The sequence below is a fragment of the Microcoleus sp. K5-D4 genome, from assembly GCF_036704575.1.
Lineage (GTDB): Bacteria > Cyanobacteriota > Cyanobacteriia > Cyanobacteriales > Microcoleaceae > Microcoleus.
Genome location: NZ_JAUBSD010000042.1, coordinates 1 through 57,671 on the forward strand (window position 1 = coordinate 1; position 57,671 = coordinate 57,671).

Annotated in this window: 45 protein-coding genes and 1 tRNA gene; 30 read left to right on the top strand and 16 right to left on the bottom strand. The window is 46.2% G+C overall.

Annotation, left to right across the window (positions count from 1 at the left end; translation table 11 throughout):
• From QUA77_RS14920 to QUA77_RS14935, 4 genes are all read right to left on the bottom strand, one after another.
• Positions 1–865 (bottom strand): ribbon-helix-helix protein, CopG family (locus tag QUA77_RS14920; RefSeq protein ID WP_333450883.1); only part of this gene is annotated, 865 nt, incomplete at its 3' end.
• 220 nt (positions 866–1,085) lie between these two features.
• The gene (locus QUA77_RS14925) at positions 1,086–1,448 is read right to left on the bottom strand and encodes a hypothetical protein (protein WP_333181439.1); all 363 of its coding nucleotides are present in this window, start codon (positions 1,446–1,448) and stop codon (positions 1,086–1,088) included.
• A gap of 222 nt (positions 1,449–1,670) precedes the next feature.
• Positions 1,671–2,327: a HEAT repeat domain-containing protein gene (locus QUA77_RS14930; protein WP_333450885.1), complete on the bottom strand. Its 657-nt coding sequence runs from the start codon at positions 2,325–2,327 to the stop codon at positions 1,671–1,673.
• A 153-nt stretch (positions 2,328–2,480) separates the two neighbouring features.
• Entirely contained in the window at positions 2,481–3,410 is a 930-nt protein-coding gene (locus QUA77_RS14935) for a phosphodiester glycosidase family protein (protein ID WP_333450887.1), read from the bottom strand.
• A gap of 17 nt (positions 3,411–3,427) precedes the next feature.
• On the opposite strand from QUA77_RS14935, the gene QUA77_RS14940 reads away from it, so the two are divergent.
• Entirely contained in the window at positions 3,428–4,291 is an 864-nt protein-coding gene (locus QUA77_RS14940) for a pentapeptide repeat-containing protein (RefSeq protein WP_333450889.1), read from the top strand.
• Between the two features lie 82 nt (positions 4,292–4,373).
• Positions 4,374–4,502, top strand: a complete 129-nt coding sequence (locus QUA77_RS14945) for a hypothetical protein (protein WP_333040825.1) — start codon at positions 4,374–4,376, stop codon at positions 4,500–4,502.
• Positions 4,503–4,706: 204 nt separating this feature from the next.
• Here QUA77_RS14945 and QUA77_RS14950 read toward each other — a convergent pair.
• Positions 4,707–4,791 (bottom strand) — tRNA-Ser (locus QUA77_RS14950).
• Between the two features lie 214 nt (positions 4,792–5,005).
• On the opposite strand from QUA77_RS14950, the gene QUA77_RS14955 reads away from it, so the two are divergent.
• From QUA77_RS14955 to moeB, 8 genes are all read left to right on the top strand, one after another.
• The gene (locus QUA77_RS14955) at positions 5,006–5,374 is read left to right on the top strand and encodes a 2Fe-2S iron-sulfur cluster-binding protein (protein WP_333040827.1); all 369 of its coding nucleotides are present in this window, start codon (positions 5,006–5,008) and stop codon (positions 5,372–5,374) included.
• A gap of 34 nt (positions 5,375–5,408) precedes the next feature.
• Positions 5,409–5,924 carry a thermonuclease family protein gene (locus QUA77_RS14960; RefSeq protein ID WP_333040829.1) on the top strand — a complete coding sequence of 172 codons (516 nt, stop codon included), beginning with the start codon at positions 5,409–5,411 and terminating at the stop codon, positions 5,922–5,924.
• A gap of 113 nt (positions 5,925–6,037) precedes the next feature.
• Complete coding sequence (locus QUA77_RS14965) at positions 6,038–6,853, top strand: inositol monophosphatase family protein (protein WP_333040831.1); 816 nt, start codon at positions 6,038–6,040, stop codon at positions 6,851–6,853.
• 101 nt (positions 6,854–6,954) lie between these two features.
• The gene (locus QUA77_RS14970) at positions 6,955–7,851 is read left to right on the top strand and encodes a DnaJ domain-containing protein (protein WP_333450892.1); all 897 of its coding nucleotides are present in this window, start codon (positions 6,955–6,957) and stop codon (positions 7,849–7,851) included.
• Between the two features lie 458 nt (positions 7,852–8,309).
• Positions 8,310–9,545 carry an ATP phosphoribosyltransferase regulatory subunit gene (locus tag QUA77_RS14975; protein WP_333450894.1) on the top strand — a complete coding sequence of 412 codons (1,236 nt, stop codon included), beginning with the start codon at positions 8,310–8,312 and terminating at the stop codon, positions 9,543–9,545.
• Between the two features lie 144 nt (positions 9,546–9,689).
• Positions 9,690–9,917: an indolepyruvate ferredoxin oxidoreductase subunit alpha gene (locus QUA77_RS14980; RefSeq protein WP_006635695.1), complete on the top strand. Its 228-nt coding sequence runs from the start codon at positions 9,690–9,692 to the stop codon at positions 9,915–9,917.
• Between the two features lie 299 nt (positions 9,918–10,216).
• Positions 10,217–10,696 carry a M67 family metallopeptidase gene (locus tag QUA77_RS14985; protein ID WP_333040837.1) on the top strand — a complete coding sequence of 160 codons (480 nt, stop codon included), beginning with the start codon at positions 10,217–10,219 and terminating at the stop codon, positions 10,694–10,696.
• 79 nt (positions 10,697–10,775) lie between these two features.
• Positions 10,776–11,948, top strand: a complete 1,173-nt coding sequence (moeB, locus tag QUA77_RS14990) for a molybdopterin-synthase adenylyltransferase MoeB (RefSeq protein ID WP_190743852.1) — start codon at positions 10,776–10,778, stop codon at positions 11,946–11,948.
• A 211-nt stretch (positions 11,949–12,159) separates the two neighbouring features.
• Here moeB and alaS read toward each other — a convergent pair whose 3' ends face one another.
• A complete protein-coding gene (alaS, locus tag QUA77_RS14995) occupies positions 12,160–14,811 on the bottom strand; it encodes an alanine--tRNA ligase (protein WP_333450896.1) in 2,652 nt (883 codons plus the stop codon).
• A 1,128-nt stretch (positions 14,812–15,939) separates the two neighbouring features.
• Between alaS and QUA77_RS15000 the strand changes: the two genes are divergently transcribed.
• From QUA77_RS15000 to QUA77_RS15030, 7 genes are read left to right on the top strand one after another with little or no spacing between them, the layout of a single operon-like run.
• Positions 15,940–16,548, top strand: a complete 609-nt coding sequence (locus tag QUA77_RS15000; RefSeq protein WP_333040842.1) for a hypothetical protein — start codon at positions 15,940–15,942, stop codon at positions 16,546–16,548.
• Between the two features lie 6 nt (positions 16,549–16,554).
• The gene (locus QUA77_RS15005; protein WP_333450898.1) at positions 16,555–19,269 is read left to right on the top strand and encodes an OmpA family protein; all 2,715 of its coding nucleotides are present in this window, start codon (positions 16,555–16,557) and stop codon (positions 19,267–19,269) included.
• 2 nt (positions 19,270–19,271) lie between these two features.
• Entirely contained in the window at positions 19,272–19,808 is a 537-nt protein-coding gene (locus QUA77_RS15010; RefSeq protein ID WP_333040844.1) for a Rab family GTPase, read from the top strand.
• Positions 19,805–21,361, top strand: coding sequence for a PAS domain-containing sensor histidine kinase (locus QUA77_RS15015; protein WP_333040845.1), 1,557 nt, complete (start codon positions 19,805–19,807; stop codon positions 21,359–21,361). Before QUA77_RS15010 ends, QUA77_RS15015 begins: the two co-directional genes overlap by 4 nt.
• Positions 21,362–21,418: 57 nt before the next feature.
• Entirely contained in the window at positions 21,419–24,241 is a 2,823-nt protein-coding gene (locus tag QUA77_RS15020) for an adenylate/guanylate cyclase domain-containing protein (RefSeq protein WP_333040846.1), read from the top strand.
• 44 nt (positions 24,242–24,285) lie between these two features.
• Positions 24,286–27,993: a PAS domain S-box protein gene (locus QUA77_RS15025; protein WP_333450901.1), complete on the top strand. Its 3,708-nt coding sequence runs from the start codon at positions 24,286–24,288 to the stop codon at positions 27,991–27,993.
• A 4-nt stretch (positions 27,994–27,997) separates the two neighbouring features.
• The gene (locus QUA77_RS15030) at positions 27,998–29,119 is read left to right on the top strand and encodes an ATP-binding protein (RefSeq protein ID WP_333040848.1); all 1,122 of its coding nucleotides are present in this window, start codon (positions 27,998–28,000) and stop codon (positions 29,117–29,119) included.
• A gap of 19 nt (positions 29,120–29,138) precedes the next feature.
• Here QUA77_RS15030 and QUA77_RS15035 read toward each other — a convergent pair whose 3' ends face one another.
• The gene (locus QUA77_RS15035; RefSeq protein ID WP_333450903.1) at positions 29,139–30,311 is read right to left on the bottom strand and encodes an FAD-binding oxidoreductase; all 1,173 of its coding nucleotides are present in this window, start codon (positions 30,309–30,311) and stop codon (positions 29,139–29,141) included.
• Positions 30,312–30,522: 211 nt separating this feature from the next.
• On the opposite strand from QUA77_RS15035, the gene QUA77_RS15040 reads away from it, so the two are divergent.
• Positions 30,523–30,801: a hypothetical protein gene (locus QUA77_RS15040; protein ID WP_333040850.1), complete on the top strand. Its 279-nt coding sequence runs from the start codon at positions 30,523–30,525 to the stop codon at positions 30,799–30,801.
• Between the two features lie 50 nt (positions 30,802–30,851).
• A complete protein-coding gene (locus tag QUA77_RS15045; RefSeq protein WP_333040852.1) occupies positions 30,852–31,391 on the top strand; it encodes a DUF2231 domain-containing protein in 540 nt (179 codons plus the stop codon).
• A 67-nt stretch (positions 31,392–31,458) separates the two neighbouring features.
• Here the strand turns inward: QUA77_RS15045 and cutA are convergent, their stop codons facing one another.
• From cutA to QUA77_RS15060, 3 genes are all read right to left on the bottom strand, one after another.
• Positions 31,459–31,779 (bottom strand): divalent-cation tolerance protein CutA, encoded by a 321-nt coding sequence (gene cutA, locus QUA77_RS15050; RefSeq protein WP_333450905.1) that lies wholly within the window; start codon positions 31,777–31,779, stop codon positions 31,459–31,461.
• Between the two features lie 330 nt (positions 31,780–32,109).
• On the bottom strand, positions 32,110–33,009 hold the full coding sequence (locus QUA77_RS15055; RefSeq protein WP_333040854.1) for a pentapeptide repeat-containing protein: 900 nt from the start codon (positions 33,007–33,009) through the stop codon (positions 32,110–32,112).
• Positions 33,010–33,262: 253 nt separating this feature from the next.
• Positions 33,263–35,815: a VIT domain-containing protein gene (locus QUA77_RS15060; RefSeq protein ID WP_333450907.1), complete on the bottom strand. Its 2,553-nt coding sequence runs from the start codon at positions 35,813–35,815 to the stop codon at positions 33,263–33,265.
• Positions 35,816–36,114: 299 nt separating this feature from the next.
• Between QUA77_RS15060 and QUA77_RS15065 the strand changes: the two genes are divergently transcribed.
• The 3 genes from QUA77_RS15065 to QUA77_RS15075 all read left to right on the top strand — a co-directional run bounded on the left by QUA77_RS15065 (position 36,115) and on the right by QUA77_RS15075 (position 39,769).
• Entirely contained in the window at positions 36,115–37,119 is a 1,005-nt protein-coding gene (locus tag QUA77_RS15065) for an Rpn family recombination-promoting nuclease/putative transposase (protein WP_333040856.1), read from the top strand.
• 106 nt (positions 37,120–37,225) lie between these two features.
• The gene (locus tag QUA77_RS15070) at positions 37,226–38,884 is read left to right on the top strand and encodes a CTP synthase (protein ID WP_333040857.1); all 1,659 of its coding nucleotides are present in this window, start codon (positions 37,226–37,228) and stop codon (positions 38,882–38,884) included.
• 462 nt (positions 38,885–39,346) lie between these two features.
• Positions 39,347–39,769, top strand: a complete 423-nt coding sequence (locus tag QUA77_RS15075) for a hypothetical protein (protein WP_015174977.1) — start codon at positions 39,347–39,349, stop codon at positions 39,767–39,769.
• Positions 39,770–39,921: 152 nt separating this feature from the next.
• On the opposite strand, the gene QUA77_RS15080 is transcribed toward QUA77_RS15075, so the two are convergent.
• The 4 genes from QUA77_RS15080 to QUA77_RS15095 form a co-directional block, all read right to left on the bottom strand.
• A complete protein-coding gene (locus tag QUA77_RS15080; RefSeq protein ID WP_333450910.1) occupies positions 39,922–40,809 on the bottom strand; it encodes an ROK family protein in 888 nt (295 codons plus the stop codon).
• Positions 40,810–41,028: 219 nt separating this feature from the next.
• On the bottom strand, positions 41,029–41,736 hold the full coding sequence (locus QUA77_RS15085) for a tetratricopeptide repeat protein (protein ID WP_333450911.1): 708 nt from the start codon (positions 41,734–41,736) through the stop codon (positions 41,029–41,031).
• A gap of 151 nt (positions 41,737–41,887) precedes the next feature.
• Positions 41,888–43,111, bottom strand: a complete 1,224-nt coding sequence (locus tag QUA77_RS15090; protein ID WP_333450913.1) for a murein transglycosylase A — start codon at positions 43,109–43,111, stop codon at positions 41,888–41,890.
• Positions 43,104–43,361 (bottom strand): hypothetical protein, encoded by a 258-nt coding sequence (locus QUA77_RS15095; RefSeq protein WP_333040861.1) that lies wholly within the window; start codon positions 43,359–43,361, stop codon positions 43,104–43,106. Before QUA77_RS15095 ends, QUA77_RS15090 begins: the two co-directional genes overlap by 8 nt.
• Positions 43,362–43,915: 554 nt before the next feature.
• Here QUA77_RS15095 and QUA77_RS15100 point away from each other — a divergent pair.
• Together QUA77_RS15100 and carB are read left to right on the top strand one after the other, a co-directional pair.
• Complete coding sequence (locus tag QUA77_RS15100; protein WP_333040862.1) at positions 43,916–44,155, top strand: hypothetical protein; 240 nt, start codon at positions 43,916–43,918, stop codon at positions 44,153–44,155.
• A 573-nt stretch (positions 44,156–44,728) separates the two neighbouring features.
• On the top strand, positions 44,729–48,040 hold the full coding sequence (carB, locus tag QUA77_RS15105; RefSeq protein ID WP_333040874.1) for a carbamoyl-phosphate synthase large subunit: 3,312 nt from the start codon (positions 44,729–44,731) through the stop codon (positions 48,038–48,040).
• Between the two features lie 287 nt (positions 48,041–48,327).
• Here the strand turns inward: carB and QUA77_RS15110 are convergent, their stop codons facing one another.
• Complete coding sequence (locus tag QUA77_RS15110) at positions 48,328–48,567, bottom strand: DUF6737 family protein (RefSeq protein ID WP_333181487.1); 240 nt, start codon at positions 48,565–48,567, stop codon at positions 48,328–48,330.
• Between the two features lie 52 nt (positions 48,568–48,619).
• Positions 48,620–49,222, bottom strand: a complete 603-nt coding sequence (locus QUA77_RS15115; protein WP_333040864.1) for a Uma2 family endonuclease — start codon at positions 49,220–49,222, stop codon at positions 48,620–48,622.
• A gap of 244 nt (positions 49,223–49,466) precedes the next feature.
• Between QUA77_RS15115 and QUA77_RS15120 the strand changes: the two genes are divergently transcribed.
• The 6 genes from QUA77_RS15120 (at position 49,467) to QUA77_RS15145 (ending at position 57,456) form a co-directional block, all read left to right on the top strand.
• Positions 49,467–50,129 (top strand): VWA domain-containing protein, encoded by a 663-nt coding sequence (locus QUA77_RS15120; protein ID WP_332953856.1) that lies wholly within the window; start codon positions 49,467–49,469, stop codon positions 50,127–50,129.
• Between the two features lie 403 nt (positions 50,130–50,532).
• Positions 50,533–51,306, top strand: a complete 774-nt coding sequence (locus tag QUA77_RS15125; RefSeq protein ID WP_333450916.1) for a PP2C family serine/threonine-protein phosphatase — start codon at positions 50,533–50,535, stop codon at positions 51,304–51,306.
• Positions 51,307–51,455: 149 nt separating this feature from the next.
• Positions 51,456–52,115: a hypothetical protein gene (locus QUA77_RS15130; protein WP_333450918.1), complete on the top strand. Its 660-nt coding sequence runs from the start codon at positions 51,456–51,458 to the stop codon at positions 52,113–52,115.
• Positions 52,116–52,264: 149 nt separating this feature from the next.
• Entirely contained in the window at positions 52,265–52,957 is a 693-nt protein-coding gene (locus QUA77_RS15135) for a hypothetical protein (protein ID WP_333450920.1), read from the top strand.
• Between the two features lie 351 nt (positions 52,958–53,308).
• Positions 53,309–55,075 carry an NACHT C-terminal helical domain 2-containing protein gene (locus tag QUA77_RS15140; RefSeq protein ID WP_333450921.1) on the top strand — a complete coding sequence of 589 codons (1,767 nt, stop codon included), beginning with the start codon at positions 53,309–53,311 and terminating at the stop codon, positions 55,073–55,075.
• Between the two features lie 263 nt (positions 55,076–55,338).
• Entirely contained in the window at positions 55,339–57,456 is a 2,118-nt protein-coding gene (locus QUA77_RS15145; protein ID WP_333040871.1) for a DNA-binding protein, read from the top strand.
• The last annotated feature ends 215 nt before the right edge of the window (positions 57,457–57,671 follow it).

Genomic DNA, 57,671 nt, shown 5'->3' on the forward strand with positions numbered 1-57,671 from the left:
TTTCGCCTAGCTGTTGCTGCAGAGATTCCAGAACACTGGATTTTTCGCCTAGCTGTTGCTGAAACTCGTGTTCCCGGTGTTCTCTTTCGGTCAATTGCTGCTGCAAAGAAGCGAGCAAACTTTCGCGCTCACTCAACTGCTGCTGTAAACTTTCGTAACTTGACTTGGCTACTGTTTCCTGCAACTGGCTTTCGAGATTTTGCTTTTCAGTAGCGAATTGCTGCTGCAAAGAAGCGAGCGAACTTTCGCGTTCACTCAACTGCTGCTGTAAACTTTCGTAACTCGACTTGGCTACTGTTTCTTGCAATTGGCTTTCGAGATTTTGCTTTTCGGTAGCTAATTGCTGCTGCAAAGAAGTGAGCGAACTTTCACGTTCACTCAACTGCTGCTGTAAACTTTCGTAACTTGACTTGGCTACTGTTTCTTGCAATTGGCTTTCGAGATTTTGCTTTTCGGTAGCTAATTGCTGCTGCAAAGAAGCGATCAAACTTTCGCGTTCAGTCAACTGCTGCTGTAAAGTTTCGTAACTTTCTTGCAGCGGATTTGGCTTTACACTCACCGAGTCCGATAGAGTTTCTGCCGTTACAGCCTCATTAATTTCGCTTTCTTCGGGTGTTTCCCCTTGCAAGTCGGGGGCATCTACCTCCGTTTCTTCACCTTTTTTCCAAGTGACAGTAACTTCCGTCTTGTCCTTAGAAATATCCAGAGCGCCTTGTGCCAAGCGTTCTAGGAGTTCTGACCTTGATATTCCGAGCTTGCGAGCGATCACGTTTAATCGATCGGCACTAGAAGAAGTCAGCGAAAGTCCGACTTTGACTTTACTTTCTGAATTGGAACTAACTACATTGCGATTTTTTTTGACCATTGGCATTTTCCTCATGCCAACCTACACTAATAAGTGTAGTGGCTGAAGTTTCTATTAAAATTAATTCTTGTTACTTACCAATTGTGCCAGCTTCTGTTCCCAATTGAACAAAAATTCGTGAATATACCATTCGGTCGATTCCTCGCCGTAGAACCCCGTGAAGATTCCCTGGCACGGTTTTTTTTTCGGCACGATACCGCAGATATAACAGTTGAGCTTGTTAGATACTATCTAACTTTGCGCCCGATTTCACCGGTTCGGCGCGATCGACCAAATCCAAATAAGCCGCCAGAAAGTATTTTGCTATATAAGCCTCATCTCTAAATAGCGGCTGAAAGTCGAGAAGCACCAAAATTTTCTTCTTGCCCAAAGACAAGAGGTGAATTCCCAACAGCGGCAAATCGTAATTGTGAGTCGGATAAATCACGCCATTAAAAAGTTGAGCAGATTCACCCGCATCGATGTAAGTGTAGCGGATTTTCCGTAATTGCCGACAGTCGTAACACCAACTGCCGATAGTAGCGGGGGTTTTGCCACGGCTGACATTAACTTCCAACGCCGAAGGAATAGGCCGACTTTGCAAATCAAACCTTTGAAACAGCTATTGCTCTAGGTATTCCCAAAAAGGCTGGTACATGGCGAATTAACTCTGATGGCAAAACTAAGAGCGAGCGTCAAGCATACCGATCGCCCCTGTCTCGTTTATTATAAACAAAGTAACAATCCGTAATATGGGGAGGGCGATCGGGCTAATCTAGGGGGGGTTTAAGAGTTTAAGGTCTGCTTGAGGTTGTAAGCCCTTGTTTTACAGCGAAGCTTCCAAAGTCCCACCTGCAACCCGATGATCTCGATCTTTTGCCAAATAGCTCACAGCAGCGCGAGCTTGAGGATTGTCAAATTTGCTCAGGGCGCGAGCAACTCGCAGCCGAATTCCCCAGTAATCCGAACTTACTAGAGGTAATAATTGCTGCAATGCCTCTTCTTGCTTCTGGGTATTTGCCAGCACACCAAATCCGTCAATTGCTGCTTCCTGAACAGGTAAATCTTCGTCGCCAAGACCGATCGCACAAATTTCAAATACTGCATCAGGACACTGCATTTCATACAGAGGAGCCATAATGCTGCGGCGGACGAGCCAATTGTCATCGCGGCGAAAAGCTTCCACTAAATGAGAAATTGCCTCGGTTCCAAACCTTGACAAAGAGTTAGCGGCTTCTGCTCGCACGTTCGGATCGCGATCGAACTGCATCATTTTTAACAGCGCCGCAAAAGCTTCCGCAGTTTGAATCTGCCGCAATCCCATCGCCACACACGATCGCACGATAAACTCCTGATCCTCCACTTTGCTCAGCAACATCGGTAGCGCCACCGCAGAATCGCACTTTCTCAGAGCCGTTACCCCCCGCAGCCTCTCTTGAGAATCCGAACTTTGCAGCGCTGCTTGGATTTCGCTAATTTCCATAAGCCAATTAAAATTTACTTTTGTTACTTTTATTTACAATTTTAGCAATTATTCCCGGATTTTGGGCAGATTCAAAAAAAACTCACTGCTGAATAAGAAATTTTGTGGGTATTTAAGCGAACTTTTGTATTAGTAATGAAGGCAATCAATACCCTATTTATTTGAGTATGCGGAGGCATCATTATTATCCCGCGCATAAAATCCCAAATGATTGGCAAGTGGACGTTCCTGCATGGGGATTTTATTCTGAATCGGAGCATTCAACAGTTTCGGCCCTGACGGCGATGCTACTGCAAAAGTTACCGAACCGCCACCATCTAAATTTAGCACTGTCTCGGCTCCCAACTGCATCGAAATATCAGTTAAGTCGCTCAATTTCAGCCCTTCACTGTAAAGCCTCTGCTTGCCGTCTACCAGAATTAACCACAACTTGTCGCCTGTTTTATCGATCGCCGCGACTGCACGGGGATAGGGTTTATCCTGTTTGCGTTCTTCCTGACTTTGTGCTACAGTTTTGCCATTTTTAACCAGCAAAGTATCTCCGGCAACTGCATAGGCTGTTCCTGCAGGACAAGTGCCGTTTTCGATTATTTGAGCGCGGTTTTTGGCATCAAAACAAAGGGCTGGAAAGGCTAGGTCTGGTTGAGAATAAGCTTGGCTTTTGGCAATGGCGTGTCCGACATTATTTACTCGATCGCCACTGCGAGGATAGTAATTCCAAGGTGCTTGCTCGATGCAGGGATAAAAAAAATTGCCGTTGACTGCTAATTGCAATTTAAATTCTTTCAGGAATTCAGTAGCGGTGCGGGCATTGGTTTCTGTTAAATCGGCTGTTGGGTTTCCGGGAGTAACAAAAATTCCTATTCCCGGCGCTTTTAGGTCGATGCTAACAATGTGAATTAGGGTGGGACGCGGATTAGTCCGAAATTCCCTGCGGTAGGCTATTCCTTGAAAGAGCGATCGATCTTCGTTTGTTTGTTGGGGACGCAAAAAGTAGGGAATGTTGTACAGTAGTATTGGTGCGATCAATATTCCGAGACCGAGAATATGCCAAATTTGTTTGATCGTGGGTCGATAAGTCATACCATTTTAGATTTGAGATGGGGGACGGAAACACTGACAGATTTATATATTTTCAAGCATCCTGTACTAATGTGAAGTATTCAGGTTCCAATAATTTTAGCAATCAAATTTTACGAAATCGATCGTTCCAAGGACAAGTTCTTAACGGTGCTGATTTCAGCGGTGCGGATGTTCGAGGCTGCAATTTTAGAAATGCTCAGTTAGCGGGTGCGAATTTTATCGGTGCGAAAATCGGGCTTTCTAGGCGACAGATCGTTGTTTTGAGTGCTGGGGCGATCGCGATTTGTTTGGTTGTGGGCGATGTTCTGACTCGACTGATTTTGGGAGCTCAAGGACAAGTACCGGGCTCTCGCAGTTGGCCTTTTGTTCTGTTGCTGTACGGGGTTTTGAGCGCTGCGGGTTTCGCTTCGGCGATCGCCAGCAAACAGCCAAAAACCTCAAAAGCGGGTAGATTGGCACAAACAATTTCTGCTATTCTATCAGGAGCTTTGTTGGGATTTTTCTATGCTGGCACTGCAACTAATAATAATTCCCAGGCTGCTCTTGCTGGAATGGCGATCGGCGGGGTGTTAATGTTTTTTGTGAGTTCCCGGATTCGTAGCCAATTTGCACAGGTGGCGATCGCATCGGCTGGAAGTGTGGCGACTTACGCAGCGGCTTTTTTGTTTAGTGCAACGGCGAGCGCTTTTCTGAGCACTCACAAACTGTTTTGGGGTATGTGTTTCGGTTTGCTGTCGCTGCTGTATATTTGGTTTGCGTTTGTGTCTTTCTCGGCTATTGTTCGAGAGATTGGAAATGCTGAGGGTACTTCCTTCAGAGGGGCAAATCTCGCTGATGCTAAGTTCGATATAAATTACCTCAATCTAAAATCTAAAACTTAAAATCTCAAATTTCCTGACTGACATTCAAACAGCAATTGATCCAGCAGAAAGCGACGCTTTGCTGCAAACGGTGAGGGAGCAAATGGCCGTCGAAAATTTGAATCCCAGCGACAGCGAACTGCTCAAAAAGATGGTCGAATGTATGGGAGATTCGCAGGGAATGGTGAGGCTGAGTTTAGCCGATACACCATATCGCTGGCGATTGGTGTAGGTCACTATGGTGTTCTACTATTGGCATTATATCGGGGCGTTTATTCTCGGTTCGATCGCCCGTAATTTACACTCAAAAATATAAAAGCTAGAGCCCTTGATTTTTCTAAAAGAATTCAAGGACTCTCGCTCTCATCAAAGTATTTATCTCATATCAGAGATTTTTGTTGCAAGCTGGTTTTTTTTGCCTAAACAGCTTGTTTAACGGAGAGGGAGGGATTCGAACCCTCGTTAAGTTGCCCTAAACACACTTTCCAGGCGTGCGCCTTCAACCGCTCGGCCACCTCTCCAGGGCTAAATTCATTCATTTAGCCACAGCTAAACTATCTTAGCAGAACAAATCTGATTTGGGAAGGGGTAACGGCATAAATTTGCTGTTTAATATGGGTAGGGTGTGAAACGGGCAGGCTTGGGTTCTCCTCCCTGGGTCGCAAACCCATTCATTTCAAGGATCTTGCCCCGCCAACCCCAATCTAAAATCTAAAATCTAAAATCTAAAATTCCATGACTAACTCTTACACAATTAAAATTCATAACAGACAGACAGGCGATCGCCATACCGTGCGAGTACCCGAAGACCGCTACATCCTCCAAAGCGCCGAAAACCAAGGAGTAGAATTGCCCTTTTCCTGCCGCAACGGCGCTTGTACCGCCTGTGCGGTGCGCGTCAATTCGGGGGAACTGCACCAGCCAGAAGCAATGGGGCTTTCTGTGGAACTGCAAAAAGAGGGTTATGCCCTGCTGTGCGTCAGCTATCCCCGTTCCAACATCGAGGTAGAGACGCAAGACGAAGACGAAGTGTACGAACTGCAATTCGGCCGCTACTTCGGCAAAGGTAAAGTTAAAGCCGGTTTGCCGTTGGATGAAGAATAAGGCAATTTGATAAATAATCAACTACCAATTATCCATGCTTTATCGGTTATGTGCGATCGCCCTGTGTCTGTTGCTAGCTAGCTGCCAAAAACCAGAAATGCCCCAAGGTACGATCGCCAAAGTAGAAAGGGCCATCAGCGGCCAAACAATCGAAGTTATCAGTACAGCCGACAAAATAGCCTTATTAGAACAAATCAGGCTGATTGGTATTGATGCGCCGGATTTAAAACAGCAGCCTTGGGGAGAAGCAGCCAAACAAAGACTAGAACAGCTAATTGGGGGAAAACAGGTATTGTTAGAATCCGACATCGAAGAGAAAGACCAGTTCGATCGCAAACTAGCCTACTTGTGGCAAGATAAAATTTTGCTCAACGAACAGCTAGTCAAAGAAGGTTATGCCCTGGCCTCAGTGCGATCGCCCAACACCAAATATCAGCAGCGACTCATCAACGCTCAAGAATGGGCGAGACTCATGGGTAAAGGCCTGTGGAATCCAGAACGAGCTTTGCGCCAAACTCCCGCAGAATTTCGCCAGCAAAATCGGAAATAGTCAGTTGACAGTTGACAGTTGACAGTTGACAGTTGGCAGTTGACAGTTGTCATTGGAAGCAATTCCCAATTCCCAATTCCCAATTCCCAATTCCCAATTCCCAACAATTCCTAATGACAGACAATCAACTGCAAAACTTCTTAGAAATAGCCACCGAAGCAGCCCTAGCCGCCGGTTCCGTCCTGAAATCTTTCTGCGGAAAATTAGAAAAAATTCAAGAAAAAGGGCGATCGGGCGATTTAGTCACAGAAGCCGACAAAGCCTCAGAAGCGGTTATCTTAGAAATTCTCGGCCGCCACGTACCCGACCACGCCATCCTCGCCGAAGAATCCGGCAAATTAGGGGATGCCAGCAGCAAATACCTGTGGGCGATCGACCCTTTGGACGGCACAACAAATTATGCTCACCAATATCCTTTTTGGGCCGTGTCGATCGGACTTTTAATCGACGGTATACCACAAATTGGAGTAATTTACGACCCTTTTCATAATGAATTATTTCGGGCAGGCAAAGGATTGGGAGCAACCTGCAACCGTTCGCAGATCGAAGTTTCCCAAATCTCAGAATTGAGAACCAGCTTGCTAGTCACTGGCTTTGCATACGATCGGCGCGAAACAGCAGACAATAACTATGCCGAATTCTGTCACCTTACCCACCTCACCCAAGGCGTGCGCCGCAGCGGTTCCGCATCCCTAGACCTCGCACACCTGGCGATGGGGCGATCGGACGGATACTGGGAACGGGGACTCGCCCCTTGGGACGTAGCAGCAGGTGTAGTCATCGTCTCCGAAGCCGGAGGTCAAATTACAGCTTATGACGGCAGTGCCTTTGAGATGAACTCGGGTCGGATTTTGGCCACAAACGGCAAAATACACGCCGAACTCAGCAGCGCACTGCTAGCAGTTCCTCCCTTATCTTCTTGGAAGTAGCGCCTCCCAGCAATAGATCGGGGGTAGTACGGGGGTCACAACCCCTTGACTCAAGCTACATTAAAGAATAGTGAAAAGCCAGGAAAGGAAGAGTAAAAGTTATGTCTTTTGAAATGACAAAAGGGCTGTTCAAGTATGACTTTACAGATCAGCACGCAATTTTGGGAATTCCCTTAGACGCCGAGTTTAACGACATCCGCAAGCGCTACATGAAAATCGCCCGCCGGTTGCATTCGGATACTTGCTCTTTTGAAAGCCAAGCCGATAAAGATTGGGCTAACCAATTTTTGTCAAAAGTAGTCAATCCGGCTTACAACAAATTCTCCAAGGAAAGCGATCGCAAAGAATACAGCCTGCTATTAGCAGCCATCGGCAAGCGCGTTGTTAAAGAACAGGCGAAAATGCAAATTGAAAGCGAAGCAGCCAAACAGTTAGCTACCGCTAAAGATTGGGAAGAAGCTTACAAAACAGCAGTTAGCAAACTCGCTCTCAAGCAGTACGAATCAGTTAAGGAAACGCAAGAGGCGATTAATCAAATTAGCGAACTGAACATGGTTTACCTGCTGCGAAAAGAGCGCCAAGCCCCAACCGACCTAAAAAAAACAGACCCCCCAACTCCAACCCCAACTCCAACCCCAACCCCAACCCCAACCCCAACCCCAACTCCGGCAACAGGCTCGCCGGCCGAAGCCTATTGCCGCCGAGCTCAAGGATTTATGGACAGCAAAAGTTACGCCAAAGCAATTATAGAGTTGAAAGAAGGCGTGAAACGCGATCCGAAACACAGCAAGACCCACGCTTTGTTAGCAATGTGTTACGTTGAACAAAATCAAGCCACAATGGCAAAACTTGAGATGAACAAAGCTTTGGCATCAAATCCTGAAGAACCGACGGCTTTGGAGGTTAAGAAAAAGCTGGAACAAGCTTCCGCAAAGGCAAAAAAAGGTGACGAGAAACCAGGATTTTTTGCAAGTTTGTTTGGCGGGAAGAAGAAGTGAGAAGTTGTGATTTGTGAGTCTTGAATTTTGAGAAAATGGTGAACTGCACAGCAGTGGAGTGAGATAGATCAAAACAATCAAGACTTGGTGAGATCAAATCCGGTGACATCGGAATTATACCGTCAGTGCGATCGTCCCGCGAGATCGGGTGATCCAGAAAGAGCGGGACGATCGCACTGACCGGGAAAATGATTATTCCCATGCAAACCAAAACGCTATCACGCCTTCATTTGTTAAAGTCGAAGATTAAGCTTGCCTGCTTCGACTTTAACACCGTCCCTAAAGCTAAGCTTCTAAGCCCAATCTAAAATCTAAAATCTAAAATCTAAAATTGATATGACACCTTAATTTGTTAAAGTCAAATGTTAAGCTTGCCTCGTTAGACTTTAACACCGTCCATAAAGCTAAGCTTCTAAGCCCAATCTAAAATCTTCTAAAGTCTAAAATCTAAAATTGATATGGTTCACCAACCCCCATCCGGCGCAAGAGATTTATTGCCCCTTGACGTTGCTCAAAAAATTTCGATCGAACGGCGCTTACAGCAAGTTTTTCACCGCTGGGGCTACCACCGGATTATTACCTCTACTCTAGAAAGGCTGGAGACATTGATGGCTGGGGGCGCGATCAACCGATCGACTCTGATTCAATTGCAAGACGCCGAGGATGGAGAACTTGGTTTGCGGCCGGAATTGACAGCATCCATCGCCCGCGCGGCTGCGATGCGGATGGCCGGGACTCGTTGGCAGCCTCAGCGCCTCTACTACAACGCTAACGTCTTCCGCAAAGGCCCCGATACTGGCTCAGGCGGGCAACAAGAGTTCTATCAAGCTGGGGTAGAGCTCCTAGGCGCGGGGGGGACGGTTGCGGATGCGGAAGTGCTGCTGCTGCTGTCTGAGTGCTTGCAGAGCTTGGGAATTGATGACTGGCATTTGGTTTTGGGAGAAGCGGGCTTGACTGCAAGATTGCTAGAACCGTTTCCGCCAAATGTGCGCCAGAAAGTTCGGGGGGCGATCGCCAATCTCGATCGAATTGCCTTGGAAACTTTGCCGCTGTCAACCGAATTGCGAGAAAGAGCTCTGCTATTATTTGACTTGCGCGGCCGCCCAGAAGAGGTGTTGCCAATTGTTGCCAAACTGGATTTAGATTTGCCGCAGCAATCCGCGTTAAATAATCTCAAATCGGCGATCGAATTGCTGCACCAATGCCAGTCAAAAATTCCCAATCTAAAATCCCACATTCACCTCGATTTGAGTTTAATTCAAACATTTGACTACTACACTGGAATTGTGTTTGAAGTTGTCAGCAGCAGCAAGACAGGACAGCGAGTTTTAGGACAAGGGGGACGCTACGACCAACTGTTGGGACTGTTCGATCCCCAAGGGCAAAATTCCCCTGGCATCGGGTTTTGTCTGAATATTGAAGATTTGCACCAAGTTTTGCTGACAGAGGGGCAATTGCCCACGGAGACGCCAGCTAGCGACTGGTTGGTTGTGGCTCAAACTCCTGAAGCTAGTGCCGCCGCGTTTGCTTACGCTCGCAAACTCCGAGACTCTACTCACCTAGTTCGGGTAGAAATAGATTTGGAGAGTCGGGAGACAGCAGAGTCGGCGCGGGAATACGCGCGCGATCGACGAATTGCTCAAATTGCTTGGGTAAATGCCGAAGGATTGCCAACAATTGAAACGGTAAATTAGGCTAATTGGTAATTGGTAATTAGTAGTTGGTAATTGGTTAGAAATCACCTGATATGATATTATGTATCCTGCTGATTGATAGAAGGTTTTGCCAATTACTAATTGCTAATTCCCTATCTACCTAAAATCTTTTGAGAGAACACTATGGCACACACTATTGTTACGAATATTTGCGAGGGAATTGCTGATTGCGTTGGCGCTTGTCCGGTGGCTTGCATTCACCCCGGCCCCGGCAAAAATGTCAAGGGTACTGATTGGTTTTGGATTGATTTTGATACCTGCATTGACTGTGGCATTTGTTTGCAGGTGTGTCCTGTCGAAGGTGCGATCGTTCCAGATGAGCGACCTGAGTTGCAGCAAACTCCCTCTTAATTGCAACTTGATTGCAATTGAGGGCTAGATAGCTACATTAACTAAGGGGTAAGGTGCGCGACCAGGCGCACCCTACAGTAATTTTTTTATGAACCGCAGAGGGCGCAGAGGACACAGAGAATAGAAGTGAGAAATAGTGGAAAAATCTAACGTTTAGATATCTAAGTGCAGGTAATTAATGAGGTTACTTTTGTGAGTTCTTTCTCTTCCCTTCTCTTCCTTCGTGTCCTTCGCGTCTTCGCGGTTCGTTAAAGAAAAAGCCCGATCGCACTTTACAATAAAATCTACAATAAAATCCTATGCCATCGATCGCACTTTCCGACTCTCACATTTTATCCATGCGTACCCACGCCGAAAGCGCTTATCCTGAAGAATGCTGCGGTTTGTTGCTCGGTCGAGTTACTAGCGATGTTAAAACTGTGGTAGAAGTTTGGCCAACTGACAATGCTTGGAGTGCGGAAGCTGAGGAGAATTGGCCTGAACAAAAAGGATTGACAGAAAGACGCAGATATGCTATCAGACCCGAAGATATGTTGCGGGCGATGAAACATGGGCGCGATCGCAATCTGGATATTATCGGTATATATCATTCTCACACGGATTGTCCGGCAGTGCCCTCAGAGTGCGATCGGACATTGGCCTGGGCCCAATACTCTTACATCATTGTGTCCGTCCGACAAGGCTGTTCAGAAGACCTCCGCAGTTGGAGTCTTGACGGAGAGGGGAACTTTCAAGCAGAGGAAATTCTCGCACTCGAACCGACTGAGATTAAGAAATAATTAGTAAAAATAACAAACACGTAAAAATGCGAAAGATTCAGATAGGATATAATTCAAAATCTGCGCTACACACAATATCATGCTAAATCCTAATCTGGACGAGATCCAGCTCAACAAGCAAGAATACGAACGCTACTCTCGCCACCTCATCCTGCCAGAAGTTGGATTGGAAGGGCAGAAGCGTCTCAAAGCTGCCAGCGTGCTCTGCATCGGTACGGGAGGTCTCGGTTCGCCGCTGCTGCTGTATTTAGCCGCCGCCGGTGTTGGCCGCATTGGGATTGTAGACTTTGATGTTGTAGACCATTCCAATTTGCAGCGGCAAGTAATTCACGGCACTTCTTGGGTTGGGAAACCGAAGATTGAGTCGGCTAAAAATCGGATTTTAGAAATTAATCCTTTTTGTCAAGTTGATTTGTACGAAACTCGCGTTAGTTCGGAAAATGCGATCGACATTGCCACTCCTTACGATATCATTATCGACGGCACGGACAACTTCCCGACTCGCTATTTGATGAACGACGTTTGCGTGCTTTTAAACAAGCCGAACGTCTACGGTTCTATCTTCCGATTTGAAGGACAAGCAACAGTTTTCAACTACGAAGGCGGCCCGAATTACCGCGATTTGTACCCAGAACCCCCGCCTCCTGGGATGGTTCCTTCTTGTGCAGAAGGCGGTGTTTTAGGCGTTTTGTGCGGAGTTGTCGGTTCTATCCAAGCAACGGAAGCTATCAAGATTATCTTGGGTCAAGGCACTACTTTGAGCGGCAGACTGTTGCTTTACAATGCCTTAGATATGACGTTCCGGCAATTGAAACTGCGGCCGAATCCAGTGCGTCCGGTAATTGAAAAGTTAATCGATTACGAACAATTCTGCGGCATTCCTCAAGCTAAAGCGCAGGAAGCAAGTCAGCAAACGCAAATTCCTGAGATGACTGTCACGGAACTTAAAGAGTTAATCGATAGCGGTGCGAAGGATTTTGTATTGTTGGATGTTCGCAATCCCAACGAGTATCAAATTTGTCAAATTCCTGGGTCGGTTTTGGTTCCTTTGCCGGATATCGAACACGGCGCAGGTGTGGCCAAGGTCAAGGAATTGTTGAACGGCCACCGCTTGATTGCACACTGCAAAATGGGCGGGCGTTCTGCGAAGGCTTTGGGGATTTTGAAGGAAGCGGGAATTGAGGGGATTAATGTTAAGGGCGGGATTACTGCTTGGAGTGAAGAAGTAGACCCGTCTGTACCTCAATATTAAGTTCAATCTTTTTCTGGGGTGGGTTTAGCTAATATCACGAGATACAAGCGAGTAGACTCTGGTCATTAGTGTCAACTTACGCTGAAAAACCTTTGTATCTTTCGTTCACAGCCGAGTCTAGAACCCTCTAAATTCCCCTTTTTTAAGGGGAATTTGACCTTTAGTAGTGAAGCAGGACACGGCAATGCCGTGTCCCTACAAAAAACGCAGATTAACCCAACCCTTCCACTAACAGATTGCGAGCACTTTCTAACGCTTCCTGCAACTTACTTGCATCGCGTCCCCCAGCCTGCGCCAAATTCGGCCGCCCGCCGCCTTTTCCGCCGCAAATTTGAGCAATTCCCCCGATAAACTTGCCAGCTTGCAATCCTTTCTTATTGACTTCTGGACTAAAAGCAGCCACCAAACTTACCTTGTCCGGTTCAGGAATTGATGCCAAAACAACCGCAGCATTTCCTAACTTTTGCTGCAACCTTTCCGCCGCAGTTTTCAGCGCTTCTGTATCCACATCTCCCAATTGAGCTACAATGATTTTGAATTCGCCGATGACCTCCGCCGCACTCAGCAACTGGTCGGATTTCGCGATCGCCAATTCCGACTTCACAGCAGCCAAATGTTTCTGAGTATCCTTCAACTCATTCTGCAAATTAGTAATCCGGTTGGGCAATTCTTCAGGCTTCGCCTTAAATCGATCGCCCAAATCGCGCACCACCTTATCCCGCACGTTCAAATAGTCCAAAACAGCTTGGCCGGAAACCGCTTCAATCCTGCGAGTTCCCGCCGCTACCCCCGCTTCGGAAACAATCTTAAACAGCCCGATTTCTGCGGTATTGCTGACGTGAGTTCCGCCGCACAATTCCATCGAAACGCCGGGAAAATCGATCACCCGCACCACATCGCCGTACTTCTCGCCAAACATCGCAGTCGCGCCTTTTTCCCTCGCAAGGGCGATCGGCATTTCTGCAACGACCGCAGCGTGGGCCTCAGCAATCCAACTATTAACTAAATCCTCAATTTTCTGCAACTCTTCTGCTGTGACAGCGCGCGGAGAATTGAAATCAAACCGCAATCTCTCAGACGATACCAGCGAACCCGCTTGCGAAATCGAATCGTCCACAATTTTCCGCAAAGCTGATTGTAATAAGTGAGTTGCTGTGTGGTTTGCCTGAATTCGGCGGCGACCGCTATTGTCAATTTTCGCAGTAATACTATCGCCCACTCTCAGGGTTCCCCGTTCCACCAAGCCGAAATGCACGAAGAAATCCGATTCCTTCTTCACATCATCAACTCTTACTAACAAACCATCACCATTATCTCCGCTTTTCAAATAACCTTTATCCCCAATTTGTCCGCCGGATTCTGCATAAAACGGCGTTTGGTTCAACACAACTTGTACCTCAGTACCGGCGGCTGCTTCCTCCACAGATTTGCCGTCAACCAAGATAACTTCCACCTCAGCTAAACTCGACAATTCAGCATAACCGACAAACTCAGTTCCCTGGATTGTTTCAGCCAACTTATCCAAAGAACCCTGCACGGTTAAATCGATTGTTTGGCGAGCATCTTTAGCGCGAGTTTGCTGTTCCTTCATCGCCGCTTCAAAGCCGTCCAAATCTACAGTTATTCCCTGTTCCTCAGCAATTTCTTGAGTCAGTTCTAAGGGGAAACCGTAGGTATCGTAAAGAGTGAAAGCATCTTGACCGCTGATTTGTTGGTTTGCTTGCTGTTTTGTGCGATCGACAATTTCCTCCAGCAGCTTCTCTCCGCGTTCCAAAGTCTTGAGAAACTGCGCCTCTTCCCTTGCCAATTCCGCCTTAATTTGAGCTTCCCGCAGCCGCACGTTCGGATAAGCAGCTTCCGAAAGGGCGATCGCGCTTTCGGCCACCCGCACCGTAAATTCGCCCTGAATTCCAATCAGCCGCCCGTGGCGCACTACGCGGCGAATCAACCGGCGCAAAATGTAACCCCGACCAACATTCGACGCGCGAATTTCGTCCGCAATCATGTGCACCACAGCCCGAATGTGATCGCCAATTACTTTCAGCGAAACCTTGACTTTTTCATCGCTATTGTGGTAATCAATCCCGGCAATTTCTGCTGCCGATTGAATGATCGGAAAAATCAAATCTGTTTCGTAATTATTGGGGACTTTCTGGAGGATTTGCGCCATCCGTTCCAGTCCCATGCCCGTATCAATATTTTGATTTTGCAGCGGTGTTAAATTGCCCTCTGCATCTTTATTGTACTGCATGAAAACCAGGTTGTAGAATTCAATAAACCTGGTATCATCTTCGAGGTCAATATTGTCGCCTCTCTCTGGGTGGAAATCATAGTAAATCTCCGAACACGGGCCGCAGGGGCCAGTCGGGCCGGATTGCCAGAAATTGTCATCTTCTCCCATGCGCTGAATGCGATCGCCCGGAATGCCAATTTCATCGCGCCAAATCGCAAAAGCTTCGTCATCTTCTCGGAAAACGCTAACAACCAAATTCGACGCTGGTAAACCGAAAACTTCCGTAGAAAGTTCCCACGCCCAGGCGATCGCCTGTTTCTTGAAATAATCCCCGAAACTGAAATTACCCAACATTTCAAAAAACGTGTGGTGGCGGGCGGTGCGGCCGACGTTTTCGATGTCGTTGGTGCGGATGCACTTTTGAGAAGTCGTGGCGCGCGGTGATTCAGCGGCGCGCTGTCCGAGAAATATCGGCTTGAATTGTAGCATTCCGGCGATCGTCAGCAACACAGTCGGATCTTCGGGCACCAAAGAAGCACTCGGCAATATCTTATGTCCCCGCTGAGCATAAAAGTCGAGGAAGGTTTGGCGGATTTGGCTGCCACTGAGAAACTTAGGAGAAATAGACATGACAAAAACACTTAAGTATGTAAAGATGTAGCAACAATAGAATTTATAGGACTTACGCACGGGTGTCCAGAAACCCGGTTTTTAAACCAAAATACTTGCTTAAAATCCTCAATCTGGGTAAAAAAACCCGGTTTCTTGGTTACGAGTGCGTGAGTGCTAACTTACATCTATTTGGAGATTCATATCATTATACTTAGTAATGTAAAGACCTATCAAGTTTTGCAAATAGTGCTTTACTCCTCCGAAAGGCCATGCTAACTTAATAATAGACACCGGGACAGAAAGAGAAAGGAGGTCACTATATTTAGAAAGAAAGTTCAAGGATATAGGCATGGTGTCTCCGGTCTAGATTCCCAGGCGCAGCAGAAATTAACCGAACACAACTTGGAATAGTGGCGAACTGCCGATCGAGCAGTCAAGCCAAACCGCAGTCAAGTAAGACTTAGTTGTCGTTGCTAATTAAAAGTAAAGCTGCACAAGTTGTAAACCCTAGTAAGTAACAGTTCTCAATCGGAAACACATCTCGTTTGTTAGAAAAAACAAAGCTCTCATATTATTGGGTCTGGTCGCTGTCGATCGGGCCCTATGAATTTTTATAGGGCGATCGCAGGAGAAGAGGCTTCGAGGGGCACAGAGGGGCCGAGTTGGGCTGTATAAGTGCTTTCTGCTCAAAGGCTACATCCCTGGGAGCCGATCGGCGAGCGATCTGTGCAGTTTTTGAGTTATATATTATATATAATAGGACGTGGGCGCCCGCCCCCGCCCGCTTTTTGCCGGGGATCAAGCGCTGTGGTATGAGGCACTGTCAAGATGCGATATCATTGAAGATGTCAGTACAAGACATTAAAATCTACCCCGCTGTCCTGTATAGCAGCAAATCTACGCTTCTCTGAGCTTGCTGCAAGCAAAGGATCGCCAACCGCCATTTTTGGTGACAAGACCAGGCTCAAAAATTTGAATCTCAGGATATTTAGAGTCAAGACTCTAAAAAATCCCATCTCCGAGGCAGGGGTGAGAGTTCAAAAAATAAAAGCCCGCCCACTCAAAAAAGCTAGTGCCACCAACAACGGTAGTAAATCACTAGCACAGTTCTTAAACTCACAATCTCCGGAGATTCTAGGTACAAGCATGGCCGAAATAAGTAAAGAAGAAATGCGCGAACGGCTGGGAAATATCGACCAAATTCGCGATATAATTTTTGGAGCGCAGCTTAGAGAATACGACAATCGCTTCGATAAAATAGATTCCGACTTGTCCATGATGCAGCAAGATATGCAAGCTCGCATCGAACAAGTGAAGACAGTTCTGTCGGGAGAAATGAGGGCTGCCGTTGATTCGTTAGAAAAGAAAGTTAAATCGCTCAGCTCAAACACCCAAGAAGAAAGCGCAGATATCCGTCAGCAAGTCGATCGCGTTAACCGAAAATTCTCCAGCAGCATTGAAGCCCTTGACGAGGCTATTGACAATCAAACCCGTTCGCTTCGCGACGAACTCTCCCAAACCAGAGAGCGACTATCTGAAGAAACCCGCACTTTGAAAACACAGGTTTTTGAAGAACTAGATCGTCGATTTTCTATGCTCAGAGATGTTAAAGTTTCTAGAGACGACATGGCAGAAATTCTCTTTGAACTCGGTATGAGGCTCAAAGGAACAGAATTTGTACCCGAACTTAAAGGCGTTGCGGATAATAAGTTAAATACCGAATTTCTGTTGCCGGAGCGCCACCATAACGGATAATAACGCATGGCTTTACCGAAAGAAAATCCGGCTGACGAAAATGAGTTAGAGGGTTTTGTTTCTCAACCTGACGAGTCTGCTGCCGATACAGCAACCCAGCTAGAACCCTTGCTTAATCTGTTAGTCGATCTCAAAATTTTTGCAGGTTCCAACCAGCAAAATGCAGAGCCCGAAGATGACAGCAGTGGCGAAAATAATCAAGCTGGGGCCCTCGGCGGGTTGATGGATTTGTTAGGTATTTCTGAACAAGCGCCAGAGGAAGTTGCAGCGAGTGTAACCGAAACTAACGATCGCCAACCTGAGTCTGGCGATTCCCCGCCTGTTGCAGACGAGTTCAAAAGTTTGCTATTCGCTACTCACAAACTCAACACTTCAGAACTGGAAAAAGACTATTCCTCAGCTAAAACTATAGATGTTTCCGCGATCGCCCAGCCGGATTTGGAGGAGGCATCACAGCCTGTCCAAGAATTGTCTAACTTGACAATGAAAGATTCTCTACAGGAAGTACAGGCTCAAGAATCCCACGGGTTCGATCGGCAACAAGATATTTCCCCTCCCGAAACCGAGTCAAAATCCTCGGAAATTCCCGATAATCCCATAATTTCCACAGTCTCAGACTCACCAGAAACTGCAGATTTAGATCCGGTGGTTGCTTCGCTTCAATCGATGCCAAACTTGGTAGAACAGCCGACACCGATATCGCAGCCAGGAGAAATATTAGGCCAAATTAAACAGGATTTAAATGAAGCCGACAGCGCCATGGAAAGGCTGCAAAATCTGATGTTCGGATCGCAAATCTCGGATATCGAGCAAGTAAAAAGTCTGCTGGCAGAAAACGATTTGCCGGGGGTGCGCCACCTGATGGCAACAATCGACGATAAATTAGGAAAATTGGAGCACCAAATCTACGAGCCCCAAGAGTTGATTGAGTTGATGCTGCCTTGGATCGCAGAAATTCTCAGCCGCAAAATTGCCGATTCCAGAGAAGAAGTTGTCAAGGCGATCGTCCCAATTATTGACGAAGTGATTAGGGCAAAAACTCACGAAAACAAGTCGGCAATGAGTGCGGCAATAGCTGAGCTGCTTCCCGACGCACTTGCTCAACAAATAGTGAATTCGCCAGCGGAAATTGCCAAGGCGATCGCCCCAGAAATCGGTCTGGCGATTAAAGAGCAAATTCGCCTCGACCAAGAGTCGATCGCCCAAGCCCTCGCCCCCGAAATGGGCAAAGCGATTACAGCCCAAATAAAACTCGAACGCGACTCTATGGTGGATGCGCTCTATCCCGTAATTGGCAGTACAATTGCCCGATACATGGCAGAAGCTATTAAGACAATCAATGAAAAAGTGTCAAAGGCCATCAGCGTGGAAGGATTCAAAAGAAAAATTCGCTCCAAAGTACAAGGAGTTTCCGAAGCTGAATTAATCCTCCAAGAATCAGTACCCTTCACCGTCCAAGCAGCATTCTTAATTCAAAAAGCATCAGGCTTAATAATTTCTGAAGTTCAAAACTCAGAAAGCTACCAGTTAGAATCAGAAATGGTAGCAGGAATGCTCACAGCTATTCGCAGCTTTGTCAACGAGTGCATCGTGCAGCCGGGAGAATCTTCCGAACTAAATCAAATTGAATACGGCGCCTCAAAAATTCTGCTAGAAGTAGCGGGATATTGCTACATAGCCGTCGTGATTAAAGGAGAACCGCCAAACTTGTTCATCCAAAAAATACGACAAACCGTTAGTAATCTCATCCTTAATTATGGTCAAGTAATTCACGAGTTTAACGGCGATCCGGGTACTATACCGGACTCGCTGCACCCGTGTATAAAAACTTTATTCGACCCGCTACAAACGGAAAAATCAACAAAACCCCCGATCGCCCTAGCTGCTATCAGTTTAGCCGCCTTGAGCTTAATCTTAGTACCTTGGGGAATTTATCAGTACCGCAGCAGTGTTGATCGCCGCCTCGAAGCAAATGCCATCGCAGCTTTAGCATCCACTCCCGAATTAGCAGTTTACCGCTTAGATGTTGCAGTGGATGGCAAAACTTTAAAGCTAACCGGTAAGTTGCCAAATCAAGAATTGCGGGCACAAGCCGAAAAAATAGCCGCATCAACTGCACCAAAATTGCAATTAGATAATAGAATTATAGCTGTAGATGTGCCCCCAGATCCAGTTTTGACGGCGGCTGAGGTGCAGCGGATTACCGCCGTTTTGAACCAGAGAGAGGGCGTTTCTATTTCTACGCGGTATGGCGATCGCAAACTTACAGTAGAGGGCCGAGTTAGAGACGGTGCAGACGCACAGAAAATAGCTCAGTCCCTGAAGCAAATTCCCGGTGTTCAGTCGGTCATCAGTACGATTAAATTAGAGCCGCTGAAGATTACAACCCGCATCTACTTCGAGCAAGGAACGACAAAATTAGACTCAACAGATGAAGAAATCATCGCCAGTGTCAAAAAATTCATGGATCAATATCCTCAAAAACAGATTAAGATAATTGGGCACAGCGATCAAAGTGGAGAACTTGCTACAAATCAACAGTTGTCGCTCAGGCGTGCCGCAGCAGTGCGAGATGCTTTAGTGCGGCAAGGTGCTGACCCAAAGCGCCTCCAAACGGTTGGCATCCCCCATCCTCCTGCCGACGTGGAACCCAATCAACCGCGAATTTTAAGCAGATGCGTGCTATTTGAACCCATAACTAAGACCATAAACACTAAATAATTATGTCAGTTACTATAGCTAAAAAAATGTGTATGATCGGCGATTTTGGCGTGGGCAAAACCAGCCTAATCCGCCGTTTTGTCGATCGGCAATTCAGCGACCAATACCTCTCCACCGTGGGAGTAAAAATTTCTCGCAAAAACGTAGAATTAGAAGGCGTAAAACAGCGGGAAAACGTGACTGCACAGTTGCTAATTTGGGACTTAGAAGGGCATACAAAATTCAAAGGAATAGCACCGACTTACTTGCAGGGAGCAAGCGGCGTTTTGATCGTTGCCGATGTCAGCCGCTCGGAAACAGTTGAGCGAATCTCCGAACACATTCAGCTTTTTTCTTCAGTCAATCCTAAAGGATCAATTATCGTAGCTTTGAACAAAGTAGACTTGATTGATGAGGAAAAATTGGCGCTGCTAGTGGAAATGTCCCATTCGATAAGTCAAGACAAAGTAATAGCAGTGTGCACGACATCTGCTAAAACAGGCAAAGACGTTGACGAAATTTTCTACAAACTAGCTTACACAATGGTAGAACAAGTATGAACCCTCTGTTAAGAAAACTGTTAGGCCCGCGACAAACACAGTATTTTGTAGTTAATCACCATTTCATCATTCAGGCAACCTCCGCCGAAGTGCAGCATTATGCCGATACTCCGGGCGAGGCGATACCCGGTGCAGATGCGCGCCTAAGTTTTCCCGAACTGATTGGCATTGAAAATATCCTCATGTCTATCATTATGGGACGGTTGCCGGGTTTTGAAGTCAAAGGTATCGCTCGGTTTGCCGACCCGAATCGCCCTTTATACTTTGATATGTTGGCTATCAAATATGAAGAACAACAAGAAGATGTGCCAAGTAAATTGCTAATTTTGATTGAAGATACCACCGAAAAGATGGTAATGAAGCAATCCTTGATTCAGAGGGCGAATGAAGCTAATCTTTTGGTTAGTGCCTTAGCCGCTTCTAAAGATTATATAGATAAAGTTATTCGTTCGATGGGCGATGCTTTGTTGGTGACAACAACATTAGGAACTATCAAAACAATCAATCAATCTGCACAATGGTTATTTGGGTATAGCGAAGCAGAATTGATCGGCAACCCCCTGTCTTTAATAGTAGTAGAAGAAACATTAATTTACCAAGCTCGCCACCGCTATATTTTGTCTCAAAAAGAGCTGCGGAGAGAACTAGAAATAGTCTGCACTACAAAAGCAGGAGAAGAAATTTGGGTAGAATTTTCCTGTTCGGCAATTCAGACAGAATTAGAGGGACTTTACGATTTCATTTATATAGGTAGGGACATCACAGAACGCAAACAACAAGAAATAGAAATTCGTCGTTCTTTAGCAAAAGAGCAAGAACTCAGACAGGTAAAATCTCGTTTTTTCTCGATGATTGCTCACGAATTCGGCAATCCTTTAAGTACAGTATTATTTGCTACTAAAATCCTCCAAGACTACGGCGACGATATCACCCACGCGGAAAAACAACAATACCTGCAACACGTTAAATCAGCATCTCAACAGATGGCTCAGCTATTAGATGACGTGCGGTTGCTAAGCAGCGCCGAAGCAGGAAAACTCGAATTTTATCCTGCACCAGTTGACTTAAAAAAATTTTGCAGCGAGTTAGTAGAATCAATTAAAATTAGTTATGGAAAAAATCATACAATTAACTTTATTTATCAAGAATTAGTTACGCCCGCGAAACAAAATGATACCGACTCGCAGGAAACGCAACAGTGGCCCGCACTAGATCCAAAATTGCTGCGGCACATCTTGACAAATTTGCTGTCAAATGCTGTCAAATATTCGCCCCTCGATAGCCATATTTATTTTGAATTAAATTGTCACAATAATGAAGAAGCTACATTTAAAATTAAAGACGCAGGTATTGGCATTCCTCTCGAAGACCAAGAACAACTCTTTGAATCTTATTATCGAGCCAAAAATGTCGGAAAAATACCCGGTACAGGACTGGGTTTATCCATAGTCAAGCAGTGTGTAGACTTGCACGGAGGTCAAATCGAATTTTCCAGTGAGATAGGGCTAGGCACTACCTTTATAGTCAGAATTCCATTTGAGAAACAGAGATAAATAAATTAATTTTATATAATTAGATCCAGAGGGCGCCTTCAATACTAAAAACCTCACATGAAAACCTTGTTAAAAAAACTGTTAGTTCCCCACAACTTGGAGTACCTAGCACTGGATAAAAACTTTTTAATCCAAGAAATCTCTCTGAAAGTGCAGCGGTTTGCCGACTGTCCCGAGGAAGTAGTCGCCGGCAACGATGTCCGCATTCCCTTTCCCGAATTAGTGGGAACTGAAGAAATTTTAATCGATATTTTTGAGAAACGTTTGCCAAATTTTGAATTAAAAGCGATGACGCGACTATTAGAAAATGGTTCGCGGCTTTATTTTGATATGTATATAGTCGAGTTCACCAATGACGAGAATTATCAGAGATTAATTATATTTTTTCAAGACGTAAGCGACAGGATGGCTTTAGAACAAACTCTAGTGCAAGCTACCAATGAAATGGATATTTTATTGAGTACCTTAGCTGCTACTAATAATTATGTTGAAAAAATTATTACTTCAATGGCCGAAGTTTTGTTGGTAACTACAGCCTCGGGAAAAATTAAAAAAGTCAATCAAGCGGCTCAAGATTTGTTCAGTTACAGCGAATCAGAATTAGTAGGCCAGCAAATAGACGCTCTTGCGGCTTTTGGCTCCTCTTTGCAAGCACTCAGCCAGGAGCCTCAACACTTGCAAACTAACGCCGAAGTAATTTGCACGGCAAAAACCGGAGAAAAGCTAACAGTTTCGTTTTCCTGTACGGCGATTTCGACTGATATTAAAGGTTTTTCTGGCTCTGGGCCCGCCCTTCAAGATTTCGTGTACATTGGCCGCGATGTCACAGATAGACAGCGCGCCCGCAAGCGACAAATAACTCAGTACGTCACAACTCGCATCCTGTCGGCATCCGAAACAATCAAAAAAGCTATAGCAGCTATTCTCCCCGTAATTTGTGACAGCTTGGGATGGGATACTGCCGAACTTTGGATGCCCGAATCTGGGGAAAAACTGCTGTCAGAAACTAAGAGAATAACTGCGGTTTCCGACCCCAATTTGCTTCGCTGCGTCGCCAGTTGGACAAAACGCTCAGTTTCTATCCCCAAATTTGCCGAATTTACCGAACAAATGACTTGTGCGTTTGGCGAAGGATTACCCGGTTTCGTTTGGGCTAGCGGTTCCTCTCAGTGGATTGCCGATGTCGCAAAAAGCGACAGTTGTATGCGCCGCGAAATCGCTGCTGAAGAAGGGCTGCACGGAGCTTTTGGTTTTCCAATTGTGGGCGACTACGACCCGGACAATTCTGCAAAGTCTGTGTTGGGGGTGATGATTTTATTCAGCCGCGAAGTGCAGTGTTTTGATGAAGAATTGCTCCAGATAATGGCAACCATCGGCAGCCAACTCGGTCAATTTATCAAGCGTAAGCAAGCGGAAATAGCTTTGCGGGAAAGCGAAGAACAACTGCGAGACTTATTTGAAAATGCTACTGACTTAATTCAAAGTATTGGAGCAGACGGTCATTTTTTGTATGTAAATCGGGCTTGGCGGGAAACTCTGGGCTACACCGAAGCAGAAATTGCTCAAATGACTGTTTTTGATATCATTCATCCGAACAGTTCGCCAGAGTCTCTGGATATATTGTATCAAGCTATTACCGAACAGACGGTAAATGAAAATACATTGTATCCAGACTCTATTGAACTAACATTTATTACTAAATATCAGGAAAAAATTTTACTAGAAGGCAGCATAAGCTGTAAATTTGCGGTAGGTTCGCTAGTAGCGATTCGCGCTATTTTGCGAGACATTACTGCTCGAAAAATGGCCGAAGACGCCCTAGCAAAATCTGTGTCCCTGCTGCTAGCAACTTTTGATTCTACTGCGGACGGTATTTTAGCGATTGACAGGAGCGGAAAAATCGTCACTTTCAATCGACAATTTCTGGAAATGTGGGGCATACCTGATGAAGTGATGGCACTGCGAGACGAAGCCACAACGATCGCCTTTGTGCTGAACCAACTCAAAGAACCCCAAGCATTTCAAGAAAGAATACAATCGCTTTACGAGCAGCCAGAAGCCGAAAGTTACGACTTGTTGGAATTTCAAGACGGCAGATTTTTTGAACGCTATTCGCAACCGCAGCGGCTGGGGAATACAATTATCGGCAGAGTGTGGAGTTACCACGACATTACGGAACGCAAACAAGCAGAAGATGCCCTGCGGGAAGAACAAGAAAAATCAGAAAAGCTGCTGTTAAATATCTTGCCCAAGGCAATAGCAGAACGCCTCAAGAAAAACGAAACTACTATTGCCGAATACTTTCCGGAAGTGACTGTTTTGTTCGCCGACATTGTGGGGTTTACTGCTTTGTCTGCCGTCATGAATCCGATCGAACTCGTGGATCTCCTAAATAAGATTTTCTCAGGATTCGACCTTTTGTGCGAACGGCACGGTTTAGAGAAAATCAAGACCATCGGCGACGCATACATGGCAGTAGGAGGACTGCCTGAACCCAGGGCAGATCACGCAGATGCGATCGCCAAAATTGCCCTAGATATGCAAGCAGAAATAGCCAGATTTAATGCTAATAATAATAAATATTTTAGCATCCGCATCGGCATTCACAGCGGCGCGGTTGTTGCCGGAGTAATTGGTATAAAGAAGTTTATTTACGATTTATGGGGCGACACGGTAAATATTGCTTCCCGCATGGAATCTCAGGGTTTGCCTTGGCGGATTCAAGTGAGCGAAACTACTTATAAATTGTTGGAAAACAAATATTTATTTCAGGAGCGAGGAATGATTGAAGTTAAAGGCAAAGGGGTAATGAAAACTTATATTCTCATTGGTCGAAAATCAGGCAGCTCATCAGTCATCAATCATCTGGCTGATGACTAAAAGTATTGCTAAAGTTAATTAGCAATATTTTTTTACCAAGACTAATGGAACTTGCTAATTTGTCGGCAAATTTACGATCGCCCGACGAAGCTGTCGATCGCCACCCTGTGACGGTTGCGCCCTCAACTTCGCTCGCAGAGGCGATCGCCCTGATGCGTCGGGCGAGCAACCCTTGCCCACTGCCTAATTCACCTGCACTTCCCGACTCAAACGAAACTGTACAAGCATCGATTAGTTGCGTCTTAGTTGTCGATGAAAATCAGCTAGTCGGACTGCTAAGCCCGGAAGATGTGCTGAACTTAGCCGCCGCCGAATACGGATGGCAAGGCATGAAAGTTGCCGACGCAATGACGCGGAATTTAATTGTCTTACAAGAATCAGAATTTACAGATATTAATACCGCATTCAAGCTATTTTGTCAATACTCGATCGATTGCTTGCCAATTGTAGATGAACGGGGTCAGCCAGTAGGTATAGTCAGCGAAAAAAGGATTCGCCCAGCAATGTATAGCTGGATCGAGGCACTGCATCAAGAAGTGGCAAAACTCCAGGAACAATGCGAACTGTTAGAGGGCAATTGTGAACTAGAAAAAGCCAGCGATCGCCAAAATGCCGAAAATGCGATGCGGCAGAGCGAGGCGCGCTACCTGGCGATTGTGGAAGACCAAACCGAACTGATTTGCCGCTACCTCCCAGACGGTAAAATAACTTTTGTCAATCAAGCTTACTGCCGTTATTTCGGCCTGCAGCCGTTCGACTTACTCGGCAAATGCTTCATGTCGCTGCTGCCAGAAGCAGACCGAGAAATTTTTCAACAGCAATATACTTCTGTGTCTCCCGACAACCCTATTTTTACCTGCGAGCACCAAGTAATTTTGCCGAGCGGGGAAATTCGCTGGCAGCAGTGGATCGATCGGGCGATATTCGACGAGAGCGGACAAATCGTCGAGTATCAAGCAGCAGGCCGGGATGTCACGGATCGCAAACAAGCAGAAATCGCTTTGCAGCAGCTCAATGCAGAGTTAGAACGGAGAGTGCAGCAGCGGACACAATGGTACGAAATGGCAGTATCTGCAGGCAAAGTGGGGGTTTGGGACTGGAATTTGGAAACCGACGAAATCTATATTGCTCCGTCTTTGAAAGCTTTGTTGGGGTATCAGGACGCAGAGATTCCTAACCGCATGGAAAATTGGGCGTCTCAGGTTCATCCCGACGATCGAGTTGCAGTCGAGGAAGCAGTAAATGCTTATCTAGAGGGTTGGACAGAAATTTATGAAGTAGAACACCGGATGCTGCGTAAAGACGGCAGCACCTGCTGGATACTTGCCCGCGGCAGCGCGATCCGATCGGCTTCTGGCAAGGCCTTGCGCCTGACTGGCACTGACACCGACATTACCGAGCGCAAATTGACCGAAGAAAAACTCCAAAAATCCGAAGCCGAACTGCTGGCGCTGTTTAACGCCATGACAGATATCGTGCTGGTTTTCGACGCAAGCGGCCGCTACCTCAAAATCGCCCCCACGGCTCCCGAACTGCTGTACAAACCCGCTCCTGAAGTGCTGGGCAAAACCCTTGCCGAAATATTCCCAGAAGCGGAAGCTAATTTTGCCCTGACTCACATTCGCCAAACATTGGCATCTGGGCAAACCCACAGAGTTGAGTACAGCATGGAAATTGGCTGCAAATTATTTTGGTTTGATGCCAGTATTTCGCCACTGGAGCTCGATCGGGTGATGTGGGTCGCCCGAGACATTACCGCTCGCAAACAGGCAGAAGCTGCACTGCAAAAGAGCGAGGAAAAGTTTCGCAACTTATTTGACGATGCTCCGATCGCGCTTGGTTTGGCAAGCCTGCGCGACTTCCGCACGATCAAAGTGAATGGAGCTCACCGCCAGATGTTGGGCTACAGCGATTCTGAGTTGGCTAGCATGACTTTTACTGAACTCACGCATCCAGAAGATTTACAAGCAGATGTAGAGGAAGTCAAGGAGTTGATCTGTGGCAAGATTTCTCGCTTCCAAAGGGAAAAACGCTTGATTAAGAAGAATGGCGAGCTGATGTGGGCAAACTTGACGGTGACGCTGATCCGCGATCGCGAGGGCATTCCTCTCTACAGCATGGGGGCGATCGAAGATATCAGTTATCGTAAGCGAGCAGAAATGGAATTTCAGCAGTTAAAAGAACGCCTGCAATTTTTACTTGGTTCTAATCCGGCGGTAATTTTTACAGCCGCACCGATGGAGGACTTTTGTACTACTTACATTAGCGACAACGTTCAGACAATCTTTGGCTACGACCCCCAACAATTGTTAGCAGATTGTAAATTTTGGTCTAGCAGGATTCACCCTGAAGATCGACCACAATTTCTAGTAAATTTTTCGGATTTGTCCGAGGAAAAAAATTGCATTTGCGAGTATCGTTTTCTACACCAAGACGGAATTTACCGTTGGCTAAGGACGGAACTAAAACTATTGGTTGACAGCATGGGCATTCCGATCGAAATTATTGGTTATGCCGCTGATATCAGCAATTCTAAATACGCCGAACTCGCTAGGGGGCAGCAGTTCGAGCAAGAACGGCTTGTGGAGGCGATCGCCCGTCGTGTCCGCCAGTCTTTGCAATTAGAGGAAATTCTCAACACCACGGTTGCCGAACTCCAGCAAGTATTATTAGCCGATCGAGTTTTGGTTTATCAACTTTTACCCACAAGCGGCGGGCGAGTAATTGCTGAAGCCGTGGCAGAAGGATGCAGCCAACTCGTGGATAGATATTTTGGGGAAGAGGTTTTTCCAATCCAAAGTTATCAGCTTTATCTGCAAGGGCGAATTTCTGCGATCTCCGAACTAGATGACCCCTCCATTACACCTTGTGTGGTGGAGTTTATGAAACACATTCAAGTTAGGGCAAAGTTAGTAGTGCCGATTATTCAGCACAGCCAGCTTTGGGGATTGCTGATTGCCCACCAATGCGATCGCCCTCGTGATTGGAAAGAATCGGAAATCAATTTATTTCAGCAGTTGGTGAATCAATTGGCGATCGCCATTCAGCAATCTCTACTTTACCAGCAACTGCAAGCTGAACTGAGCGATCGCAAACAAGCAGAAGCAAATTTGAAAAACTCCCTGAGAGAAAAAGAAATTTTGCTCAAAGAAATTCACCACCGCGTCAAAAACAACCTCTGCGTAGTTGCCAGTCTGTTAGAATTGCAATCAAACACAGTTGCCGACCCGCAAGTAAGCAAAATGTTTGAAGAAAGTCAGAATCGCCTTTATTCTATGGCTCTGATTCACGAAAAACTGTACCGTTCGACTAACCTAGCCCAAATTAATTTTGGCGAATATCTCGAAGATTTGGTAAGTAATTTGTTTCACTCTTACAATATTAGCAACAACCAAATTCAGTTGCAGGTATTAGCTGAGCCAATTTCCCTAAATCTTGAAACTGCTACTCCCTGCGGTTTAATTGCCAATGAATTGGTTTCAAATACCCTGAAACACGCTTTTCCTGATGGCACAACTGGTACAGTTAGTGTTGAATGCTATCAAACGGGAGATCAAGAAATCAACCTCTTAGTTAAGGACAACGGCATTGGCTTTCCTCAAAACTTAGATTTTCGGAAGACTCATTCGATGGGGTTTCAAGTTGTATGTACTTTGACCGAGCAGTTAGAAGGAACTATCGAAATATCCCGAGAATTTGGTACATCTTTTCACTTAAAATTTAACGAGTTAAACTACTTTCAAAGATTGTAACAATATGAGCTTGGTCGAAAAACCCATTCAGATTTTGATTGTCGAAGACGAACTGTTAATTGCTAAAAATTTATCCCCTAAATTAGAAAAATTGGGATATCAAGTCGCTGATATCGTTTCTTCTGGAGCGGATGCCATCCAGCGCGCCCGCGAACTAAGACCCGATTTAATTTTAATGGACATAGTTATCAAAGGCGACATTGACGGCATAGAAACAGCAGCAATAATTAATCAAGAATTAGATATACCAATTATCTATACAACTGCCTATGCTGACGACGAAACTTTGCAGCGAGCCGAAAATACGGGTTCTTACGGCTACCTGCTCAAACCTTTTAAAGAAAGAGAAATGCACGCCACTATCAAGATAGCACTGAGCAAACACCAAGAAGCAGTTATCCTGAAAAAAATAATGGCCTTAGCAGCAGAAAAAAGCGAAAACAGATCGCGGTTTATTTCGATGGCTTTCCACGATTTAAATACTCCTTTAACTACTATACAGTTATCGGCTGAAATGCTAGAAGATAGCGACTTGCATAGAACCCCCGGAACGAAGAATAAAAATGTTGATCGCATTAAAAAAGCAGTCAGTAATATGAGTGGGTTGCTGGAAGATATTTTAATGCTTAGCAAAGCAGAAGCAGGGAAAATTTCCTTAAATTTAAATCCGATTAATGCCACGGATTTATGCAATTCTATTTTAGAAGAGCTGCAACCTATTCTCACCGACAAACACCTAGTACATTTCCGCAGTCACACAAATCCGCTGCACGCCAATCTTGATGCCAAACTACTGCACCACCTTCTGACTAATTTGCTTTCAAACGCTATTAAATATTCTCCTAACGGCGGCAAGGTAAGTTTAGACTTAAGCTGCGAAAACCAACAAATAATTTTGTGCGTTCGAGATGAGGGAATTGGGATGACACCGGAATATCAAGGAAAACTATTTCAGCAGTTTGAACGGGGTGCTAATGTAGGCAATATTAAAGGATCGGGTTTGGGACTCTGCATTGTCAAACACATAGTTGACCTGCACGGCGGTACAATAAGTGTGGAAAGTGCGATCGACAAAGGTACTACCTTTATTGTCGCGCTGCCTTTTTGTGGTGACGATAACAGCTAACAGTTAACATTAGTCATTTTCAGCAAAATCTATTGGGAGACAAAAGTTTGATCGCCCTATCTTCTTCTCCCCCCGCCGCCTTCGCAAATCGCTCAGCCAAAGCAGGTACAATCACCAAAGGATTGCTGAGCCCCGAAAAAACGTGCAATCCAGGGCGATCGGCAATCGGTCCCATTACAGGCAAATTATCAGCGCTGAATGCCACACTACACTCGTGCCAAGTTGCCGGTAAGCCTGCCAAATCAGGCAAAACCTTGCGGATTCCTGCACGAATTGCCGTTTCGCTGGTTTCGCGATCGACTTTAGCATTCAAATCGCTCAAAGTGCGAGACAATTGCCCGATCCGCAAACTCCCATCCTTAAACCCAATTGCACCCGAATCTAAAATCGGCGACAGCAACTCTTTACCAGGTTCATCCCAAAGAAAATCCACCTCATTTCTACTCGATTCTGCTTCCAATTCAAAACGTTTTAATACCGCAGGCATCACCAAAGTTCTGAGTTTCAAATCCACAGGTGCAGTTTCCAAAATCTCCGTGCGAGTAAAATAAACTCCCACAGAAACACCAGCAGCTTTCAGCAAACTCCGACTCCAACCTCCAGCACAAACCACAGTATTTTCACAACGATAAATTCCCTGCGCCGTCTTGACTCCCGAAATCCGATTTCCCTCTTCTATAAACCCAATTACTTCAGCAAATTCTATTGTTCCTCCCAACCGCAGAAACCCTTGACAATAAGCTTTATTTGTGGCAGTCGGCGAAATGTGACCGTGACGCACAGTCAGAGCTCCGGCGATCGCACTTTTATTCAGCAAAGGTTCCAACTCGCCAGCTTCTGCAACACTCAAAAGCTGCGGAACAATCGCAAAATGTGCGTAATTAGCCGCCACTTTTTCGGCATCATTGCCCGCATCAATTGTCAGCAACAAATCCAACTCGCGCAACTCAGTATCCGCATCTAATTCCGCCGATAAATGGCGGTGGCGTTCGATACCTTCCCGACACAATTGGCGAGTTAAATCAGTCGTCCCCGACCAATAAGCCAAGCCACCATAACTAAAACGAGTAGCATTTTGCATGGCAGCATCTCGTTCCAAAAGCAGCACAGCAAAACCTTTTTTTGCCAGTTCGTAACTCAGTGATGCACCAGTAATGCCACCGCCGACAACAATCCAATCGTAACTTTTCATGGGCAACTCAAAGGGAAGGAAAATATCATGCTTAGATTTTAGCTTACGTTTTTTCGGAACCAATCGAAAAACCTCTACCTACAGGAAGAGGCTGCCTGCGATCGCCCTAACTGAAACTTCCACCCGTCGGGAGATGTTTGTGCAGGGAGATTTTTCGTTCAATAGTAGGAATTAGAGTCAGCAAAAAATTAGAAATACCAGAGAGGTTTTTATGAGTATCGACAAACCAGGCAAAGATATGGAGCGCACGGTCAATCCGGGCGATCGCATTTCTGATGAACCGCAAACCATCGAAGAAAAAGCCAAGCAACTGGCGGTAGACCACGTGCCAGACATCACGGGCGATGTTGTTACAGTTCCAACTTATGTGATCGTAGAAGAACCGGATGGGGAAAAGAAAGCCCTGCACCACGTCAAAGACGCCGAGGAAATTTCCGACGTAATTCGGCAGGCCCGCGTTGACGAAAATGGCGAGCGGATTTGGGATTAAGTTCAATCCAATAAAAATGGGTTTGTTGTACAAAAGTTACTGTAGAAATCATGGAAACAAATCAAAGAAATAGTACGCCTTATCCCAATATTCCGCCGATTCTCGAAAGTGACGACTCAGAGTATCGCGACGCCGGCATTACGAGTACGCTTTCAGTTGCAGGCCATCCCATCCACCCCATCATCGTGATCTTTCCGGTAGCCTTTTTAGTAGGAGCCGCGGGCACGGACATCGGTTATTGGCTCACAAGCGATCCGTTTTGGGCCAGAGCTTCGGTTTGGCTGATGGGTGTCGGTTTTGCTGCGGGGATTTTGGCAGCAATCACGGGCTTTTTAGATTTTTTCAAAGTTAAAAGAGTGCGCGCTCGCAGTGCTGGCTGGTTGCACATGGGCGGCAATGTGGCGGTTATGGTACTTACCCTGATTAACTTGCTGTTGCGACAAGGAAATCCGGCTGAGCCGATAGTATATACAGGTTTAGCAATATCGATCGTCGTTGCAACCTTGCTGGGCATTACAGGCTGGTTCGGCGGCGAACTAAGTTTTCGCCACAAAATCGGCGTCATCGGCCCTACCAGTCATAATTCGTAGGTTTATGACCATTTGTAGTAGGGACTTCCGTCCCTCTTCATTTGACACTTTAGGACTAAAGTCCTTACTACAAACTTAAAGATTGTCCCAGCCAATTGAGATAAGCATCGCTGCCAGCGATAATAGGAATAGCAATAATTTCGGGAACTTCATAGGAATGGAGTTCCTGAACTTTTGTTTTTAAAGCCTCAAATTTAGCCAAATCAGTTTTAATCACCAACTGCCACTCTGACTCGGAATGAATCTCGCCTTGCCAACTATAAATAGAGCGAATCGGCGACAAACTCACACAAGCAGCCAGCTTGTGTTCAACTAGAGATTTAGCAATATTCTCCGCCTCCGCCTCCGATGCAGCAGTTACCAGCACGACGCCAAAATTAACAGTCATAACGATTTGAGATTTGAGATTTCAGATTAAAGATTTGATTTCAACAGAAAACCTTGAACTTAGTCACTTGTAGCGCAACAGCCCAGGCTACGTCCGGCGTGGATATCTGCCACTTTTAATAATTCTAGGACTTAGGCACCGATGCCTAGAAACCGGGTTTTTCAACCAAAATACTTAGTTTAAACCCTCAATCTCGGTAAAAAAACCCGGTTTCTTTGTGCGCGAGTGCGTCCATTGATTTTAAAGCAGTGCGAGCGTCCCGCTGGCACTCGCCTATAATTCCATATTTACCAGATTTGATATTCCCAATTACCAATTCCCCATTACCCATTACCCATTTTTAATTTCCGTAACTTCCCAAGAATTGACTTTGCCAGCCCCAGCTAAAGAAAAATAGCGCCTAGTAGATTCCGGCAAAATAGCTCCCGCCAACAAAGCATTATCTAAATTAGCTCCTATTAACGTCGCCTCGCTCAAATCGGCCGCCATCAAATCTGCTTGACACAACTTTGCCCAATTCAGATTTGCCCCTCTCAAACAACTTCCCCTCAACTTAGCCCCGGTTAAGTTTGCACCCGCCAACTTCACCCCACGCAACTGAGCCGCGCTGAAATTCGCCCCTGCCAAATTCGAGCCTTCCAAATTAGCTCCCATTAGTTTAGCTTCGCTCACGTTAACTCCGCTTAAATCTGCACCGCAGAGATTCACCCCTGTCAACTGCGCTCGCCGCAGACTGACTCCGGTTAATTGAGCTCCAAAAAGTTTTGCATTATTGAGCCTTGCACCGTAAAGGTTAGCCCACTTAAAATTAGCTGCCGTCAGATTCGCGCCCAGCAAGTTAACTAATTGCAAGTCGGCGCTGCACAAATTGGCATTCCACAACACAGCGCCCCGCAGGTTGGCGCTAGTTAAAGTTGCGCCACTTAACTTTACTCTGGGCAATTTTGCTTTTACCAAAAAAGCTCCACTCAAATTAGCTTTTGTCAAATCTGCACCCGAAAGTTGGGTTTCGCCCATTTTGGCAAAAGTCAGATTTGTTCTTTGCATCTGTGCATCGTTGAGTGTTGCTTTGGTGAGAAACGCCCTGCTGAGGTTCGCCCCGGAAAGATTAGCTCGCGAAAGGTTGACTCCGATTAAGATTGCTCCGCTGAGGTTTTTCCCGCTGAGGTCGGCTCCAGTAAAGTCTCTTTGTCCTTTTTCGTAATTGTTGAGCAGTTCACTAACTTCCATAGGGCATCATACCTTCTATGATTGTGGGGTTTCGATCCAGAAATCTTTACTGTTAAGGTTGTTTCAGAAAGGAAACTGTTTCAGAAAGGAAACTGTTTTAGCGTTTGCCTCAAACGGTATAAATTTCCTTAACATCACTTTCTGTTTAAAGGCAATCTCTTAATAAAGATTTTATATCTTCCACGGGGTAGCGATCGCGCTTTCGGTATTTTTGAATTAAAAGTTAATATTTTTTGAGATAGATACTCCTTGCTTAACGATCGACAGTAATTCGCAACTTCAGGCGCAGCGTGCCCTTGAACCCTGCAGGAGGTTGCCAGGAACTCAGGGATCTCTGGAGAGTTTCTACGGCGTCTGTTGCTTGCAGCGTCGAGGTTTGAGGGTCGTTAGCGAAGCCCTCGAAGAGGATCGCCAATCGGGCAACGCGGCCGTCTTGTACCGATAACTCCCATACCGTTTCACCGCTAACCCCCGCCGGGAGATTAACAGATTGCAGGTATTGAGTCAAAGCCGCGATCGCCCCGGCATCCAACCCTTCGGCGCTAATTACTTGGAGGCGAGAAACCAAAGGCTTCGGGCGTTGCAACTCACCGTAACCGGGCTGCCGCGGCATAGCAGGAATTGGACTCACCGGTGCCGAGTTGCGATTCGAGGTAACGCTGCGAGAGCCACCCCTAGTTTGCTCTGCCCCTCCCGACTCGAAAATACCCTCATAGCTGACACCCTGCGGCAATTCCACAGGCACTTGCACTCGACGACGAGTTCCATCTGGTTCGACTCGCACTTCTTCGCTCACAGCCACAAAAGCCGTGTATTCCGACAGCAACCGATAAGTCAGAGCAGTATTAGTCACAGCTTCCACCAAAGATTTAGTCTCGCCACCAAACATTTGATTCATTAAATCTTTAATGCGCGATCGCCCCCAAAGCTGAGCTACCGCCGAATTGCCAAAATCCGTAGCGGTTGCTGCGACTGATGTTGACTCCCGCTGCCGCCCGCCGGATTGAGCAAAATTAACAGGTAAAACTTGCTCGTAAGCTTTGCCGCCGGCAAGAGTGCCGCGGATGCGAAGTTGACCGTTAGTTCGATCGGCCTTTTTGCCAAACAAAACCAGCGGCTGACTCGCAAACAAGTCTGGGGGTGCGATCGGATAAATTTCTGGTTTTTCCCCCATTCCCTCCCAACTAATTTGAATCTCAGTCAATACCGGACGATTAATTTCCCGAAAAAACTTTTCTGCCGCTTCTGCTGACGGTTCATCTTGACGAATTACTTGAGACGTGCCTCTTCCCACTTCCGCCAAACGGTTAATCAAAAACCGATTCACCGAACCGCCGACACCAAAACTATAAAGTCGATTTCCCGGTTTCAGACTCCCCTGAACCCTGGCTAACACTTCATTTTCATTACCAATGTAACCGTCAGTAATTAGTACAATACTCCGCAGCCTTCCCGTTGCCGCCGCCGGAAAATTCATCACTGCTTGAATGCCGTTAAGCAGTTCAGTACCACCGTTTGCCTGCAACTTGTCGATATAATTTATGGCGCTTTGTCGGTTGGCAGCCGTATTTGCTAAAGGAGTTGTTGAAAGCGCTTGCGCAGTGTTGGCAAAATCAATAATAGTAAAAGTATCGTTGGGATTCAGCCCTTGAATGAAGCGGCGCATCAACTCCTTAGATTTTGCCAGCGGTTCGCCCTGCTGAGAACCGGAAGTATCCATCAGAAACACGACATCTTTGGGTACAATTTCATTAGTTTTGTAGTGTAATGCCGGAATCAGATAAGTAGCAAAATGACCGCCCCGCTTGTCCGATTGAGTCAAAATAGTTGCCCGAGTATTTTCGCCCGCGACTCGATAGCGCAAAATTAAATCTTTATTGGGAATTGTGTCTGAATTGGCTAATTGGACTTGCACAATATTGCCGCTGCGGTCAGTTGTAATTTGATGGGAAGTAGAGCGGACATCGCCGATCGCAACTCCGGCATCTATTTCTACCGACACAGCAATATTGTGACCAGATCGCGTTCCTGGAGGCAAGACAGGCGGGTTAATGCGATCGGCACCTGAACCATCGCCCCCCCTTAGCAAGGGGGGGTTGGGGGGGGTCGTATTTCCCGAAATATAGCGAGGCCCTACCACCATTGGAAACACAAATTCGTAATCGCCACCGACAAACTTGAGACTTTCCGTGTAGCGAATCGTAACTTCAATTTTTTCTCCGGGTTTGATATTAGCGAGAGACTGAGTAAAAATATTGGATCGTTCTTGTTCCAACAAACCCGCAGTCCGACCTTGCTTTCTGGCTTGTTCGTAAATTTCCAAAGCTTCCTCGCGGCGTTTGATATCAGCTTTAATAGTTCGTGATCCTATTTTAATTTCCATATCATCCACCGCCGCTTCGTCGGGCAAAGGAAATACATAAACAGCTTCTATAGATTCAGGAAAAGGATTTTCAAACTTCTGAACAACTTCGACGCGGGAGATATTGCCAGCTATTTTGGCTTTAACTTCAGTCTGCTTGAGAGGAAAGACTTGTTCTGAGGTCGTATTTGGAGTTTTGACGAACAAACCGCCGACTGGACAGCGATTTTGTGGCGATCGTCCGCCATTGCAATTAACATCGTTACTAGCGAGGATTTTCGGCGACACAGACGAATAAATTTCCCCAGGATCTTTTGCCCGCGCTGCATTGGGAGCAAGCCACGCGCCACACTCGTTAGCGAAGCCCTCGAAGAGGATCGCAGCGAGCAATGCCATACCAGCAGAAAGCAACCGTTGAGGGGATAAAACGCAGACAAACTTCATAGCTGTTTTTTTAGCAGACTTGAGGTGCTTTGTTTACCATGACTTTACGCTTCGCGAAACGTTCCTGAGTTAGCTTTCTGGGAAAAATGACTGAGCGCGTAGGGCTGATTTTAGATTGACTCCACAGGCGCTAATGGGGGACTAGAACTTTTGTCTAGACTGCTGTGGGCTTCCATCCGTCTTGGGGTGATGTCGGTTGGGGCGATCGTCCGCGAACCCAACCTAGAAGATTGTATGATAGTTAAATAATTAAATAACTCTAACCTCAACCTCTCAAGCTCTAATAAATTGAAAAAGCCATGAATTTTATTAACCCCAAAACCGACTTTGCCTTTAAAAAAATCTTCGGCTCTGCTGACAGCAAAGACATTTTGATTAGCTTCTTAAATGCCATCCTCTACGAAGCGCAGCCAGTCATCGAAGATTTAGAAATTCTTGACCCTTATTTAGCTCCCAAAATCAAAGGAGTCAAAGATACTTACTTGGATGTTAAAGCTAAAATTAGTGGTAGCAAAACAGTGATTATTGAGATGCAGGTATTGAATGTAGAATCTTTTGAAAAACGTATTTTATACAATGCTACCAAAGCTTACTCAGTGCAATTGAAAAGCGGAGAAAACTACAACCTATTAAATCCCGTGATTGCCTTAACGATTACAGATTTCCAAATGTTTGAGCATCTGGAAACAGTAATTTCGCGGTTTTGTATCAAAGAAAAAAACAACTTGGTCGATTATTTGGCGGATGAATTAGAATTTGTATTTGTTGAGTTGCCCAAATTTGACAAGACTTTAGCAGAATTAGAGACTCTGACTGATAAGTGGATATATTTCATGAAAACAGCTCGGACGTTAAGGTCTGTGCCGGAAGAGTTGGGAAATGTACCGGAACTCCGCAAAGCTTTTACAATTGCCAATGAAGCAAATCTCGATCCTGATGAATTGGAAGATTTAGAAAGGCGAGAAATTTTTATTCAAGACCAGCGCGGTGCAATTACAAAAGCTACCAGAATCGGGATAGAACAAGGAATCAGACAAGGCATCGAACAAGGCATCGAACAAGGCATCGAACAAGGCATCGAACAAGGCATCGAACAAGGCATCGAACAAGGCATCAAACAAGGAAATGTGACATTAATTGTTCGTCAGTTGGAGCGCAGTGTCGGCCTGCTGTCGCCGGAGATCAAAACCAGCATCGCTCAGTTATCCGCTCAGCAATTAGAGAATCTAGGAGAGGCACTATTAGACTTTGCCAGTGTGTCAGATTTGACAACTTGGTTGCAAGCACATAACAATCGTCAATAATTTGGTCAAATGGGTGTAGGGGCAATCCCCCGTGGTTGCCCTTATGGATTACCTATGTCACATTTGAGTCTGACCTGACATTGAAACATCTAAAGTCGAAAATCCTATGAGCAAATTTGTGTTTGTGACTGGCGGCGTGGTTTCCAGCATCGGCAAGGGTATTGTCGGTGCTTCTTTGGGCCGCCTATTGAAGTCGCGGGACTATTCAGTGTCGATTTTGAAGCTAGACCCCTATATTAACGTTGACCCCGGCACTCTCAGCCCGTTTCAGCACGGAGAAGTTTTCGTGACGGAAGACGGTGCGGAAACTGACCTGGATTTGGGGCACTACGAGCGTTTTACCGATACTTCAATGTCTCGCCTCAATAGCGTCACCACGGGTTCCATTTATCAAGCGGTGATCAACAAAGAACGCCGCGGCGAGTATCAGGGGAGTACGGTGCAGGTGATTCCGCACATCACTAATGAGATTAAAGAGCGCATTCACCGAGTAGCCAAAAATACTAATCCCGATGTCGTGATTACGGAAATCGGCGGAACGGTGGGAGATATTGAATCTTTGCCATTTTTGGAGGCAATTCGCCAGTTTCGCAAGGATGTCGGCCGGCAAAATGTTGTGTATATGCACGTCACGCTGATACCTTGGATTCCTTCGGCTGGGGAGATGAAAACTAAACCGACTCAGCATTCGGTGAAGGAATTGCGGTCGATCGGCATTCAACCAGATATTTTAGTGTGTCGGTGCGATCGCCCGCTGTCTTTGGGCATGAAACAGAAATTGTCGGAATTCTGCAACGTACCCGAAGAATGTGTCATCACATCTCAAGATGCTAAAAGTATCTACGAAGTACCCCTGATGATGGAACAGGAGGGTTTGGCGCAACAAACGCTCAATTTGCTGCAACTGGAACATCGCCAGCCAGATTTGCATCAGTGGCAAACTTTAGTCAACAGGCTTTACAGTCCCAATCACAAAATTGATATTGCTTTAGTTGGCAAATACGTGCGGTTGAACGATGCTTATCTTTCAGTGGTCGAAGCTTTGCGGCACGCGGCAATTGCGATCGGCTGCGACCTGAATTTGCGCTGGATTAACTCAGAAGATTTAGAATCGGGAAACCTCGATAATTATCTCAAAGATATCAACGGCATTCTTGTACCGGGAGGTTTTGGGGTTCGGGGAGTGGACGGCAAAATAGCGGCGATAGAATATGCTAAACACAACAAAATTCCATTTTTGGGATTGTGTTTGGGGATGCAGTGTGCTGTGATTGAATGGGCGCGCAACATCGCCCAACTAGAGGATGCCAACAGCGCTGAATTTGACCCGGATACATCAAATCCGGTAATTAATTTATTGCCAGAACAGCAAGATGTAGTCGATTTGGGCGGTACAATGCGACTGGGTTTGTATCCGTGCCGTGTCAACCCAGACACGCTAGCTTTCAAACTTTATCAGAAAGAAGTGATTTACGAGCGGCACCGCCATCGGTACGAATTTAACAACGCCTACCGCAATCTTTTCTTAGAATCAGGTTATGCAGTCTCCGGTACATCTCCAGACGGCCGATTGGTAGAAATGATCGAATTTCCCAACCATCCCTTTTTCATAGCCTGCCAATTTCACCCCGAATTCCAATCTCGACCTAGCACCCCCCACCCATTGTTTCAAGGGTTTATCCAGGCGGCTAGCATCCAGGGAAAGCAGGATGTTTTAGAAGATGAGGGTCGCGACTTGGTGGCTGGGAAAGTTGTCGCCAACTGATCTCATATCATGTGCGATCGATGAGTTCTGATATATTAGATGTCTGTAGGGGCGGTTCAGAATAGACAATATTCAAATCGCCCCTACAATGGACATTACAAAACCCACCCAACAGACCAATAGGATTTGATAGGGGTCGCACTTACCGGACTAGATATCGGGCAGCATTCTCAACGAGTGAAAAACCTCCCCCCCAACCCCTATGCTAGGGCTGGGGGGATAGTACCACAAGGGAGAAGGCAGAAGGGAGAAGGCAGAAGGTAAAAATGCTAATATTTTTCTTAACTTTTTACGGCTTTCAAGGGTGATACCAGTTTCCCAAAAAAATGCAACTTTAGGCAACTTCCCAACCCCGATAGTCATCTGTCATGCCCAATCTAAAATCTACAATCTAAAATCTAAAATGGTAGGAGTTGTCAAACTATCCTAAAATACCAGGAAACACAGGTTTGAGGAGGCTTTGTGGCTTATTGGAGCAAAATTACTTATGAGAAAAGTACATACATAATTGACCTTGACACTATTAGTGCTTTTTCTAGCGAACTGGATAACAAGCGTCTCACCTTTTGGCTGCCTAATAGCAGTCAGCCGATTATCCTCAATCCCCAAGGCAATTATGAGGCTTACAAGCAAGTTCTCGATTACCTCAAAAAAACCATTGATCGCAATTCTAGAGGCTCGTGGATTAAAATTCATTATGACCGCAAAGAATTTGCGATTGATATGAGTCGAATTAGCTCTTTTGCTTGTGAACAGAACGGTCGGCTAAGCTTTTGCCTGCCTGACAGCGCAACTAATATTATTATCCTCCGCCAAAGCAACCCGGAAACTTATCAAGAAATTCAGGAATACATTAAAAATACGACTGGACAATCTCTGCCATAAAAAAGTCATTAGTCATTGAAGGATGAAGGGAGACTATGTTTAGTAACTCCTCACATTGATTTTATTTTTTTTTGAGCTAAAGTGCTTAGGTTGCCCCCTCATTTTAGATATTAAAAAAGCGCAGTAAAATGCGCTGCTTTTTTAAATTTTAACTATTGAACAAGCTGCCAAGCTAATTTTGCCGCGCCTACCATGCCTGCTTGATTGCCCAATTCAGCAACCAATAACTGCAAATCTTCGCGAGAAGTCGGCAGAACCCGCCGCTCAATTTCTTCTCGAACCTGCGGCAAGAAAAATTCTGTACCTGCACTAATTCCACCGCCGATAATAATAGCTTCCGGCGTCAAAATATAAATGAGACTTGCCAAACCGATACCCAAATAGCGCCCGTAATTTTGCCAAAATTCTAAAGCTTTGGCATCTCCAGACTTAGCTAAGTTTGCTAATTCTATAGGTTCCAAACCCGTTTCTCGGCGAATTGCTTGCACCGAAACGTACTGTTCTAAAGAACCGCGATTGCCGCTGTTGCACTTCGGGCCGTCGGGATTTATAGTAATCAATCCTAGTTCTCCAGCCGCGCCTTGATGACCTACAAATAGTTTGCCGTCTAGGATAACTGCACCGCCGACGCCTGTACCTAAAGTTACTAAGATTAGGTTTTTAAAGTGCCTTCCTGCGCCCAACCAAGCTTCTCCCAATCCGGCACAGTTGGCATCATTTGCTAACATGGTCGGCAGTCCGGTTTTAGCTTCCACCCAGTCAGCGAGGGGGACGTTATGCCAGTTTTTGAGGTTAATTGCTACTCTGGCTATGCGGCCGGCGGCGTCTGCCGGGCCTGGAGTACCGATGCCGATCGCACTTACAGCATTTTCGACAGGATTCAGTTGTAAAATAGCATCCGTCATTGTAGCTAAAACTGCTTCTGGCGTTGCGGGTTGAGGGGTTGGGACAGTTAAGGATTGGTGACAAATGCCGTCTTCGCTAAATCTGCCGAGTTTAATTGCGGTTCCGCCTAAGTCTATGCCGATTACTTGTGTCATTCGATTTGGGTTTGAGATGCAAGGGTTGGGGATTAATCCTCATAGGATAAACATATTTTAGGTGCGGATTGTGCACCTTACCAATTAAGTTTCTAGTGAGGATTTAAGGCCTCTAACTCTTATTTTAGTGTATAATAATGACCCAAACGGCACTTAATTCTTAATATTATCATACCGATCGCAATACCTAGCAAAAATTATGGATACCAGCGAGTTCGCCTATGGAATTTCGCCTAACTTACGTTGCGCTACCTCTCGGTTGTGCAAAGCATCGCGATAGTCTGGTTGGAGAGCAATTGCCTGGTTATAAGATGCGATCGCATCTTCAAATCTTCCTAAATTATACTGCTCATTCCCTCGCTCGCACCACGCCTCAGCATCTACATTAACTTCCGATTCAGCCTCCGCAGCCTCTGCGCCTCTGCGGTTCACTTCCCCAGAAAAACCCAAACCATCCCCAACAAACACCGCCTCAATCACCCTCCCCTTTGTATCCTCCTCCTCAACCTCCGGCAGCGGAAACCGTGTCAATATATCCCGCCCAATTTGCCTCGCCACCTCTGACAATTCCCCGCTGCCAATTCTACCTAACAAAACCAGCCGCTGCGCCAATTCCTGAAGCGATGCCACCGCATCCGTAGCAGCGGTGTCATCATGTTCGCCCTCTAACAATCTTTTGCCAAACCGTCGCAGCCAAGCAGCCAATTCACTATCTTTAAGGCGTTTTGCGATTAAGAATCCTGCCACATCCCCGCGACTCCAGCCGGCATTCACCCCTTCGAGAATTTCCATGAATTTCGACTCGTATTCCGCGTCAGTTAATGTTGGGCGGATGGCGGTATTTTCCGAAGGCGGGGAGGGTTTGGTTGGGGTTCCGAACAGCCGCTGAATTAGTCCTTTGATGAATAGCAGAATTTTGTTGAGCATTTGTGAGGTTGGGAGGGTGGGGTATTTTCTATTTTATAGCAATTATCAAAAATAGATTACATATTGATTGCCGGCGGTATCTGTAGGGACACGGCACTGCCGTGTCCGGGATGGCGACGCACAGTCAAAAATCACATGAAGTAGAATTAATCTACTTTAAAAGCGGATAATACAGTTCTCCTGTTGAGTTGATATAACCGGCCCTATCGCCCGCTAAATTCCCCGTTCCCATGAATACGTCAACTCTCCCCGCGCCTTTGATTGCACCGCCGGTATCCTGATCCAAAACGTACCGATTCACGGCATTTTGTTCGAGTTGTCCTGCCGCATTCGGATAAGGGAGTTTTGTACTAATTAATGCTAGTGCACCGGGTGGCATTAAGGCTTTGTCGGTGGCGATCGACCTTTCGGCAGTTACTGGCACTCCAATGCTTCCTGTGGCTGGAACTCCATTAGTATCCCGGAAGAATACAAAGCTTTCATTTTTCGGCAAATATTTGTTCATATCTGCGGGAAAGTTGGTGAAATATTCCCTTAGTTTCGGCAAATTTAACTCTTCTAAAGTAAACTTTCCGTCTTTAACTAATTCTCGCCCGACTCCTGTATAACTGTGACTGGTTTTGCCTGCAAAACCGACGGTCATCACGCTACCATCTGTTAGCTGCAATCTCGCAGAACCTTGGACGTGCACGAGAAATGCTTGGAATCGATCGCGCAACCAAACTAATTCTAATCCCCGCAGCAATCCTTTACTCGCCTGCAAAGCATCTTCGCCTTCTAATTGCAATCTTGTCGGGTGAGGTTTCGGCCAAGATGCCATGTTTGGCGGCATCCGGTACAGGGGATAACGGTATTCGGAATTAGGCGTGCGAGATGCTGCGTAAGTCGGCTCGAAATAACCTGTAAATGCGACTGTTCCTTGGCCATCTTTGCCCGTGGATTTGTAAAATACAAATTCGCGCTTGACCGATTCCTGAAGTTGTGATGGGGTTGTGGAACTGACAACTAATTGGCGGAATCGATCGAGAGAACGCCGAACTCGATCGCGCGTAACTTCTGCTACTGGATAGCGGCTGTAAGCAGTGGCGGCGGCCGATGTATTGAGATAGCGGAGGCTGTTGTCGATCGACTTTAACAGCAATTCTTTATCACCCGGTTTGCCATTTTCGCCCCAGATTTGAGCGTCAAAGGCGAGATCCTCCGACTCGCCAGCTTGCAATTGATTTATACTAATTGGTTGCAGTGGCGGGGCTGCAACGGCTGGCACCGAAAAAGCGATCGCCAAAACGCAACAGGCGATCGCTAATAGCTGATAGCGAAAAATCTTGCTCAATTTCCAATCTTCCCTACTAAATTGATTATTTTCCTTATTCATCGAATCGTTCGACGCTAGAAGTAAATATCGGTTCTACGCGAATTGCGAGAACGCTGGTAGGCCGAACTACCATGTATTCGCCTTGAATATTTTTGATCGGGACGTTAAGAAATTCTCTTGAATCTTGTTTCGGCACCAGCGTACTGCTGTACCACTTTTGAAAATCTTGCAGCGTTGCGAAACGCACTTCTTCGCGGTGGCCGCCTTCAAGCAGCAGGTGTACGGAATATTCGCTGGGTGTTCTAGGCATAGGAGATGGAGAGAGTTGTTGGAGGACAATCTAAAATCTAAAATCTAAAATTGATGTGGTTGCCCTCAAGCAGCAGGCGCACGGAATATTCGCACTTGTGTTCTAGGCATATCTTTATTTTAGATTTTTGATTTTAAGCTTTTGGAACGATTCCATATTTTACCTCTTCCTCGGCGCATTCCCTCATCTAGTAGGTTGGGTTGAGGGAGAGGGGGAGAGTGGGAGAAGGGGAGAGTGCGAGAGTTGTTGGAGAAAAATCTCAATCTTAAATCCAAAATCTTAAATCGATTGACGGTGGCCCCCATCTGCGGCTACGCTGTGAAATTAAGGCTGCTTTCCTCAAAGAAGAAGCAGCCCGCGTCGCCCAAAAATCTAGTTGCACTGCCCAAAGCTGCTACCAACAGCAATGGACAGCTAACCGCCAAACTGAGTAAGCAGTATGGAGGCTAATGGAGAATTTTAACACTCTCTGTAGCCGCCCTGCTCTGTGTTAACGTGCGGGGCGGCTGGGTTTTTGGGTTTTCCTAGAAAACCAAAAACCAGGAGACCATATTATGTCACAGGAATTCGTACCTGACGATAACTTGTCCGCGCGTCCAAATGACGACTCAGCAGTATCGGAACAGGAAGTCGTGCGGATAACGGTTGTCGGTTCCCGCGCCGCCGTGTTAGACACCATCCACACCTTGTACCGACTGGGATTTGCCCAAGTTGGCGATTGGAGTCCGCCGCAGCGAGGTGCAAAGCCGGGACAAGTTATAAGTGTACTCATTCGCCGATCGCGCAAAGCTTAACAATAGGCTGAAATACGCTAGGGACACTCCAAGAACCCATTGGTGTCAACAATCGCCTGAAACCATTGATAAATCTCGCTTTTAACCCAGTCTAGATCCCCCTAAATCCCCCTTAAGAAGGGGGACTTTGAGAAGAATCTTGTCCCCCCCTTCTTAAGGGGGGCTAGGGGGGATCTAGATTTAATACTCAAACAACAGTCTGTGATTGGGTTAGACGTTAAGTTGACACGAAGAAGGGTTCTTGGAGTGTCTCTACAATGATTAATCCGGCGGAATACAGGGATTGTGTATTTTAGAACACGATTTGACCGCAACACTTAAAATAGTCTTGATTTACCGATCGACCGCACCCTTTTCTCATCAATATTTCTGGTTAGCTGGGGGTGTCTGTCAGCCGGAGTTGCGAGGTTCTGCTTCCAAAATGCTGATAATGGTGCACAATTTCAAATTAACAACAAAACTTGCACTATTTTGAGTAAGCTTTGGGGGGAACAGCTTAGAAAGCCTGTTTCTAAGAGTGATGCAAAATATCAAATTAATCCTCCACCTTGTCCAATTACTAATTACGAACCTATGCCCCGTCGTCAAGACTTAAAAAAAATTCTTCTCATTGGTTCCGGCCCAATTGTTATCGGTCAAGCGTGCGAATTTGACTATTCAGGGACACAAGCTTGCAAAGCTTTGCGAGAAGAAGGTTATGAAGTAGTGTTGGTGAATTCCAACCCTGCAACGATTATGACCGATCCGGAAACTGCCGATCGCATTTACATCGAACCTCTAACGCCAGCCATCCTCGAACAAATCATCGCTAAAGAAAGACCTCAAGCAATTTTACCGACAATGGGCGGTCAAACGGCGCTAAATTTAGCAGTTGCCGTCGCCAAAAATGGCGTTTTAGAAAAATACAACGTCGAGTTGATTGGTGCTAAGTTGCCAGCAATTGAAATGGCAGAAGATCGGCTATTATTTAAGGAAGCGATGGCGCGAATTGGAGTCGCAGTTTGCCCTTCGGGAATTGCCAACACTCTCGACGAAGCCAAAGCAATTGGTCACCAAATTGGCAGTTATCCGTTAATTATTCGTCCTGCTTTTACAATGGGAGGCACGGGAGGCGGCATTTCTTACAACCAAGAAGAGTTTGAAGAAATGGCACAAGGCGGGATTGATGCCAGTCCAGTATCGCAAATTTTGATCGAACAATCTTTGATTGGTTGGAAAGAGTACGAACTCGAAGTAATGCGGGATTTGGCAGATAATGTGGTGATTATTTGTTCGATCGAGAATCTCGACCCGATGGGCGTCCACACCGGCGATTCTATCACCGTCGCCCCGGCGCAAACTCTCACAGACAAAGAATATCAGCGCCTGCGAGATGCTTCGGTGAAAATTATTCGAGAAATCGGAGTTGAAACCGGCGGTTCCAATATTCAATTTGCCGTCAATCCTGTCAACGGAGATTTCATCGTTATTGAAATGAACCCTCGGGTTTCCCGTTCCTCCGCCTTGGCCTCGAAAGCAACTGGTTTCCCTATTGCCAAAATGGCGGCAAAATTAGCGGTAGGTTACAGCCTAGACGAAATTTCCAACGATATCACCAAGAAAACTCCGGCGTCTTTTGAGCCGACAATTGACTACGTGGTGACGAAGATTCCCCGATTTGCATTTGAAAAGTTCCCTGGTTCCGAACCGACTTTGACAACGCAAATGAAGTCGGTTGGGGAGGTAATGGCGATCGGGCGCAGCTTCAACGAATCATTCCAAAAAGCCCTGCGGGGATTGGAAACAGGCCGCGCGGGTTTCGGGTGCGACAAACCGGAAAAGTTGCCGAGTTTGGAACAAATTCGCGCCGGATTGCGGACGCCAAATCCCGATCGCATTTTTACAGTTCGCCACGCGATGATGATGGGAATGTCGGTGGAAGATATCTTCGAGTTTACAGGAATTGATCCTTGGTTTTTGGATAAAATGCAGGAATTGCTGGAAACTGAGAAGTTCTTGAAACGAACGCGGTTGGAAGAGTTGACAAAAGAGACAATGTTTGAAGTAAAGCAATTGGGTTTTAGCGATCGCCAAATTGCTTACGCCACCAAAACATCCGAAGATCAAGTGCGCGCTTACCGCAAACAGTTAGGCGTAATTCCGGTTTACAAAACAGTCGATACCTGTGCCGCTGAATTTGAAGCGTTTACACCCTATTATTATTCCACCTACGAAGCGGGAGCAGCAATTTGGGACTTGGGCGATGAAGAGAAGAAGATTTCGCCTGTAGGCCACAGTCTCGCGCCGGAGTCGGAAGTTTTGCCTTCTACCAAACGAAAAGTGATGATTTTAGGTGGCGGGCCGAACCGGATCGGACAGGGAATTGAGTTTGATTACTGCTGCTGTCACGCTTCCTATTCCCTAGGAGAAGATGGCTTTGAGACAATTATGGTCAACTCGAACCCGGAAACGGTTTCGACGGATTATGATACGAGCGATCGCCTGTATTTTGAACCGCTAACAAAAGAAGATGTTCTCAACATCATCGAAGCGGAAAATCCAGAGGGAATAATTATTCAATTTGGGGGCCAAACGCCGCTGAAGTTGGCGCTTCCTTTACAAAAAGCTCTGGAAAATCACCCCGATGTACAAACAAAAATCTGGGGAACTTCGCCGGATTCCATTGATACTGCTGAAGACAGGGAGCGATTTGAAAAGATTCTGCGGGAATTGGATATTCAGCAAGCTGCTAACGGTTTAGCCCGTAGTTTTGAGGATGCTTTAATAGTAGCTCAACGGATCGGTTATCCGGTAGTGGTGCGACCAAGTTATGTATTAGGCGGGCGAGCCATGGAAATTGTTTATTCCGATACGGAATTGGAACGTTACATGACCTATGCCGTGCTAGTAGAACCCGATCATCCGATTTTAATTGATAAGTTTTTGGAGAATGCGATCGAGGTGGATGTCGATGCGATCGCCGATGTTACGGGCAATGTGACGATCGGCGGTATTATGGAGCACATCGAGGAAGCGGGAATCCACTCCGGCGACTCTGCTTGTTCTATCCCTTATCAAACGCTTTCTGATGCAGCCTTGGTAACAATCCGCCGCTGGACTGTAGAATTAGCAAAATCCCTGAAAGTAATCGGGTTGATGAATATTCAATTTGCTGTTCAAGGGGAACAAGTTTTTATTTTGGAAGCTAATCCGCGCGCTTCTCGAACAGTGCCTTTTGTCTCCAAGGCGATCGGAGTTCCCTTAGCAAAAATGGCCTCACGAGTCATGTCTGGCAAAACTCTAGAAGCTTTGGGTTTTACTGAAGAGATTATACCCACTCATGTTGCGGTAAAAGAAGCTGTATTACCCTTTGCTAAGTTCCCGGGAACTGATACCTTGTTAGGGCCAGAAATGCGATCGACCGGCGAAGTCATGGGAATTGACACCGATTTTGGCAAAGCCTTTGCCAAAGCTCAATTAGGTGCTGGACAAATGATGCCGCTGTTGGGAACCGTGCTGGTTTCGATGCGCGATCGGGACAAACTAGCAGTTGTACCCGTTGTCAAGGAATTCTTAGAATTGGGTTTCAGAGTAGTCGCAACTCACGGAACACGCAAAGTTTTGCGAGAGCAAGGTTTACAGGTAGATTTGGAATTGAAACTGCACGAAGGGCGGCCGAATTTGTTGGATTCGATCAAAAATGAGAAAATTCAACTAATTATCACCACACCTTCCGGCGAAGAATCCCGAGCCGACGGCATCTTTATCCGCCGCACAGCTTTGACTTACAAAATCCCGATTATTACGACAATAGCCGGTGCCAAAGCGACAGCAGCGGGAATTCGATCGCTCAAATCCCACCCGATGGAAGTAAAAGCAATTCAAGACTATTACCCGCAAACTTAGAGGGCGAAACACCCTATGTTTAGGGTGTGCAGGGCGCACTATTAGTGTCAACTTAAGCTTTTAGTCCGCCAGTCCTCTCCCTCACCCCGCACTCCGCCAGGGAATGAATTCCCTGTCTTATGGCGAAAGTCCTCTCAAAGAGGACTGAATAACTCATTAGTCCTCATATCGAGGACTTTCGCTTGGAGGTTCTTGTTGAAGCCCCTGTCGGAAAGAGGGTTTAACGTGTTTGTTGACACCAATGAGCGCGCACCTTATCCTAAACATAAGGTGCGCGTCACCAAAACCTAATCTGCATCGGAATCCAAAACTCCGCTAGAAAGCATCAACCTCGGCCAAACTAACAAGAAAAAACCCATCCAAGCTAATAAAGGAATCGCCACTAAAACAGTTATCCAAACATTTTTTAATAAAAACCAACTACCGCTAATCAGGCTAGTACCAGTTAAAAGAATCGACCAAGGCTGACACCACCAAGGTTTGTAACTCCAAGGACTAATAGATTTTTTATCAGAAAGAGACTTCATATTTTCAGTAATTTTTTATGGATAATAGTCTGGCTAGGTGGATTAACGGAAGTTAAACATTCATAACCTCTTCTGCTGTCAGCGTTAATTCGGGAAAAGTCCGCGACACAATTCGTTCGCTGCCTTTAAACGCGCTTCTTTGATAGTTGCCCTCTGCATCCAAAAGGTGGACAAATACAGTTGGAACTTTGGGATTTCCCAGAAATTCCCTGCTACCAATTGCTAAATAATCGACTATCCAATATTCTACAATTCCCAAACGCCGATATTCGTCCAATTTGTCTATATAATCGTCCTCCCAATTTGTTGATGTTACTTCCACTGCCAGTTGAATTGGTTCCCGCAATGCAGAATAAGCAGAACGGTTCGATCGCCACAAATCGCGATCAATTACGCTGACATCCGGCCTCCGCCCTTGTTCGATGCCCGCTTTACTTACAGTTCTGATAACGGCGGTATTGTTGACTACATAATTTAAACTTAGCCGTTTAACTTGATCTTTAAATGAGTCAGACGTAAAATCAGCAACATCATCATGATTTCTTGTCGCATTCATCTCTACAATTTCTCCATTTACCAGTTCATAGCGTCCATTTTCTGGACATTCTACAAGGAATTGGTCAAAGGTTAATTTCTGTGTGACTGTTGCAATCATAAGATTTATCCTTATTTTGCAGTAATACTATTAGTCTATATTACCACAGGCAGGAAAAAATTTGTTTTTTTGACGGCAGACATCCAATTCTTAAATCTAAAATATACAATCAAAAATAAAAAATCGATTCACGTAAATGGTAAAATGCGATCGCCCTAGCAATTTGCACTTAAATTTGTTACTGACTTGATACAGTAAAGTAACAAACCTAGAAATCGAGCCACTCCCAGGTCAACCCCGAACCATGAGACTAGACGAAGCCGTAGAATTTGCCGAAAACCCAGAGCCGCGCTGTCCCTGCGTCCTCCTGCTGGACACCTCCGGCTCCATGCAAGGCGCACCCATAGATGCCTTGAATGAGGGGCTGGAAATTTTTAGGAATGACCTAATTAAAGACGAACTAGCTAAAAAGCGAGTCGAAGTCGCGATTATTTCATTTGACAATCATATCAAAGTCGTGCAAGACTTCGTGACCGCCGACCAATTCGAGACGCCACTGCTGACAGCTCAAGGACAAACCCACATGGGCGCTGGCATTCAGCTAGCATTAGATACTATTGCGGCTCGCAAATCCGAATACCGCAACAACGGCATTACCTACTACCGCCCGTGGGTATTTATGATTACTGACGGCGAACCTCAAGGTGAATCAGATGATGTTGTGGAAATAGCAGCACAGCGGATTAAAGAGGAAGAAACTAACAAGCGCGTGGCATTTTTTGCAGTCGGAGTGGAAGGTGCTAATATCACCCGTCTGGCGCAAATTGTCGAGCGCACGCCTGTAAAATTGAGAGGACTAGACTTTAGAGAGATGTTCATCTGGCTGTCGGCTAGTATGCAGAGAGTTTCTCACTCAAAAATTGATGAACAAGTAGCGCTGCCACCACCCGGATGGGGAACTGTTTAGGTATTAGTCATTGCTCATTGATCATTGGTCATTAGGTAAGGATTCAGGTCTAAAAACTTGCGGCTCCAACGCTTGTCTGGCAAGGGTTTTAGGGCAAAATAAGGGTTTTTGTCTTTCGTGGTTAATTGTCAATAAACGAGGAGAAGTGACAGTTTTTCGTGGTTTATTGAGAATATAGATTGATTTAGTATCAAGCTCCATATCTAAAGTCTTTGCCCAGCAAGGAGTTCAGTGACCTGAATCCTTACGTCATTAGTAAGTGACCAGCGGTAAGTGCGGTGTGCATAGCCCTACATAATAAGTAAGGTGTGGTGTGCATCGCCCTATCTAATTAGGGATAAATAAACCCGTCCAGACTTTGCATAGTTGTGAATTTACGAAGTTTTGAGTTAAAGAGTTATTAATGCAGAATTCATCCTTTAATTGGCAAGTTGTAGCGGCATCGGTGATAGGTACAAGCCACGAAAAAAGATCGCAGCCTTGTCAAGATGCCCACTGCTGGCGTCTCTTGCCGAACGGTGTTTTAGCGGCAGCGGTTGCCGATGGTGCGGGCTCCGCAGCACTCGCAGAAATTGGGGCGAAAATTGCTGTGGAAGCGGTTGTCGAAACGATTTGCCAGCAACAGGAAAGGCTGCCTGAAAATGACGACGAATGGCAGGTATTCTTGACAGCATCACTGCAAGTCGCGCGGGCGCAGGTGGAAGCAGAAGCGGCTGTGCGGGAAGTGGCTGCGAGAGATTTAGCCTGCACTTTAATTGCTGTTGTTGCTACGCCGGAATTAATCGCAGTTGCTCAAATCGGCGACGGTGCCGCGGTAGCAGGTGACAGTGCAGGAAATGCGATCGCCCTGACTGTACCTCCCTGCGGCGAATACATCAACGAAACTATTTTTTTGATTTCGCCGAATGCGATAGAAACAGCGCAATTTCAGGTACTGCGGGAAAAACTGCCGCACTTGGCGGTGTTTTCCGACGGCTTGCAAATGTTAGCTCTCAAAATCCCAGAAGGCACGCCGCACAAGCCGTTTTTTGCGCCTTTGTTTCGGTTTTCTGGCGAGTGGAAAGAAGAAGAAGATGCGAAACAGCAATTAGAGTCATTTTTGCGATCGCCCCGCGTTTCCGAACGCACCGATGATGACTTAACATTATTGTTAGCAACTTTTTCGAGTCAGGTCTAATCTGTTTAAATCCACTTAGATAAGCCGGATAAAAAATTATGACTGCTCAACGAATTAGTGCCATAAGCTTGTTACGACAAACGTTTGCTGTTGTGGGATCTATATACCCAGTTCTGTTCAGAATCAACTATCCCCATTTGATATGGTTCGTGCTAAGTACTTTTGGCCGAGATATCCTGCTCAATAGCTTTGAGATAACTACCTCCGAACAGGCGGACGCAGGTCTTAAGTTGAATATTCTCTACTGGTTGGTGGCAGTTCCTTTCTTGTCGGGAGCTACTAATTTCTACACTTATCGAAGTTTGACAGAAAATCAAGTAACTGCGAGCGATGCTTTCTCTCAAGCAAAAAGAAGATTGCTACCACTCATTTTGGTTAATTTCCTGTCTGTGGTGGTGGTGCTGCTGCTTTTTGCTTTAGCAAGAGCAAGCATTATGTGGTCCCAGCAGTCTTTTGCCTTTTTAGGACTAAGTATAGTAATAATTTCTGGGTGTTATGTGTTATACCGCTTAATGTTTTCATCTTATGCTATCGTCATTGATAACTCTTCGGTGCCGGACAGTTTTGACAGTAGTTGGAAATTAACTGAAGGGCGTTCTTGGTTGATAGTTAGCTCATATTTACTGATAGCTTTTGTGTTTTTTGTGCCAGGACAATTGATTGATGAATTAATCGGTTTAAAATTGGGAAATCCCCTAGCATCTCAGCTTGTGGGTCAGGTACTCGGATTTATAGTCGGAGTGTTGATAAATGTTTATTTCATTTTATTGTACCAGCGTCTGCGGCAATCAGCAGCAGCTACTCAATAAACATCTCCTAAAATAAAGTTAAGGGCTGTCAGAATACTTACCCACAAAAATTTTGCGAAATGTCTAATCAGCGGTGAAAATTTGGCGCGGTTCTATAATAAAATCGAGGTGTCAACAATTTTGCTTTAGTGTGTACAGTAGGTCGTCATTTGCAAGCACAAGAGATTAAGGATCAGCTCAACTCCCTAATTAGCGACGCAGATCTAATAGATCCGAGTTTAGCGAGAAGATTGGATGAAATCAATCGCTGGGTGAAAGATGTTAAACCCGGTTCGCTAACGGCTAAAAAATTTGTGATGGCTTTTTTGCTGCAGCTTATCCGAGATTCTCAGGTTTGGCTGGCAATTCAATCTCTACCTTCAGAAAGAGAACAACAAGCCGCGTTTGAGTTAATGACGCCCGGGGAAAGGTATTGGTACAGCTATCTATTTCCTAAATGGCTGAGCGAAAACGATCGCAAATTTTACATCTGGAAACAAAAACTCAAGGCAGGTCAATTCGATCCGGGAGATGATATCGTGATTCGTGCGATCGCAGCCCGAATTGTCGATCGCCAAGGCACTGTTTTGTATCGATATGTTGCAGATCTTTCTATGGCAACCGATTCGATCGTTAGCAGCCGGCAACAGCAGCCCCTCTGCATTCAAGTCACAACTCTTTCGGATGAATTCTCTGAACAAAAATATCAGAACTGGCAACAAACTCTTAAAGATTGGGGGATTGACAGAGGATTGTTTTTAAGTTATGATAAAAACGATGCAAATTTCCTGAATCAGTTAGTTAACATTGCATTATATAATAGCGATAATTTGCCCGCCGGTCGTTACCTCAAGTTCCCGTAAATCAAGCATATCTGCTGCTGAGAATAGTTCGACTGCTCCAAAACTCTGTGAAAAAAAATTTGACTAACTCACATATTGCACAATTGTCGACAATGCCAAAAACCTAACCCCCAGACTGCTTCGGGAAAAGGGAAAACCGACCAAGATTTTTCCTCCCCTTTTCTGTCTCCGGGAGGGGTTTGCCAGACGCTGGCAAGAGGTGCTTCCTACGAAGGCTACATAACGGGAAGATTGACCGCCGCAATCAATCTTGTGAAATAACTAGCAACTCTGCCTAAATTGAATTGAGATTTGATTAAATCGCGGTGGACTTGTTGGAAATAAAATCAAATTACATCAAAATCAAATACTATGACTGTACAAGGTACGAGCATCGTTGAAAATAACTTGCACAAAGTCTGGGAAGAACTGGAAGCAGCCAGAAAGATGCAGGATGAATGGATGAATTATGGGGTAGATTTTGTGGATTTATATGTGGAAGATGCTGGCGGTGATTGGTTGGAAAAGTGGGGAAAATGTGAAGAAGAATTAGAGCTAATAAAAAATAAAAAGGTAGATATTGAAGCAGTCAAAGCAGCGATCGACATTCCCAGCTTTCAGCAGACAAAACTGCTGGAAATCGCCTTAAATTGCCGTTACTCTACCAGCTATTACTCCGATCGCCCCGAGGAGTCTCCCGCTTGGCAAGAGGTTAAGTACAAACGGCTGTCACTCTTAGGGGGAGCGATTTTCGGTGCCGTTGTTACCGATTACCTCTACCGTGAACATCCAGAACTCGACCCAGATGCTATCTCAACCTTAAAAGCTCGTTTAGCAGACTCAAAAAAAACTGCGGAATTCACACAAAACTTGAAATTAAACGAACTTAGTTGGCTAGTACGGAACGGGAAAGAAACAGACAAAAGCGAGTACACTATATCTTTTTCAGAAAGTTTTGAGGCTTTGTTTGCCGCGATTTACTTGGAGTTCGATCGCGATTTTTCCAGTGGGGGAAACTGGCTGATTGAACACTTGATTGAACCAACGGTTAGCCAGCATCTGGATCTAACTGGGCGGCGACAAAGGGGACCCGAAAACGAGGTGAAGCGTCGGGAAATCCTGGGTGCGGATATTTTAGAGGCGATCGCGATCGACTATTTGTACAACCGCTTTCCCGAACGCAACGCCAGCCAGCTAACTCGCTGGAAAAATATGTTAGTGGCTAAAAAGATTTTTCCCAAAGACTTTAAGGCCAAATTAGGCAGCCATTACCTAGAGTTGGAGAGCAATTTCTCGCGTACCCGCGACTGGTTGGTGGATAACTTTATCAAAAGCGCAGTTGACGAACTGCTAGAGGAAAGCGAAACTCAACCAGAATATGTGATTGACAGTGCCAACCCTGACTCGCTGCCAGAATTAGTCAGCCGAATTACCGACAAAAAGTGGAAAAATGAATTTGTGAGAGTTGTCAGCATTTTGCAACCTGCTGACGAACTTTTGCTGCTGATGCAACAAAAAATTGACAGCATGGCGGCTAAAGATGAAACCTTGCAGCAGTTGCTAATCTGGGCAAATCACAAGTCTCAGTTAGTGCAAAAGAATTTCAAACCCGTCGAAATTCGCGCTTTTTATGTTGCCTTAGTTTGCGTGCTCGATTTGGCTTTGACTCGCGTCCTCGATCCGAGTCTGAAGTTTGATAGATCGAAAGTTCGCAAGTTGCGGAATTGTTTGGCCAAGGCGGGAAAAAATGTAGAATTTGCAGATGTTAACGAGTCTCTGAAATTGGCTTTTGATAATGATGTGGCGGGTATCGTGGTTGGCATTTGGGCACTGGATATTGAACCAGAACTTAAACAACTGCTGGCACAATTTCAGACGGAGATGCCTGATTTGCAAAACTGGAAAAAGTGGCGCAAAGAGTGCGGTAGCTGTTGGCTGGCAAAATTCAAAACTGCGATGGGCTACAATCGAGACTTTCGCCCCCAACAGAAAACTCTGCTGAAACAGTATTACTATGCCCACAACTTGCTGGTGGAATGCCTCAACAGCGATAATTGTCAGGTGACACCGGCCGTCAGACAAAAAATTGAGGATAAAATGTTGTTATTGTCGGTGGATTTGAAGCTGGTTCACATCTAATTTTGATAGCGCGGACGGGCGAGACGCCCATTCCACTAATCGATGGACGGGCGGGATGCCCATCCCACTAACAGCAAAAGGGCTTAACCACTCCCCCCAAGAAATCGGGTTTTTTACCGAATCTGCGGTCTGCAACACGTCTTTTGGTGAAAAACCCGGTCTCTCCTCACCGGTGCCTAAGTCATAACAAAGGTAAGATTTAATGGGCAAGTCAAGTTTATTGAGTCATGGCTTCCAAATCCTGTATCCTATAACGGAATTCTATGCAGTTGCAGCGCCAATTTAGCGGACAACTGATTGCGATCGACACCAAAACTGCGATCGCCAGTGGGGGTGAAGGTCGCATCTACCCGATCGCCCAAGACTCGTCCCTTGTAGCAAAAATCTACCACAAACCGACAGACGAAGACGGCGACAAACTCACAGTCATGTTCAGTATGCCGCCGGATGCGCCGATCGCGGAACCCGGGCACGCTTCCATTGCTTGGCCGATCGATTTGCTGCATACTGTCGGCGGGCGAGAAAAAATTGTCGGTTTTGTGATGCCGCGCGTCAACAAAGTGATGCCGGTACACACTTTTTACACTCCCAAAACCAGGCGCGAACAAAAACCTCTATTTAGCTATCTTTACCTCCACCGTACCGCCAGAAATCTCGCCTCGGCTGTAAATGCCCTCCACGTCAGGGGTTACGTCATCGGCGACGTAAACGAGTCGAACATTCTCGTGACGGATACGGCGTTGGTAACGCTGGTAGACACGGATTCGTTTCAAGTCCGCGATCCTTATACGGGTTACGTTTATCGGTGTCCCGTGGGGAAACCGGAGTTTACGCCGCCGGAGTTGCAGGGGCAGACTTTCCGCGATATCGATCGATCCCCAGAGCACGATTTGTTCGGTTTAGCGGTATTAATTTTTCAATTGCTGATGGAAGGTACGCATCCGTTTTCGGGAGTTTATCTCGGTAGCGATGAACCACCGTCTTTGGAAGCGAGAATTCGATCGGGCCATTTCCCCACAGGTACGAAACGGATTCCCTACCGCCCGATGCCCGCTGCGCCTCCTTTCGAGATGCTGCATCCGCGACTGCGGCAGATGTTTATCCGCTGTTTTGAGGAAGGGCACGGCAATCCTTCGGCGCGCCCGGATGCGAAAACTTGGGTGAATGCAATTCGGGAAGCGGAAGATGCTTTAGTTACTTGCAGTAAAAATAGTCAGCATAAATACGGAAATCATCTCAGTCGCTGTCCTTGGTGCGATCGGGCAAAACTCCTCAAAGGGCGCGATCCGTTTCCTTCCCGGCAAGCAATTAGCAACGGATTGCACTTGCAGCCTGCGAAAATCAAGCGTAAAAAGCCTCAACCACCGCCTGTCGTGAGGGAGCCCGCAGTGCGCCGGCAACAGCCCGCCACGGGGCTGCCACGCCCCCTCGGTCAGTACGCAGTGCCCTTGCTACCGATGCCGATGTCTTCTCGGAGTCGGACTCCTGCGCCTCGGGTTCCCGTGGGCAAGTTTGAGCGCATTGTTCAGGATGCTGCTTGGGGAGGTGTTTGGGGTAGTTTGTGTTTGGCGGCGATCGGAGGGATTTATTCGGTAATAGCTGAGGGCGGTGGGGCTATTTTGGGGGCGATTTTTGTTGGTACGATTTGGGGCTGTTTTTTTGGGATGATGTGGGGCATTTTTACTTTGCCGCCGAATCAGATTTGGCGGAAGTGGGGCGGAGTTTTGGTGGGGGCGGCTTGGGGCGCTTTTTTGTTGGCGGCGATCGGCGGTGCGGTGTTTGGCGCGATTAATAGCACTCCGGGGATCGGGGAGAGGATTTTGGCTGGGGCGGGAGTTGGTGCTGTCTGGGGCTGTGTTTGGGCGAGTTTTCGGCCTCCTCTGGCGCTGCCGGCGGGGAGGGTGTGGGGCCGGCGGGGAGGGTCTTTGGGGGCGGTCTGGGGCTCGTTTATGGGGACTCTGGCTGGTGTTTTTTTGGGGGCTGGGCTGGTGGTTTGGCAGCAATACGGTGTCCAGATGCGGCCGGTGAATGAGTTTGCGGGTTTGCTGCTGGGTGTGGCGATCGTGGCGGCTGGTGTGGGTTCTGTTGGAGGTGTGGTTTCTGGGGGTTTGTTGGGTTTTTGCGGGTTTTCGCCGAAGTTGCCGATTTCGTTTCAGCCTTCGGGCTTGAAGGGTGCGGCTTTGGGGGCGATTTGGGGCAGTTTTTTGGGGACTTTGGCGGGTGCTGTGTTGGGTGCGGGCGTGTCTGCGATGTTTCCGGCTGTTAGCGCTGGAGTGCCGGTGGAGTTGGGGCCTGTGGCGGGGGCGATCGTGGGGGCTGGTTTGGGGGCAATTTGGGGGGTGGTTTCGGGTACTGTTTGGGGGGCTTTGGGGAAGTGGTGAAGAAAGAAGCAACGATGTAAATTCGCAACCGCAGATATTTCTCTGCAAGCTATTAGCCCAGCGCCTCAACAAAGCTTGCGAGTTCCAGGGTTTGACGTTTCGGGGCCGCACATCGCTCCGAACCTCTACTTGAATTTAACTTAGTCTTAACTTAAACTTAACCTGATACCCTAGTAAATCCAGCGACTAACCGGAGTTACATTAAGTCAGCCTGC

Excerpts from the sequence above, each read along its gene's own strand:
- QUA77_RS15115 (WP_333040864.1), bottom strand. The coding sequence starts at position 49,222 with ATGATTGCAACAGTCACACAGAAATTAACCTTTGACCAATTCCTTGTA.
- QUA77_RS15085 (WP_333450911.1), bottom strand. The coding sequence starts at position 41,736 with ATGCTCAACAAAATTCTGCTATTCATCAAAGGACTAATTCAGCGGCTG.
- cutA (WP_333450905.1), bottom strand. The coding sequence starts at position 31,779 with ATGACTGTTAATTTTGGCGTCGTGCTGGTAACTGCTGCATCGGAGGCG.
- QUA77_RS15040 (WP_333040850.1), top strand. The coding sequence starts at position 30,523 with ATGAGTATCGACAAACCAGGCAAAGATATGGAGCGCACGGTCAATCCG.
- QUA77_RS14965 (WP_333040831.1), top strand. The coding sequence starts at position 6,038 with ATGACAGACAATCAACTGCAAAACTTCTTAGAAATAGCCACCGAAGCA.
- QUA77_RS15020 (WP_333040846.1), top strand. The coding sequence starts at position 21,419 with ATGAAAACCTTGTTAAAAAAACTGTTAGTTCCCCACAACTTGGAGTAC.
- QUA77_RS15145 (WP_333040871.1), top strand. The coding sequence starts at position 55,339 with ATGCAGTTGCAGCGCCAATTTAGCGGACAACTGATTGCGATCGACACC.
- QUA77_RS15100 (WP_333040862.1), top strand. The coding sequence starts at position 43,916 with ATGTCACAGGAATTCGTACCTGACGATAACTTGTCCGCGCGTCCAAAT.
- QUA77_RS15080 (WP_333450910.1), bottom strand. The coding sequence starts at position 40,809 with ATGACACAAGTAATCGGCATAGACTTAGGCGGAACCGCAATTAAACTC.
- QUA77_RS15070 (WP_333040857.1), top strand. The coding sequence starts at position 37,226 with ATGAGCAAATTTGTGTTTGTGACTGGCGGCGTGGTTTCCAGCATCGGC.
- QUA77_RS14955 (WP_333040827.1), top strand. The coding sequence starts at position 5,006 with ATGACTAACTCTTACACAATTAAAATTCATAACAGACAGACAGGCGAT.
- QUA77_RS15045 (WP_333040852.1), top strand. The coding sequence starts at position 30,852 with ATGGAAACAAATCAAAGAAATAGTACGCCTTATCCCAATATTCCGCCG.
- QUA77_RS15035 (WP_333450903.1), bottom strand. The coding sequence starts at position 30,311 with ATGAAAAGTTACGATTGGATTGTTGTCGGCGGTGGCATTACTGGTGCA.
- QUA77_RS15110 (WP_333181487.1), bottom strand. The coding sequence starts at position 48,567 with ATGAAGTCTCTTTCTGATAAAAAATCTATTAGTCCTTGGAGTTACAAA.
- QUA77_RS15000 (WP_333040842.1), top strand. The coding sequence starts at position 15,940 with ATGGCCGAAATAAGTAAAGAAGAAATGCGCGAACGGCTGGGAAATATC.
- QUA77_RS15010 (WP_333040844.1), top strand. The coding sequence starts at position 19,272 with ATGTCAGTTACTATAGCTAAAAAAATGTGTATGATCGGCGATTTTGGC.
- QUA77_RS14960 (WP_333040829.1), top strand. The coding sequence starts at position 5,409 with ATGCTTTATCGGTTATGTGCGATCGCCCTGTGTCTGTTGCTAGCTAGC.
- QUA77_RS14930 (WP_333450885.1), bottom strand. The coding sequence starts at position 2,327 with ATGGAAATTAGCGAAATCCAAGCAGCGCTGCAAAGTTCGGATTCTCAA.
- QUA77_RS15065 (WP_333040856.1), top strand. The coding sequence starts at position 36,115 with ATGAATTTTATTAACCCCAAAACCGACTTTGCCTTTAAAAAAATCTTC.
- QUA77_RS15090 (WP_333450913.1), bottom strand. The coding sequence starts at position 43,111 with ATGAATAAGGAAAATAATCAATTTAGTAGGGAAGATTGGAAATTGAGC.
- QUA77_RS14980 (WP_006635695.1), top strand. The coding sequence starts at position 9,690 with ATGGCACACACTATTGTTACGAATATTTGCGAGGGAATTGCTGATTGC.
- QUA77_RS15120 (WP_332953856.1), top strand. The coding sequence starts at position 49,467 with ATGAGACTAGACGAAGCCGTAGAATTTGCCGAAAACCCAGAGCCGCGC.
- QUA77_RS15025 (WP_333450901.1), top strand. The coding sequence starts at position 24,286 with ATGGAACTTGCTAATTTGTCGGCAAATTTACGATCGCCCGACGAAGCT.
- QUA77_RS14945 (WP_333040825.1), top strand. The coding sequence starts at position 4,374 with ATGGCCGTCGAAAATTTGAATCCCAGCGACAGCGAACTGCTCAAAAAG.
- QUA77_RS15015 (WP_333040845.1), top strand. The coding sequence starts at position 19,805 with ATGAACCCTCTGTTAAGAAAACTGTTAGGCCCGCGACAAACACAGTAT.
- QUA77_RS15060 (WP_333450907.1), bottom strand. The coding sequence starts at position 35,815 with ATGAAGTTTGTCTGCGTTTTATCCCCTCAACGGTTGCTTTCTGCTGGT.
- carB (WP_333040874.1), top strand. The coding sequence starts at position 44,729 with ATGCCCCGTCGTCAAGACTTAAAAAAAATTCTTCTCATTGGTTCCGGC.
- QUA77_RS15095 (WP_333040861.1), bottom strand. The coding sequence starts at position 43,361 with ATGCCTAGAACACCCAGCGAATATTCCGTACACCTGCTGCTTGAAGGC.
- QUA77_RS14935 (WP_333450887.1), bottom strand. The coding sequence starts at position 3,410 with ATGACTTATCGACCCACGATCAAACAAATTTGGCATATTCTCGGTCTC.
- QUA77_RS15055 (WP_333040854.1), bottom strand. The coding sequence starts at position 33,009 with ATGGAAGTTAGTGAACTGCTCAACAATTACGAAAAAGGACAAAGAGAC.
- QUA77_RS15005 (WP_333450898.1), top strand. The coding sequence starts at position 16,555 with ATGGCTTTACCGAAAGAAAATCCGGCTGACGAAAATGAGTTAGAGGGT.
- QUA77_RS14985 (WP_333040837.1), top strand. The coding sequence starts at position 10,217 with ATGCCATCGATCGCACTTTCCGACTCTCACATTTTATCCATGCGTACC.
- QUA77_RS15030 (WP_333040848.1), top strand. The coding sequence starts at position 27,998 with ATGAGCTTGGTCGAAAAACCCATTCAGATTTTGATTGTCGAAGACGAA.
- QUA77_RS14975 (WP_333450894.1), top strand. The coding sequence starts at position 8,310 with ATGGTTCACCAACCCCCATCCGGCGCAAGAGATTTATTGCCCCTTGAC.
- QUA77_RS14940 (WP_333450889.1), top strand. The coding sequence starts at position 3,428 with ATGGGGGACGGAAACACTGACAGATTTATATATTTTCAAGCATCCTGT.
- alaS (WP_333450896.1), bottom strand. The coding sequence starts at position 14,811 with ATGTCTATTTCTCCTAAGTTTCTCAGTGGCAGCCAAATCCGCCAAACC.
- moeB (WP_190743852.1), top strand. The coding sequence starts at position 10,776 with ATGCTAAATCCTAATCTGGACGAGATCCAGCTCAACAAGCAAGAATAC.
- QUA77_RS15140 (WP_333450921.1), top strand. The coding sequence starts at position 53,309 with ATGACTGTACAAGGTACGAGCATCGTTGAAAATAACTTGCACAAAGTC.
- QUA77_RS14970 (WP_333450892.1), top strand. The coding sequence starts at position 6,955 with ATGTCTTTTGAAATGACAAAAGGGCTGTTCAAGTATGACTTTACAGAT.
- QUA77_RS15125 (WP_333450916.1), top strand. The coding sequence starts at position 50,533 with ATGCAGAATTCATCCTTTAATTGGCAAGTTGTAGCGGCATCGGTGATA.